This window comes from Nocardia transvalensis NBRC 15921, assembly GCF_000308875.1.
In the GTDB taxonomy this organism is placed as follows: Bacteria; Actinomycetota; Actinomycetes; order Mycobacteriales; family Mycobacteriaceae; genus Nocardia; species Nocardia transvalensis.
This window is the reverse complement of record NZ_BAGL01000063.1, coordinates 228,314-284,894: the sequence shown is the minus strand read 5'-3', so window position 1 is coordinate 284,894 and position 56,581 is coordinate 228,314. Positions and strand designations below refer to the sequence as shown.

Here is a 56,581-nt window from a genome sequence, read left to right as displayed (position 1 = left end):
GCGCTACGTCCCCCGCGAACTCACCGAATCCGTCACGGAACCGGACGAATTCGTTCTCGCCGGGGAGTCCGAGGAGTTCGGCCTGCCGGACGCCCCCGACGAGTAGCGGGGCGTCGGCGGCGGCCGAGGCACGTAGTCTCCGGCCCGGCGGTAGGGGAGTTCCGGCTGGGCGGTGGCGTCAGATTGCGCCGGTGAACGGATCCCAGGCGATTCCGGCGTCGGGGGCGTTCTCACGCTGGACGGTGGCCTGGATGAGTCCGTAGGGGCGGTCGGCGGCGTAGAAGACCTCGCCCGAGTTCTCGATGCCGAAGCGTTCCAGGTCGTAGTCGAAGTGGTGTTTGTTGGGGGCCGAGAGCCGGATCTCGGCGAGGCACGGGTACGCCTCCAGCGCCGAGCGGCCCATGTCGAACAGCGTCTGCTGCAACGCCTTCGACTGCAGCAGCGCGAATCGCTCGACGAGTATCGCCTTGATACCGGCGTAGGCGGCGTCCCAGTCCGGCGGAGTGGCGGCGAATCGCCAGCGCGCCGCCAGGCTGGTCGCCATCATCCGGTCGTGCGTGGGTTCCAGAACCGTGAACTCGTCGGTGAGGAAGCCCGCGAACTCCGATCCGGTCGACTTGAGCAGCACCAGATCCTTGATGCCGCCGATCACCCACTCGCGCCGCTCGGAACCCGTGCCGCGCACCGTGATCGCCGCGGTGCGCACCTCCGGTCCCCGGCGCGTCCAGGTGTGGTCGTGCGGGCCGCCGCCGGCCTGCGCGCGCTCCCAGGCGTGTTCCTCGATCTCGATGCGCGCCGAGTCCACCGGCGCGACATCGCCGACGAAATGCCGCGCCAGCGCGAGGCCGTAGTCCTCGATACTGCCCGCGCCGTGGGTCTTCGCGTACGCGTAGACGGTCTGCTTCTGGCTGTCGGTCGGCAGTACCGTGCCCTGATCGCCGGCCACGTGCGCGGGCCCGAACTCGCCCCGCAGGCACGTCGACACGGTCAGGTCGCGGATCTCGTGCCGCGCGGTGTCGCGGTAGACGCGCACCACGCGGCTCTCGGCCTTGCCGTACTGATTCGGGCCGAGGACGATCTTGCCGTTCGGATCGCTCATGGTCACTCCTGTCGTGCGAACAGGAGTCGACCTTCGCACGGGAATTCGGGTCCGGCACCTCGGCGCACCCGACGTCACACGATCAGAACGCGTGAATATCCGGTAGCGCCTCGGCGACCGCCGCCAGCCGGGCCGAGTCCCAGGGCCCCGGCGGCGAGATCAGCACGTGGTCGATGCCGAGCCCGGCCAACTCCCGCATGTGCTCGACGAACCGGTCACGGTCGCCGGGGTCGAAGTGCGAGGCGACCGTCTTCTCGATCTCCCCGGGATCGCGACCGGCCTCGTCGCAGTGCTTGTGCAGGACCTCCAGCTTGTGTTCGAGATCGTCGGCGAATCCGCTGCCCGGCAGATCGAACAGGTTGCACGCGTCGGCGTAGCGGGCGACCAGCCGCAGCGTCTTACGCTCGCCGCTGCCCGCGACCAGGATCGGCGGGTGCGGCCGCTGCACGGAGTTCGGCGAATTGAGCGGCCGGACCAGCTCGTAATGCCTGCCCCGGAACGGCGTCTCGTCGCCGCGCCACATCTGGTGGGCCAGCCGCAGGACATCCTCCAGCCGCTCGAAGCGCTCGGCCAGCCGCGGGAAGGCGATGCCGAGACCCTCGCCCTCGAAGACGGTCTCCGGCCCGCGCGGTTCGGGATCGAACGGCGCGCCCGCCCCGATGCCGAAATACGTCCGGCCGCCGCTGAGGACGTCGAGTGTGGTCGCGGATTTGATCAGCACGCCCGGATGCCGGTAGGCGACCGAGGTGACCAGCGTGCCGAAGCGGATGCGGCGGGTGCGTCCGGCCAGGAAGCCCAGCGTCGCGTACGCCTCCGGCATCGGCGATTCCGGCGGCTGCCCGGTGAGGCCGATCTGGAAGAAGTGGTCCATCACCCACAGGCTGTCGAATCCGGAATCGTCGGCCTGCTGCGCGAGGTCGGCCACGGTCGATCCGATATCGGCGACGGGGATGTCCCAGGAGAAATCGGCGAGGGTGATACCCAGTTTCATGGTGCTCCTAGAAATCGTTAGCCCGACAACGATCTTATCGTGAGTCGGCTAATGATCTCAAGACCTCTACGCTGGACGGACCATGACCGAGGAACCCGGCGCCGACTTCCAGACCGCCTTCTGGTCGGCCAAGCACGCCCTGGCCGTGGCCGCCGCGACCGCCTACGCCCAGCACGGCGTCTACGAGGGCCAGCAGTTCATCCTGCGCGCGCTGTGGGCGGAGGACGGCCTCACCCCGGGGGCGGTGGCCAAGCGGCTGGGCCTGTCGACGCCGACGGTGACCCGGGCGACCACCAGGATGGAGGCCGCCGGGCTCCTGCGCCGCGAACCGCACGAGACCGATCGCCGCCTGGTCCGCCTGTACCTCACCGATCGTGGCCGCCGGCTGGAACGCACGATCGAGGACGAGGGGGAGCGCCTCAGCGAGCGGGCGCTGGCCACCCTGGACGGTGACGAGCGCGCCGCCCTCCTCCGGGCGCTCCGGACGATCGAGCGCAATCTGACGCGCGAGGAATGACCGTCCGGTGCGCCTGGTCGTACGCCTAGCCGCCCGCGGCCTCCGTGAGCGCGTTCTCGAATTCGTCCAGATCGACGCCCGCCCCGGCGAGTTCGCGGGTGGCCAGGCTGTCGCGGTTGCGTAGCAGGGCCAGTTGCAGATGTTCCACGCCGATGTGGTCGTGGCCCAGGTTCCGGGCGAGATCTCCCGCGGCGCCCACGATCCGGTTGCGGGTGGCCGCCGGTTCGTAATCGTCGGCCCGCATGGCCGCGCTGACGGCCTCCGCCAGCTCGCGCGGGAGCCGGCCCAGGCCGGAGAGTACCTGTGCCGGAACGCTGTCCGCGTTGTCGAGGATGGCCAGCTGGATATGCTCCGGACCGATATGGTCGTGACCGCGTTCGCGCGCGACCGCCTGCGCGTAGCCGAAGATCCAGTTCGTGCGCGGGGTGAGGGTCAGGGTGGCGTCCGGGGTCGTCATTTGCTGATCATTGCCGCCCGTCGATTGGCGGACAAGCAGTTTCACATTCAGCCGCAGGCGTTGACCCATTCCGACATGCCGTCGGCGAATAGCTGGCGCTTCCAGATCGGCACGTCGTGCTTGATGCGGTCCACCAGTTCGGCGCACAGAGTAAAGGCCTCGGCGCGGTGCGGGGCCGCGACGGCGACGGTGATGGCGAGGTCGCCGATGCCGAGCGGGCCGACCCGGTGGACGGCCGCGACCGGCAGTCCGTACGGCTCGGAGACCTCGGCGCAGACGCGCCGCAGGAAGGTCTCGGCCTGCGGGTGCGCCGAATATTCGAGGGCCGAGACCGGTTGGCCGCCATCGTGATTGCGCACCTTGCCGGTGAACACGACGGTCGCGCCGTGCTCGGGGCCGGTGACCGCCTCCTCCACCTCGGCGGGGTCGAGCGGCCGGTCGCTGATGCGCGCCAGCCGGACGGTGTCACTCATGGCTGCCTCCTCCGGCCACCTGGGCCAGCAGATGATCCAGCAGCGGTTCCAGCACGCCGATGCCGTCGCGCACGCCGCCCGGGGACCCGGGAAGATTGACGACGACCGACCGGCCCGCCAGCCCCGCCACGCCTCGGCTCAGCGCGGCCAGGGGGAAGGTCGCGGTGCCCGCCAGCCGGATCGCCTCGGCCACGCCCGGCAGCTCGCGATCCAGCACGGCCAGTGTCGCCTCGGGCGTCGCATCGGTCGGCGAGGCCCCGGTGCCGCCGGTGGTGATCACGAGCCCGGGCCCGCCCGACAACGCGTCCGCCAGCCCCGCGGCGATATCGGCATCCGCGTACACCAGCGGCCCGTGCACCGAAAACCCTTTCCCCCCAAGCCAATCCACCAGCACCGGCCCGGTCTTGTCCACCCGGGTCCCCGCCGCCACCCCGGTCGACGCCACCACGACCACAGCCGACCGCGCCCCTTCTGCACTGTCGGCCGCCGCCGCGCCGCCGGGCCGGACACCGGTCTCGCCATGCTGATGAGAGCCGCTGTGGTGCGAGTGGTCGGCGTTGTCAGAGGTGCCGGTGCTCTTCACGGAGGGTGCGGGCCCGGCATCGTGGCCCGGGCGGTCCGCGGGGCGTTCCCAATGGCCGTGTTTGCCACCGTCTTTCGTGAGCAGGCGGACGCCGGTCAGGACGGCGGCCGGGTCCACGGCCTTGACCATGTCGTGCAGGGTCAGGCCCGCGACGGCTACGGCGGTGAGCGCCTCCATCTCGACGCCGGTGGGGCCCTTGGTCTTCGCGGTGGCCTCGATGGTGATCGCGTCGGTGGTGAAGCCGAAGTGGACCTTCACCGAGGACAGGGCCAGCTGGTGGCACAGCGGGATGAGTTCGGAGGTCTTCTTCGCGCCCGCGATACCGGCGAGGCGCGCGGTCGTCAGCACATCGGCCTTCGGCATATCGTCGGCCCGCACCAGCCGCAGCACCTCGGCGGTGGTGCGCAGTTCACCGGCGGCCACCGCGATCCGGGTGGTGTCGGCTTTGGCGCTCACATCCACCATCCGGGCGCGGCCCTCGGCATCGACGTGCGACAGCGCGGGATCGGATCGTTCACTCACGGTGTCACCTCGCTGGCGCTCGGTGCCACCGTGCGCGACGCGCGCTGTGCCGTCGGTTCACTCGCAAGCTCGCTCACAGTTCCCAGACTTTCACAATCGAGCCCGCCGCCAGCTCGGTGATCTCGGCGGGGATATCGATCAGCACATCCGCCTGTGCCATGGCCGCGATGAGGTGCGAACCGGGGCCGGAGGCCAGCGCTACGCCCTCCGCCTCCCGCCGCCCGCGCAGGAACTGGCGTCTGCCGGATGGTGACCGGACCGGATCCAGCAGTGGCACATCGTCGTCCGGCACCGGCGGCAGTCCGGCGAGTGCGCGCAGGATCGGCCGGGCGAAGATCTCGAACGACACCATGGTGCTCACCGGATTGCCGGGGAAGCTCAGGATCGGCACGCCGTCGGCCACCGACAGGCCCTGCGGCCCGCCGGGTTGCACAGCGACCGAGCCGAATTCGCCGCCGAGACCGGCCAGCACGTCCTTGACCACCTCGAAGTCGCCCTTGGAGACCCCGCCGGAGGTGAACACCACATCCGCGGACCCGGTCGCCGCCGTGAGCCGCTCGCGGAATTGCGCGGGGTCGTCGGTGCTGTGCTCGACCGACACCACCTCGACCCCGTTGGCGGTCAGCGCCGCCGCGAGGGCGATTCCGTTGGAGTTGTAGATCTGGCCCGGCCGCAACGCGACTCCCGCCGGCATCAGCTCGTCGCCGGTGGTGAGCACCGCGGCGTGCACGCGGCGGAAGACGGGCAGCGTGGCCAGGCCGACCGCCGCGAGCGCCGCGATGTGCCGGGGCGCCACCTGGGTTCCGGCCCGCACCAACAGCTCTCCGGTGCGGACGTCGGTGCCGGGTTCCCGCACGAAATCGCCCGCCGTGCGGCCGCGTTCGATGGTCACGGACCCGTCGCCGGCGCGGGTGTCCTCGACCGGCACCACACAGTCGGCGCCCGGCGGGACCGGCGCGCCGGTCATCACCTTCATCGCCGCGCCGGGCGGCAGCGGCGTCTGCCCGGGCTGCCCGGCCGCGACGACCCCGGCCAGGGGCAGCGTCACCGGCGTCACCGCGACCGAGTCGGCCCGCACCGCGTACCCGTCCATCCCGGAATTGCGGAACACCGGCAGATCCACGGGCGCCCGCACGTCCTCGGCGAGCCGCCGGCCCAACGACTCGGGCGTTTCGACCTTCTCGATATCGCGGACCGCCAGCGGACGCAGCAACCGCTCGACGCGCTCGCGATGCTCCTCGACGGTCCGGGCCGACGTCACGGCCGGCCGGCTACTCATGCTCCGGCTCCACGCACAGCGCCTCCACCTCGTCCGCGCCCGGTACCACCGGAGACGTTCACGACGTACTTTCGGCGGGCGAGGACGGCGGCCGTGGCCACTCCGGCGGCCGGATCGATGGGTTGCCCGCTGCGCTCGCTCACAGCCGCCAGCCTAGTGGGACCGCCCGGCCCGCCCGTTCGTACGTTCCTCCGAACCGCGGCGGGCCGTCACGGATCGGGACTCCGCAATCGTCCAGCGCAATGCAGGGATGACGGCCGCGGGAGACCTCACGGCTCGTGACCATGGGGGCGTGAGAAGAATATGGCAGCCATAATGGAGCCGTGACCGTCGTTCTCATGGGGATTCCCGCCGTGCGGAGTGGGCGGTCCCTCCTGGAGGGACGGCCCGACACACCGCTGCTGGTCGACAAATTCGGCCGTGTCGCGCGCGACCTGCGCGTGTCGATCACCGAGAAGTGTTCGCTGCGCTGTACCTACTGCATGCCGGAGGAGGGCCTGCCGCCCATCCCGGCCGACGAACTGCTGTCCGCCGAGGAGATCGTGCGCCTGGTCGCGCTGTCGGTGCGCGAACTCGGAGTCCGGGAGGTCCGTTTCACCGGCGGCGAACCACTGATGCGCCGCGACCTCGAGCGCATCGTCGCCGGCTGCCACGCCGCCGTCCCCGAGACGCCGCTGGCCATGACCAGCAACGGTATCGGCCTCGAGCATCGCGCGGGGGCGCTCGCGCGGGCGGGGCTCAGCCGCGTCAACGTCTCGCTGGACACCGTCGACCGCACGGGATTCGCGCGGCTGACCCGGCGCGACCGGCTCGACTCCGTGCTGGCCGGTATCCGCGCGGCCCAGCGCGAGGGCCTGGCCCCGGTCAAGGTGAACGCGGTCCTGATGCGCGAAACTCTTTCCGGCGCAGCCGATCTGCTGCAGTGGTGCCTGGACGAGGGCTGTGAGCTGCGGTTCATCGAGGAGATGCCGCTGGACGCCGACCACGAGTGGGCGCGCGTCAATATGATCACCGCCGCCGAACTGCTGGACGTGCTCGGCACTCGTTTCACGCTCACCGAGATCGGCCGCCCCGACCCCGCGGCCCCGGCGGAGAACTGGCTGGTGAACGGCGGCCCGGCGCGGGTCGGCATCATCGCCTCGGTGACCCGCTCCTTCTGCGGCGACTGCGACCGCACCCGGCTCACCGCCGACGGCCGCATCCGCTCCTGCCTGTTCAGCGATCAGGAATACGATGTGCGCTCGGTGCTGCGCTCGGGCGCGAGCGACGACGAGATCGCCGCCCTGTGGCGCGGTGCGATGTGGAACAAATGGGCCGGGCACGGCATCGATGCGGACGATTTCGTGCCGCCGGAACGGACGATGGGAGCCATCGGTGGTTGAGGTCCGCTATTTCGCCGCGATCGCCGACGCGGTCGGCAAGAGCAGCGAACATCTCGACCTGCCCACCGGGTCGACCGTGGCCGACCTGCGCCGCGCCCTCACCGCCGGATACGGTCCCGGCCTGGACCCGATGCTGAAGGTCTGCGCCTTCCTCATCGGCGACGAACTCACCCGCGACGAATCCGCCGCCCTCACACCCCGCGTCGACGTCCTGCCGCCCTTCGCCGGCGGCTGACCGGGTTGTCTCGTCGCTGCCCGGCTACCGGGCTCGACGACACAGGCCCCGGCTGATCAGTCGCGCCACCAGTCGTCCAGCGGTGTGACCGGGACGGTTCGCTTGTGGCGGGTGTTGCGGAAGATCGATTCGAGACGGTCGGCGGTCTCCGGGGTGACGTCCTTGCCCTCGAGGTAGTCGTCGATCTGGGCGTAGGTGAGTCCGAGGGCGACCTCGTCCGGGAGGGCCGGGCGGTCGTCCTCGAGGTCGGCGGTGGGGACCTTCTCCCAGACGCTGGGCGGTGCGCCGAGTTCCTGGAGGATGGCCGCGCCCTGGCGCTTGGTCAGGCCGGTGAGCGGGGTGATGTCGACGCCGCCGTCGCCGTACTTGGTGAAGAAGCCGGTGACCGCCTCGGCCGCGTGGTCGGTGCCGGCCACCAGCAGATTCAGCTGACCCGCGATCGAGTACTGGATCACCATGCGCTCGCGGGCCTTGATGTTGCCGCGCACGAAGTCCCGCAGGTGCGGCTCCTCGCCGAGCAGCTCGCGCAGGCCCGCGGCCGACTCGGCCGCCACCGCGTCCGCGCCGGGCTTGACGTTCACCGCGATCGAGCGATCCGGGCGGATGAATCGCAGGGCGATCTGCGCGTCCTCCTCGTCGGCCTGCACGCCGTAGGGCAGCCGCACGGCGACGAAGGTGGCGTCGCGGCCCTCGGCCCGCAACTCCTCGGCAGCCAGCTGGCACAGCCGTCCGGTCAGCGTCGAGTCCTGCCCGCCGCTGATGCCGAGCACGAATCCCGCGGCGGGCGTGGACCGCAGGTAGTCCTTGAGGAAATCGATGCGGCGGCGGACCTCGACCTTCGGCTCGATATCCGGCCGCACACCCAGTTCGGCGATGATGCGCTCACGCAGAGTCCCCATGTCGATCACTCTACTGGCGCGGCCGGAACGACCGCGCGGACCAGTTGCTCCCAGTTGTCCCCGACCTGATCGGTCGTATAGCCGAGCACCCGGGTCTGGTGCAGGACCAGGCCCGCGTCCAGGGCGCCCAGCAGCGTATCGGCCAGCAGCGGGATGTGCCCCGGCGCGCCCGACTCCCGGAGCAGCAGGGCCACATGGGTTTTCATCACGTTGTAGGGCGCGCTGGAGAACCGGCCGGGTTCGTCGGCCGCGCGCCGCATCTCGCCCTCGACCTCGATCCCCGCCAGCCGCGCGCGCCCGAACGCGACCAGCCGCTCCACCGCGGGCGCCCCGGGGCCCAGCGGCGGCGGCCCGAACATGTAGGCGGCCTGCAGTTTTCGCTCGGACTGGTCCAGCAGCGCCAGCATCAGCCCCGCTCGATTGCCGAACCGGCGGAAGACCGTGCCCTTGCCGACGCCGGCCCGCCGCGCGACCGCGTCCATGGTGACGCCGTCCGCGCCGTGCTCGCGCACCAGTTGCTCGGCCGCGTCCAGCAGCAGCTGCCGGTTGCGGGCGGCGTCGCTCCGCTCGGCGTGCTCCTCGGCGACCGGCAGCGTATGCGGCGGGGGCGTCGGCCCGGCGATCGCCTCGATCGGCAGCGAGACCGGCCGCGCGGGCTCGCGGGACTCGACCGGATGATCTGTGTCGTAGTTCACAGCGGGGTCCTCGGGGGCTGGGGATGAAAGCGGACTGCGGTCCGGTTATGGTCTGATGAAAGCGTAACCCGCCGCAACATCGCACAAGGAGTGACCATGTCCCAGACCCGTCTTCTCGCTCTGGTCGGCAGCCTGCGCGCCGCGTCGATCAATCGGCAGCTCGCCGAGGCCGCCGCGCAGACCGCCCCGGAGGGTGTGCAGGTCGACATCTTCGAAGGCCTCGGAGATATCCCTTTCTACAACGAGGACATCGATGTTCCGGGACAGGTACCGGCCGCCGCGGTCGCGTTGCGTGACGCCGTGTCCGCTGCCGACGGGTTGCTGCTGTTCGTCCCCGAGTACAACGGGACCATTCCGGCCGCGCTGAAGAACGCCATCGACTGGGCCTCCCGCCCGTACGGCGACGGGTCGATCAAGGGCAAGCCTGCCGCCGTGGTCAGCGCCTCGATCAGCCAGAACGCCGCCAAGTGGTCGCACGGCGACACCGTCAAGGCGCTGAGCGTCGCGGGCGCGTCGGTGGTGGAGAGCGCGCACCTGCACTTCGGCACCATCGGCCAGCGGTTCGGCGAGTCGCACCCGCGCGAGGACGCCGAGGCCTTCACCCAGCTGGCCGCCACGGTCCGCGAGCTGGTCGAGGCGGTCGCGGCGCGGGTCAACGCCTGAGCCCGACTCCTGTGTGCGCGGGGCCCGCATCCGGATCGGATGCGGGCCCCGCGCATGTCCGGGCCGCCACGCCGCCAAGTTAGAATATGAAAATCATTATCAACTAGGAGGCGATATGAAGGTCCGCAACTCGCTGCGTTCGCTGAAGGACAAGCCGGGCGCCCAGGTGGTGCGCCGTCGCGGCAAGACGTACGTGATCAACAAGAAGGAACCGCGTTTCAAGGCGCGCCAGGGCTGACGCGCGACACGCCGACAGAGGGCCGTTCCGTCCACCGGCGGGGCGGCCCTCCCGTGTGTCCGGAGGGCGCGCGGAGCGTGGTTCCGGGGGCGGGTGTGGCGGCTGTGACTTGTGGGAGAATTGAGTTTGCTGGGAGAGAGCTGCGACGCGAAATTGTGATCTGAACCACTGTCGTGTCGGGTTGCGAATCGAGCGTCCAGGTACTTACGCCGTCCGAATTTCACCTTTGTGACTCGCAACATGTCGTGTTGTAGGAATCTGTCGGCCACTAGGTGTAGTGTCTACGGCACTGGAGGACGACGCGGGATCGGGCCGGTCGCGGCACCCGCGACCTGGGGTTCCGGGCTCGCTTCCAGGGGTTTGCGCAGTAACCATGTGGATCTTGCGAGTCGTGCACTGCATACGGACTTCAAGGCAAGGAGAGAGGGACACTCATGACCATCACCGTGTACACCAAGCCCGCTTGTGTCCAGTGCAACGCCACCTACCGCGCGCTCGACAAGGCCGGTGTCGATTACACGGTCGTCGACATCTCCGAGAGCCCCGAGGCCCGCGATTACGTGATGGCGCTGGGCTACCTGCAGGCCCCGGTCGTCGTCGCGGGCGACGAGCACTGGTCGGGCTTCCGTCCCGACCGCATCAAGTCGCTGCTGACCCAGGCGGCCTAGTTCCGGCCGAGGGCATGCCGGAACAATCCGGGATGCCATGACGTCGGAATGACGGGGCGCTATTTCTCGTCCGACATTGGGGAAGGGGGAGTGGCCGTGGTCAACCTGGTCTACTTCTCGAGCGCGTCGGAGAACACGCACCGTTTCGTCGAACGGCTGGGCCTCCCGGCCGTTCGCATTCCGCTCCACACGGCCGAGTCGCTTCGCGTCGATGAGCCCTACGTGCTGATCTGCCCCACCTACGGGGGCGGTCGGCACGTGCTGGGCCGCAACCGATCGGATAAGGAGTTCGTGCCCCGTCAGGTGGCAAAATTCCTGAACGATCCGCACAATCGTGCGTTGTTGCGCGGCGTCGTCGCGGCCGGCAACACGAACTTCGGCGATACCTATTGCTATGCGGGAGAAGTGATCTCGCGCAAGGCCGGAGTGCCGTACCTGTATCGCTTCGAACTCATGGGAACCGCCGAGGACGTCGAGCGCGTCCGAGAGGGATTGGGATTGTTTTGGCAACGACAACAGCACCGGCCGGAAAGACGGCCCGCCTAGAGCGCCCGGTGAACGCGAGCGGGAGCAGGGCGGGGTCGGACACTGCCCCGACGACCGAGGGCATGGACTACCACGCCCTCAACGCGATGCTGAACCTCTACGGGCCCAACGGCGAGATCCAGTTCGACCGGGACCGCGAGGCCGCCCACCAGTACTTCCTCCAGCACGTCAACCAGAACACCGTCTTCTTCCACAACCTGGACGAGAAGCTCGACTACCTCGTCGAGGAGAACTACTACGAGTCCGAGGTGCTCGAGCAGTACAGCCGGGCCTTCGTGAAGAAGCTGTTCCAGCAGGCGTACGCCAAGAAGTTCCGGTTCCCGACCTTCCTCGGCGCGTTCAAGTACTACACCTCGTACACGCTGAAGACCTTCGACGGCAAGCGCTACCTGGAGCGCTTCGAGGACCGGGTCTGCATGGTCGCGCTGACCCTCGCCGCCGGTGACGAGAAGCTGGCCGGCGAACTGGTCGAGGAGATCATCGACGGCCGCTTCCAGCCCGCCACCCCCACCTTCCTCAACTCGGGCAAGCGCCAGCGCGGCGAGCCGGTCAGCTGTTTTCTCCTTCGCATCGAGGACAACATGGAGTCCATCGGGCGCTCCATCAACTCCGCGCTGCAGCTGTCCAAGCGTGGCGGTGGTGTGGCGTTGCTGCTCAGCAACATTCGCGAGCACGGCGCGCCGATCAAGAAGATCGAGAACCAGTCCTCGGGCGTCATCCCGATCATGAAGCTGCTGGAGGACTCGTTCTCCTACGCCAACCAGCTCGGCGCGCGGCAGGGCGCGGGCGCGGTGTATCTGCACGCCCACCACCCCGACATCTACCGCTTCCTCGACACCAAGCGCGAGAACGCGGACGAGAAGATCCGCATCAAGACGCTGTCGCTGGGCGTGGTGATTCCGGACATCACCTTCGAGCTGGCGAAGAAGAACGAGGACATGTACCTGTTCTCGCCGTACGACGTGGAGCGCATCTACGGCGTGCCCTTCGCCGACGTCGACGTCACCGAGAAGTACTACGAGATGGTCGACGACGGGCGCATCCGCAAGACCAAGATCAACGCGCGCGAGTTCTTCCAGACCATCGCCGAGCTGCAGTTCGAGTCCGGCTACCCGTACATCATGTACGAGGACACGGTGAACCGGGCCAACCCGATCAAGGGCAAGATCACCCACTCCAACCTGTGCTCGGAGATCCTGCAGGTCTCCACGCCGTCGGTGTTCAACGACGATCTGTCCTACTCGGTGGTCGGCAAGGACATCTCGTGCAACCTCGGCTCGCTGAACATCGCCAAGACCATGGACTCGCCGGACTTCGGCAAGACGGTGGAGACGTCCATCCGCGCGCTGACCGCGGTGTCGGACCAGACCCACATCTACTCGGTGCCGTCGATCGAGCAGGGCAACAACCAGTCCCACGCCATCGGCCTCGGGCAGATGAACCTGCACGGGTACCTCGCCCGCGAGCGGATCCACTACGGCTCCGACGAGGGCGTCGACTTCACGAACATGTACTTCTACACGATCGCCTTCCACGCGATCCGGGCGTCGAACCAGCTGGCAATCGAGCGCGGGCAGGCCTTCGGCGGCTTCCCCGAGTCGAAGTACGCCAGCGGTGAGTACTTCGACAAGTACACCGAGCAGGCGTGGGAGCCGGCGACCGAGCGCGTGCGGCAGCTGTTCGCCGATGCCGGCGTGCACATCCCGACCCAGGACGACTGGCGCGAGCTGAAGGCGTCGGTGATGGCGCACGGCATCTACAACCAGAACCTGCAGGCCGTGCCGCCGACCGGGTCGATCTCCTACATCAACCACTCCACCAGCTCGATCCACCCGGTGGCGTCGAAGATCGAGATCCGCAAGGAGGGCAAAATCGGGCGCGTCTACTACCCGGCGCCCTACCTCGACAACGACAACCTCGACTACTTCGAGGACGCCTACGAGATCGGCTACGAGAAGATCATCGACACCTACGCCGCGGCCACCCAGCACGTGGACCAGGGCCTGTCGCTGACGCTGTTCTTCAAGGACACCGCCACGACCCGCGAGGTCAACCGCGCCCAGATCTACGCCTGGCGCAAGGGCATCAAGACCCTCTACTACATCCGCATCCGCCAGATGGCCCTGGAGGGAACCGAAGTCGAGGGCTGCGTCAGCTGCATGCTGTAGAAACCGTTGGGCGAGGGACGCTCCCGGTATCGGGGGCGCCCCTCGTCGTTTGCCGTCGTGGTGGTGCGCCGGGGCGGTGTTCGCTCGCGGGCGGTTTCCGGCCAAAAGCGTGCCGGAAAATGGAGGGCGGCGCGCCGGAAACAAGGGCAGTGGGCCGGAAACTGGGGGACAGCGTGCCGGAAACTAGGGGCAGCGCGCCGGAAAACTAGAGGGCAGCGCGCGAGAACTGGAGGCAGCGCGTGGGAACTAGGGCAGCGTGCGAGAAGTAGAGGCAGCGCGTGGGAACTAGGGGCAGGGCGCGGGAAACTGGAGGGGACGGTGCCCGGGAAAAGGGGTGTGGGTGGTGGTGGGGGAATTTGTCGGAAAATTATCGGTGGGGTTCCTCACATATCTGGTCTGGTTCAATGCTGTTGTGTGCCAAGGGGATTGGGCGTATTGGCAGGTGGGGGCGGGGCTGGGGAATGATTCGACGCGCCGGGGTGTTGTGGACGGATGGCGTGTCTTGGGCCGGTGGCGCGTATATTGCTCTCGAATGCTTTGCGTCATCGGCGGATCGGCCGCCGGTGGCTGCGTTGTCAAAGGGCGACGGCGCACATGATGACAGCTGTGACGACTGAGGAGGTGGGTAGCTATGCGTAGCGAGCCCCCCAGTCGAAGGCCGCGCGGCGTCGCCCTCGTTTCCTGCCGATAGTTCCTCGGCGCCGGGGTGACGCCCCGCGGTGTGATCCGGTGTCTCCTTTCCGCTCCATGCCGTAGTGCTGCATGCCGTTGTGCCGAGGTTCTGCCATGTCGCCGACCGATCTGTCCGTCGCTGTTCCCGAGCTGCCCGCAGCCGACTCCGCCGAAAACCTGCCCCAGACGCCGAGCGTCGAGTCCCTCCAGGACATCGTCGACTGCGGCCGGGTCGAGGCCACGCTCGCGTGGCTGGACGACCATCCGCCGCACCTGATCGCCGACCAGCTCGCCCGCATGGACGCGGTGCACGCGGTGCTGGCGTTCCGCCTGCTCGACAAGGACCGCGCGCTGACGGTCTTCGAGGAACTCGAACCGGTCGACCAGCAGCAGATCCTCGCCGGCCTGCGTGGCCAGGCGTTCCGCGAACTGGTCGAGGAGATGGACCCCGACGACCGGGCCCGCATGCTGCGCGAGGCCCCGGCCAAGGTCGCCAAGAAGGTGCTGGCCGGGCTGAGCCCGCGCGAGCGCCGCATGACCGCGGCCCTGCTCGGCTATCCGGAGGGTTCCGTCGGCCGGTACATGACGCCCGAGGTCGTGGCGCTGCCGCGGAACCTCACCGTCGCGGAGGCGCTGCAGATGGTGCGCCTGAAGGGCACCGGCGCCGAGACCGTGTACACGCTGCCCGTCGTGGACCTGGGCCGTCGGCTCACCGGGATCGTCGAACTGCGCGAACTGGTCCTCGGCGAGCCCGAGGCGATGGTGTCCGATCTGGTCGTCACCGAACCGGTCTTCGCGCGCGCCACCGACTCCGCGGAGAAGGCCGCGCGGCTGATGCGTGAGACCAACGTCATCAACCTGCCGGTGGTCGACAGCGAGGACCGCCTGGTCGGGCTGCTGACCATCGACGACGCGGTGGAGGTCATCGAGGCCGCCGACAGCGAGGATGTGGCGCGCCAGGCCGGCGCCGCCCCCTGGGCCGGGCACTACATGGCGGCCGGGGTGTTCCAGCTGGCCCGCTACCGGGCGATGTGGCTGCTGTTGCTGCTGGTGGCGGCGACGCTGACGGTCACGGTGACCGACGCGTTCGAGGCCACGCTGGCGCAGGCCGCGCATCTGGCGTTGTTCATCCCGCTGCTGATCGGCGCGGGCGGCAACGCGGGCGCGCAGGCGGCGACCTCGTGCGTGCGCGCGCTGGCCGTCGGCGAGGTCCGGGTATCGGATCTGCTGCGGGTGATCTGGCGCGAGTGCCGGGTGGGCCTGGTGCTGGGGTCGATGCTGGCCGCGGTCGGCATGGTCATCGGCGGGATCTTCGTCAGCGCGGACATCGCCGTGGTCGTGGGCATCACGCTGATAGTCATCTGCGGCTGGGCGGCCACCATCGGCGGTACGATGCCGCTGCTGGCCAAGCGGTTGCGCATCGACCCCGCGGTGATCTCGGCCCCCATGGTCACGACCCTGGTCGACGCCACGGGCCTGATCATCTACTTCACCACCGCCAAGGTCGTCCTGGGGATCTGAGCGGCCATATCCGAAGCGGCACAAGACACAAGCACTTGTGCTGACCGGAGTTGTCGCCCCCAAGTAGTAGTGTTCCAAGGCGCGGGGAAATCCCCACGGTCCGGCGAGATGAGAAGGGTGAGCGGCGCGTGAAGCTGATCGACCGAGTGTCTGCGATCAACTGGAATCGGGTGGCCGACGAGAAGGATGCCGAGGTCTGGGACCGGCTGGTCGGCAACTTCTGGCTGCCGGAGAAGGTTCCGGTGTCCAACGACATTCCGTCGTGGGCCACCCTGACCGACCATGAGAAGCAGCTGACCATGCGGGTGTTCACCGGCCTGACGCTGCTGGACACCATCCAGGGCACGGTCGGCGCGGTGAGCCTGATCCCGGACGCGCTGACCCCGCACGAGGAGGCGGTGTACACCAACATCGCCTTCATGGAGTCGGTGCACGCCAAGAGCTACAGTTCCATCTTCTCGACGCTGTGCTCCACCCGCGAGATCGACGACGCCTTCCGCTGGTCGGAGGAGAACCGCAACCTGCAGCGCAAGGCCGAGATCGTCCTCGACTACTACAACGGCGACGAGCCGCTCAAGCGCAAGGTGGCCTCCACCCTGCTGGAGAGCTTCCTGTTCTACTCGGGCTTCTACCTGCCGATGTACTGGTCCTCGCGCGCCAAGCTCACCAACACCGCCGACCTGATCCGCCTGATCATCCGCGACGAGGCCGTGCACGGCTATTACATCGGCTACAAGTACCAGAAGGGCCTGGAGGCCCTCACCGCTCCCGAACAGGAAGAGCTGAAGAACTACACCTTCGAGCTGCTGTTCGAGCTGTACGAGAACGAGGTCGAGTACACCCAGGACCTCTACGACGAGGTCGGCCTGACCGAGGACGTCAAGAAGTTCCTGCGCTACAACGCGAACAAGGCGCTGATGAACCTCGGCTACGAGGGCCTGTTCCCCAAGGACGAGACCGACGTCAACCCCGCCATCCTCTCCGCCCTCTCCCCGAACGCCGACGAGAACCACGACTTCTTCTCGGGGTCGGGGTCCAGCTATGTGATCGGCAAGGCGGTCAACACCGAAGACGAGGACTGGGACTTCTGACCCACCTCTCGTCTCCGGCATGCGGTCCGCGGGAAAGGGAGAGGGCTCACGCCGGAGGTAGGCGCTGGGTGAACAGCGCCTTTCCCGACGCGTCACACAGGTTCACCGTCAGTTCCTTGCTCTTGCCGTCGATGCGCACCTCGCCGAAATGCTGGTACTCGTCCAGCGGCGAGGCGTTCTGCGTCGGTGGTGCGTGCACGAAAACGGCTGTGGGGCCGAAGGTTCCGTCGAGATCGTTGGGGCCGAAGGCGCCGGCGTTGAGCGGTCCGGAGACGAACTCCCAGAACGGGTCGAAATCGGTGAAGGCCGCGCGCTCGGGTGAATAGTGGTGTGCCGCGGTGTAATGCACGTCCGCGGTCAGCCACACCACATTGGCGACGCGGTTCGCCTTGATCGACGACAGCACTCGCGCGATCTCGGTCTCCCGGCCCAGCGGGGCGCCGGGATCGCCGTTGGCCGGGCCCTCGAACGCGGCGGTGTTCGGCTGCTCGCCGTCCTTGACGACCAGGCCCAGCGGGAGGTCGTTGGCGACGATCTTCCAGGTGGCCCTCGAATCCCGCAGCGCCTCGATCAGCCAGCGGGTCTGCTCGGGGCCGAAGATCCTGCCGTCGGGGGAGCGGTCGGCGTCGTTGGCGTCCTTGTAGGTCCGCATGTCGAGCACGAACACGTCCAGCAGCGGGCCGTAGGAGATCTTGCGGTAGAGGCGGCCGTCGGTGGCCTCGGCGGGATCCAGCGGCATCCACTCGTGGAAGGCCTGCCAGGCGCGCCGGGACAGCACGTCCATGCTCCGCTCGGCGTAGCCCTTGCTCGCGGCGACCTGACCGCCCGGGTACCAGTTGTTGACCGTCTCGTGGTCGTCCCACTGCACGACCTGGGCCACCGACGTGTTGAAGCGCCGGTAGTTGTCGTCGAGCAGGTTGTAGGCGTACTGGCCGCGGAACTGCTCGAGGGTCTGGGCGGGAGCGCTCTTGGGCTCGGTCACCACATTGCGCCAGGTCCGCCCGTCGGGCAGCGTGACCGTCTCCTGTAGCGGCCCGTCGGCGTAGATGGCGTCGCCCGAGTGGATGAACAGGTGCGGGTCGCGGGCGGCCATGGCGGAGAAGATCTTCATGCCACCCAGGTCCGGATTGCTGCCCCAGCCCTGGCCGACGACATCGCCGGACCACAGCAGCCGCAGGTCCGAGGCCGCGGTGGGCACCGTGCTGAACGTGCCCGTGACCGGTTCGGACGTGGCGCCGCCGTCGCCCTCCAGCGTGACGCGGTAGTGCACCTGCTGTCCCGCGGGCAAACCCACGAGGCGCAGCCGCCCCGTCCCGTCGGTCTCCGGGGTGAGCTGAGGTCCTTCGAAACGCCGTGCGCCGGAGAAGGATTCGGTCGCCGAGGTCTCCACGATCAGCCGCGCCGGCCGATCGGACCGGGCCCAGACCAACGCGCCGTCCGCCCGCGGATCGCCCACGGCCACGCCGTGCGTCAATGTCGGCCGGTCCCGCACCAGCCCGGGACCGTCCCCGCCCGACGAGCACGCCACCAGCCCCGGCCCCGCCACCAGCCCGACGGCGGTGGTGCGCAGCAGGGTCCGTCGGGAGATACCGGAGTACGGAGATCGGCCAGTCATACGCCCGACCATGTCCCAGCCGTCGCAACACAACCTGAACAGGGGTCGACCGGCAAGCCAACTCTCTCGTCGTTCGAGGGGGATGGTGATGGCGGATGCAGGGCTCCGGGCTCGATGCGACAGTATCGAGGGATGACCGATGCGCCGCAGATTCTCGCCGGAGTCCCGGGGTCGTTCCCGAACAGCGTGTTCCACGAGCGTCATCCGAAGCTGATCGAGCAGGTGATCGGCGCTCATCCGTACGGGCAGGTCGAACAGGCCGCCCTGCGGAAACTGCTGGCCGAGAGCGTCGGCGGGGTGGTGGAGCCGCTGTACACGAGCGCCGACGACGCTGATCGGTGGCAGGAGTGGGGGCGGGACGTATGGGGCCGGCCGTGGGGCGAGGTTCCGTTCCTGTGGGCCGAGAGCTACTTCTACCGGAGGCTGCTGGAGGCGGTCGGATACTTCGGGCCGGGCGTGTGGCGCGGTATCGATCCCTTCGGCCCGACCAAGGCCGCCGAGCTGGCGAGCCCGGCCGTCACCGACGAATTGAACGCGCTCGCCGAGCTGGCGGACGTGCCGGAGGAGAAGAAGCGCGACGCCCTGCTGGTCTCGGCGCTCTGGGGCAATCAGGCCGACCTCGGCTTCCAGCTGACCGCCGGGTCCGGCGCCCGCGACGATCGGCTGCTGGTCGACGACAGCGCCGCGCTGTGGTCCACGCTGGCCTCCGCGACCGATCCCGACGTGTGCCTGATCGCCGACAACGCCGGCCGCGAACTGCTGCCCGACCTGATCCTCGTCGACTACCTGCTCACCAGCGGCATGGCCGCCCGCGTCACGATCTATCTCAAACCGCAGCCGTACTACGTCTCGGACGCGACCATGAACGACCTGGTCGCCGCGCTGCGCGTGCTGCGCGACAGCGACGCCGCCGCGGCCCGGGAGGCGGGCGACCGCCTGTGGCTGGCGATGAACGAGGGCCGGCTCATCGCCCGCATGCACGAATTCTTCTGTGCGCCACTGTCGTTCCACGATCTGCCGGAGGATCTGTCGGTCGAGTTCGCGTGCGCGGCGCTCACGATCCTCAAGGGCGATCTGAACTACCGCCGCCTGCTCGGCGACCGGGACTGGCCGCCGACAACCCCCTTCGCCGACCTCACCGCCTACTTCCCGTCGCCGGTCGTCGCGCTGCGCACGCTGAAGTCCGATGTCGTCGCCGGGCTGACCGCCGCCCAGGTCGCGGATCTCGACGCCACCGGCCGCCCCTGGCGAACCAGTGGCGAACACGCTCTGATCCAGGCTCGGTGAGAAGTTGTCGCGTCAACGTATAAAGGCTGGTTGACCTGCCCTTTCGGGTAAGTCGGGGCAATGCGGGACGTGTCATGCACCGGGCGCTAGTATTCGAATATGCGTTCGAACGAGGAGGGTGAGTTACCTCGGACCGAAGGCACGGAGCCCGAGCTGCAATTCCCGAACGAGACCGGCTACTACTACCGGGCGCTCACGTATCCGCCGCGCCCGGTGTGGGTCCGGCTCGACGCGATCCTGCTCCGGGATCCGGGGATGCCGCGGCACATCAACGGCGCCGGCCTCGATATGACCGGCGACCGCCCCGGCACCCTCACCCACTGGGTGCCGACCCTCAGCGGCGACTGGCTGGGCCGGGTCAACTTCTCGATCCCGTACGCCGACGGCCGTCCGGCACTGCACCTGACCGATCAGCTGGTCCCCGCCTACGCCCTGCGCCCGCGCAAGAGCACCCCGCGCCGACGGGGAGAGAGTCCGGAACCCGGTGAGTCTCGAGGGTGAGACCGGGCGAATCCCAGCCGTGAGAACACCCGTTGCGGCCGGTCGGCCGGTGGGCTTTGCTTACACAGCCTTCCCGGTGTCGATCCCCGCATCGGGAGTAAAGCTCTGCACGACAAGGATTGTCGATGAGATCGAACCGGTTCCGGATGTTGCCGATCGCGGTCGCCGCACTTGCCCTGTTCGCCGGCGGGTGCTCCGGCGAGACGAAATCCGAGCCCGCGCCCGCGAGTAGCGCGCCGGCGGTCGCGCCCGACCAGCAGGATGCGGGACACCGCCGCCTGAACCAGCTGGTCGGCGAATGGGACGGCGACAAGTCCACCTTCATCGCCGGCGGCACCGCGGATAATCCGGTCCGCAGCCGGATCGTGTCGCGATGGGGCTGGATCACCGAGACCGGCGGCAACTTCCTGCGCGAAGAGGCCGAGGGCAACTTCGGCGGCAAGCCTTACTACCGGCTCGGCCTGCTGGGTTACGCGCCGACCGACGATCGCTACGAGTGGACGACCGTCGACAGTGTCACGCCGATGACCATGACCTACAAGGGTGCGAAAGGCAGTGGCGGACAGGCCGATATCGTGACGGCCGGGGAGTTCACCGATCCGGGCGTGCTGGGACCGCAGTTCGTCGGGCAGACGATCGCGATGCGCACCAGGATCGCGCTGACCTCGCCCGATCGTGTGACGATGGAGATCTATTTCACCCCGCCCGGACAGGCGGAACTGCTCGCCGATCGCGTCGAACTGACCAGGCGGAAGTAGTCCGCTCTCAGTCGGTGACGTATCCGTTCAGGGTCTTCTGCAGGTCGGTGAGGATGGCGCGGGCGGCGGTGATGCCGGTGCCGTGCCAGATGGGATCCTCGACGGCGAATTCGCGGCGGTCGATGACGGCGCTGAGCTTCTCCCAGTCCTTGCCGTCCATCGCCTTCTTCCCGTGGCTCTCGCCGTCGGGGCCGTCGAACATCAGGTAGATGATGTCGCCCTCGAGCTTGTCGCGGTCACCCTCGGAGGAGAGGCTGCCGACGCCGAACGAGGCGCCGCGCTGGGCGCCCGGCCGCTGCACCCCGGTGTCGGCGAGCACCTGCCCGGCGAAGCTGTCGGTGCCCTGCACCTGGATGTCGTCGGCGGTGAAGCGGATGACCGAGGCTTGCGACAGGTTCGCCGCGACGGCGTTACCGGTGTCGCGGGCGGCGGTGCGGTAGTCCTCGATGGCCTTTGCCCCGGCTTTGCTGCGGCCCATGGCCTCGGCGTAGGAGCTGAAGACCGACTGCCAGCTGCCGGGACCGACCTGCACGGTGGGCGCGACGCCGCTCAGCGCGCCGAAATCGCCCTCGCCGGGCGCGCCGATGATCAGATCGGGATGCAGCGCCGTGATGGCGGCGATATCCGGGGCGCCGATGCCGCCGACGCTCGGAATCTTCTGCACGCCGGTGCCCATATAGGCGGGCTGCGGCGTCGGACCGGCCATCGTCGCCGCGCCGACCACTCGCTCCCACAGCCCGACCCCGCAGACGGCGTCGAGGGCCGCGGTGTCGAGGACGACGATGCGCTGCGGATCGGCCGGAACCTGCACCGTGCCCGCGGGCTGCTGCACGGTGCGGGTGCCGGACGGCTGGTCCGGCGCCGACGGCAGCGCGCAGGCGGTGCGGGTATCGCGTTCGATGCCGACCACCGCGGCGCCGCCGATATTGGTGGTGGTGCGCACGATGCTGGCCTCGTCGTCGGCGCTCTGGCCGCAGCCCGCGACGAGCGTCAGGGCGGCAACGGCCGCCAAGCCGCCGGCTCGTACGCGACGGGTGGTGTTTCGGGTGGATTCGACCTCGATCACCGGCATGCGGGAAGGGTACACACGCCCAGGGCACAGCCCCAACGACCACACCGGCGCGGACCCCGCCCGCCGGGTCCCGACCATCCAATTACGACAGAGAGTAGGACCGGGCGCGATGCCCTGGGACAGCACGGTTTACGATGCGTCGTAGCGGATTGTCGTGAGACGACCGGCTACCAGGCCACACCTAATGGAGGATCAGTGACTGCTGTAGAGCCCCAGCCAGTCCCGAAGTTGGAAGCGACTCGGCCGTACCCACAACGTCTGGGGCCGAAGGGGTCCTTCCTGTACAAGGCTGTCACGACCACCGACCCCAAGGTGCTGGGCGTGATGTACCTGGTGACGGCGATGTCGTTCTTCCTCATCGGTGGCGTGATGGCGCTGCTGATGCGTGGTGAGCTGGCGCGTCCGGGCCTGCAGTTCCTGTCGCCGGAACAGTTCAATCAGCTGTTCACCATGCACGGCACGATCATGCTGCTGTTCTACGCGACCGCGATCGTGTTCGGCTTCGCGAATATCGTGCTGCCATTGCAGATCGGCGCCCCCGACGTGGCCTTTCCGCGCCTGAACGCGTTCAGCTACTGGCTGTACCTGTTCGGCGCGACGATGGCGACCGCGGGCTTCATCACCCCCGGCGGTGCCGCCGACTTCGGCTGGACGGCCTACACACCGCTGTCGGACATCGTGCACTCGCCCGGCGTCGGCGCCGACCTGTGGATCCTGGGTCTGGCCGTCTCGGGTCTGGGCACCATCCTCGGCGGCGTGAACATGCTCACCACCGTGGTCTGCCTGCGCGCTCCCGGTATGACGCTGTTCCGGATGCCGATCTTCACCTGGAACATCGCCGTCACCAGCGTGCTCGTGCTGCTGGCCTTCCCGCTGCTGACCGCCGCGTTGATGGCGCTGGCCTACGATCGGCACCTGGGTGGGCACATCTACGATCCGGCTTCCGGTGGTGCGCTGCTGTATCAGCATTTGTTCTGGTATTTCGGGCATCCCGAGGTGTACATCATCGCGTTGCCGTTCTTCGGGATCGTGTCGGAGATTTTCCCGGTGTTCAGCCGGAAGCCGATCTTCGGATACACCACCCTCGTCTACGCGACCCTGGGTATCGCCGCGTTGTCCATCGCGGTCTGGGCGCATCACATGTACGCCACCGGCGCGGTCCTGCTGCCGTATTTCTCGTTCATGACGTTCTTGATCGCGGTGCCGACGGGTGTGAAGTTCTTCAACTGGATCGGGACGATGTGGAAGGGGCAGTTGACGTTCGAGTCGCCGATGCTGTTCTCGGTCGGGTTCATCGTGACGTTCCTGTTCGGTGGCCTGTCGGGCGTCATCCTGGCCAGCCCGCCGCTGGACTTCCACGTCTCGGATACCTACTTCGTCGTCGCCCACTTCCACTACGTGCTCTTCGGCACCATCGTGTTCGCGACCTATGCGGGCATCTACTTCTGGTTCCCGAAGATGACCGGGCGCATGATGGACGAGCGCCTGGGCAAGTGGCACTTCTGGGCGACCATGATCGGCTTCCACACCACCTTCCTGGTGCAGCACTGGCTGGGCGCGGAAGGCATGCCGCGCCGCTACGCCGACTACCTGCCCACCGACGGGTTCACGATGCTGAACACCATCTCCACGATCGGCGCCTTCATCCTGGGAGCCTCGACGCTGCCGTTCATCTGGAACGTCTTCAAGAGCTACCGGTACGGCGAGGTCGTCACCGTGGACGATCCGTGGGGCTACGGCAACTCGCTGGAATGGGCCACCACCTGCCCGCCGCCGCGACACAACTTCTACGAGTTGCCGCGTATCCGGTCGGAGCGTCCGGCGTTCGAGCTGCACTACCCGCATATGGTCGAGCGGATGCGCGCCGAAGCGCACGTCGGCTGGGGCGGGAAGGCAGTGCATGTGAAGGAGCCCGAGAAGGTCTCGAGCTAACCCCTCCTACCGAATCCGCGGCGGCCGTCGACTACGACGGCCGCCGCGGCCGGTTTCCGGGCCGCGTGATACCGGCCACGCGGCGCCGGGCAGCCTGCCGTACGGCCGTGCCGACCTGAGACAATGACCCGGGTCGCGTCGGCGGCCGTGCATGTCACGAGAAACGGAGCTTCGCTTGAGCGCGTCCGAGACGACCGTGCTGATCACCGTCACCGGACCCGACAAACCGGGTGTGACCTCGGTGCTGCTGACGGCCCTGTCGCGCAACGGCGTCAGCCTGCTCGACGTCGAACAGGTCGTGATCCGCGGCCGGCTCACCCTCGGCGTGCTGGTGACCTGCCCGGCGGATCCGGAGAACCTCCAGGACCAGCTCGAGGACGCGATGGCCAGCATCGGCATGCAGGTCGACGTCGAGATCGGCGCGAACTCCGTGGGCGGTGCGCGACTGTCGACGCACGCGGTCGTGGTGCTGGGCAGTCCGGTGACCGCGCGGGCGTTCAGCGCGATCGCGCGCAAACTCGCCAAGCAGAACGTCAACATCGACTCGATCCGCGGGATCGCCGACTATCCGGTGACCGGTCTGGAACTGATGGTGACCGCTCCGGCCGATACGACCTCGGAGACCCGCCTGCGCACGGCGCTGGCCACCGTCGCCGTGAAGGAGAACGTCGACGTCGCGGTCGAGCGCGCGGGCCTGGCACGACGGGCCAAGCGGCTCATCGTGTTCGACGTCGACTCCACGCTCATCCAGGGCGAGGTGATCGAGATGCTGGCCGCGCACGCCGGCGTCGAGGACGAGGTGCGCAAGGTGACCGAGGCCGCCATGCGCGGCGAGATCGACTTCGCCGAATCGCTGCGCCAGCGCGTGGCGACGCTGGGCGGCTTGGACGAATCGGTGATCGACGAGGTCGCCGAGACCATCGAACTCACCCCCGGCGCCCGCACCACCATTCGCACGCTGCGCCGCCTGGGTTTCCGGTGCGGCGTGGTGTCCGGCGGTTTCCGGCAGGTGATCGAACCGCTGGCGCACGATCTGGAACTGGACTTCGTCCAGGCCAATACGCTCGAGGTGGCGGGCGGCAAACTCACCGGCAAGGTGATCGGCGAGATCGTCGACCGGCCCGGAAAAGCCGTGGCCCTCCGGCGTTTCGCCGCCGAGGCGGGCGTCCCGATGGAGCAGACCGTCGCCGTCGGCGACGGCGCCAACGATATCGACATGCTCAACGCGGCCGGCCTGGGCATCGCCTTCAACGCCAAACCCGCCCTGCGCGAGGTCGCCGACGCCGCCCTCTCCCACCCCTACCTCGACGCTCTCCTGTTCATCCTCGGCGTCACCCGCGACGAGGTCGAGGCCGCCGACGCCCGCGACGGCCTACTACGCCGCGTTCCGTTGAATTGATTCCGGCCAAAAGCGCGCCGGAACAATGAGGAAGCGCGCCGAGACGCCCAGCCAGTACGGAAGCGGGCCGAGAAGCTCTTCTTCCGGCATGCTTTTGGCCGGAATCCCTTGCCGCGGAGGATAGCTGAACGATCGCTCGGCCCGGTTGCGGCTTCCCGCCATCCACCCTCGGTAATGTCTGCCCGGGATTTGCTCTCGCGCTGGCGAGGCCGACGACTGGGAGAACCGCGTGCGTACACCCCTGCTGGTGCTGATGCTCGGCCTGACGCTGGTCGCGTGCGGGAACGACGACTCCGCCCACGCGAAGACGAGTTCCGCGGACGCCGTGAGCGTCACCGGGGACTTCGACGGCAAAGCGGTGTCGCTCGCCCCCGGACAGACCCTCGAGGTCTCCCTCGCGGCGAATCCGAGCACCGGCTACCAGTGGGACCTGATCGACCTCGACCAGACCGTCCTCGACCAGGCCGGCGACCCGGACTACCGCCCCGCCGCCGACGCGGGCAATGCCGCGGGCATCGGCGGCACCTCCCGCTGGCGCTTCACCGCCAAGACCCCCGGCGCCACCGCCTTGCACCTGGGCTACGCCCGCCCCTGGGAAGCGGGAACCGAACCCGCCCAACACTTCACCCTCACCGTCACCGTCGCCCCCTGACCCGAGCCACCCGCTTCCCGCACCCCCTGCACACTCCCGCACCCCTTCCGGACGACTGGAAGGGGTGCGGGAGTACGTAAGGGGTGCGGGAAGGTGTTGGGGCGTGTGGGGTGGGGTGCGGCATGGGAGGCTGGGGTGTCGGAAGGGAGAGGTGGTTGTCTGGAACGGGTGGCGGCTCGGCCGGGGGTGCAGGCGCGGATGAGTGAGCCGGTGGGAGCCGTGACGCGGGAGCTTGACGACGGATTCGTCGCGCGGCACGCGGAATTGGCCCGGGGATACGGCGGTGGCGGCGATCCGGACGATCCCGCGCTCGTCCAGGCCATGCAGATGGTGCTGCACATTCCCAAGGTCGATCCGCCGCCCCGCAGCGCGCTGCTGGAGGCCGCGGCCACGGCGGTGGTGGCGCTGTGCCTGGATCCGCGGGTCGGCCCGGAGGGGGAGTGGGAACCGCGATATCTGGCTTGGAAACGGTCGCGCATCCGCAAGGTCGCGCGGCGGGCACGAGGCGCGCAGTGGCTGGCGGCCGGCGAGGTCGACGGCGTCACAGCGGAGATCGGCGGCGCGCAGGCCCGCGCGCTGGTGCCGGGTCCGATCGGTGAAATCGACCCGCGCATCCGGAAACTGCAGATCGGAGGCACCGATCTGGAAGCCGACACGCCCGGCCCGGCCGATCCGGAACTGCCTGTGCTTTGGGTCAATTCGGAATTGGGTATGACTGTCGGCAAGGCCGCCGCACAGGCCGGGCACGCGAGCATGCTGCTGGCGGGTGCGCTGCCGGTGGATCGGGCGTACGCGTGGTCGCGGCAGGGTTACCGGTGTTCGGTCCGCGACGCGCGTCCGGCGCGGTGGGCCGCGCTGTGCGACCGGGTCCGGGAGGGTTCGGCGACCGCGGTCCGCGACGCCGGGTTCACGGAGGTGGCGCCGGGCTCGATCACGGTCATCGCGGTCCCGCCCGGTGACCTGTCGGCCGCGTGACGCAGGTGCGCCGTGCGGTCGACTCGGAGGCGGTATTGGGGCAGTATCGGGGCACGTCTCGCGGAGGTGCGACGGATATGACGACACTGTGGATCGTGCTCGGCATCTGGGTCGTGTGCTCGATTCCGATCGCTCTTGTTCTGGGCCGGTTGTTCCGCCGGCCGCGCCCGCGCCCGCGCAGGAGTCCCGAATCACACAGGTTCGACGACGAATTAGCGCGCGGACGGCCGCGCGGGAGACTATGACACTTAACGTGCAAACCGACCACGTTGGCAGCGGTTCGCGGGCGTGGGCCAAGATGGACCCCGTGCCGCAACCGGATCCCGATCTGCTCATCGACTTCAACGAGGTGACCGTCCGGCGCTCGGGTCACACTCTGGTGGGACCTGTCAGCTGGCAGGTGGAACTAGACGAACGCTGGGTCGTGCTCGGCCCCAACGGCGCCGGCAAGACGTCGCTGCTGCGGATGGCCGCCGCCGAGGTGCATCCGACCTCGGGCACGGCCAATCTGCTCGGCGAGACGATCGGCCATACCGACATCACCGAGTTACGTCCCCGCATCGGGCTGTCGTCGGCGGCGGTGGCCAGCCGGGTGCCGCTCGACGAGAAGGTCGGCGACCTGGTCGTCTCGGCCGGGTACGCGGTGATCGGCCGCTGGCGCGAGGAGTACGACGACGTCGACACCGACCGCGCCATCGACATGCTGGAAAGCCTGGGCGCCGAACATCTTTCCGATCGCGCCTACGGCACCCTGTCGGAGGGCGAGCGCAAACGCGTGCTGATCGCGCGGGCGCTGATGACCGATCCGGAACTGCTCCTGCTCGACGAGCCGGCCGCAGGACTCGATCTGGGCGGCCGCGAGGAACTGGTCGAGAAGCTGGGCGATCTGGCCGCCGACCCGGACGCGCCGGCCACCGTGCTGGTCACCCACCACGTGGAGGAGATCCCGCCGGGATTCACCCACGCGTTGCTCCTCAACGAGGGCAGCGTGGTGGCGCAGGGACTGCTGGAGGAGGTGGTGACCGCGGAGAAGCTCAGCGAGGCCTTCCGCCAGTCCATCACCCTCGACCGCATCGACGGCCGCTTCTTCGCCCGTCGCTCGCACCGGTTCGGGCGGCATCGCCGCGGGTAGCCGCCCGGCTCGCGCACCTGTCGGCCGTCGGCGACCAAGCAGGCGCTAGGGTGCGAGATGTGAGCGAGACTGTTGCGGAGTCGGACGCCGTTCCCCCACTCAGGGACGCGTCCACGGTGATGCTGGTGCGTGACGGGGCAGCGGGGCCCGAGGTGTTCATGCAGCGGCGGGTGCAGGCCATGGAGTTCGCGGCCGGCATGACGGTCTTCCCCGGCGGCGGCGTGGACGCCTCCGACGCCCAGGCCGAAATCTCCTGGGCGGGGCCGGATCCGGCGTGGTGGGCGCGGAAGTTCGCGACCGACGCGGCGCGGGCGCAGGCGCTGGTGTGCGCCGCCGTGCGCGAGACGTTCGAGGAATGCGGCGTACTGCTGGCCGGTCCGACCGCCGACAGCGTCGTCTCCGACACCTCGCTCTACCGCGAGGCGCGCCGGCAGCTCGAGCGCCGGGAACTCTCGCTCGGGACGTTCCTGGGCCGCGAGAACCTGGTGCTGCGCGCGGATCTGCTGCGGCCGTGGGCCAACTGGATCACCCCGGTGATCGAACCGCGCCGCTACGACACCCGCTTCTTCGTCGCCGTCCTCCCGGAGGGCCAGCGCGCCGACGGGGCGACCTCCGAGGCCCGCGAGGTGGCGTGGCGCACGCCCGCCGAATCCATGGACCGCTGGCGAGAGGGCCTGGACATCCTGCTCCCGCCCACCTGGTCGCAGTTGCGGGCGATCGGCGAATTCGCCTCCACCGCCGACATTCTCGCCGCCGATCCGGCGATCGACCCGATCCAGCCCGAGTTCGAGACCGTCGACGGCAAGCCCATGCTGCGGTTCCCGGACAACGCCGCCTACTTCGCCGACAAGCCCGACGGTTCCCGCCTGCGTGGGTCCCGCCGCCCGGGCGACCAGTAGGCTCCTGCCCCGTGGCCGAATTCGTGACCGTGGACCGCGCCGAGGCGGGGATTGCCGTGCTGCGCTTCGCGCGGCCGCCGCTGAACCTGATCGACGTGCAACTCGCCCTGGAACTCGCGGCGGCGGCCGACCGGATCGCGGAGGACGCCGAGGCGCGGGCGGTCGTCGTCTACGGGGACGAGCGCGTCTTCAGCGCCGGTGACGAGCTGGCGGAGCTGGCCGAGCTGTCGTCCGAGCAGGCCCGCGCCCTGGCCGGGGATCTGCAGCGCGCCCTCGGCTGCCTGGCCCGGCTGCCGCAGCCGACGGTGGCCGCCATCAGCGGATACGCGCTCGGAGCGGGTCTGGAGCTGGCGCTGGGGGCGGATCGGCGCATCATCGGCGACAACGTGAAGCTCGGGCTACCGCAGATCCGCGCCGGGCTCATCCCGGTCGCGGGAATCCGGCGGCTGAGCCTGCTGATCGGCCCGGCCCGCGCCAAGGATCTGGTGTACACCGGCCGCTTCGTGGAGCACGACGAGGCGACGGCCCTCGGCCTGGTCGACGAGGTCGTCGCCCCGGACGACGTCTACACCGCCGCCCTGCGCTGGGCCCGGCAGTTCACCGGCGGGCCGGCCCGCGCGCTGGCCGCCGCCAAACGGGTCTTCGAGGCCGGTACGCACGGCCACGACCGGGCCCGCGGCGAGTGGGCGGAGCTGTTCGACACCGAAGACCGCAGCATAGGAACACGTTCTTATTCCGCGGCGGGTCCGGGTTCGGCGGAATTCGTGGGCCGCTGATCTCGGGGCCCCGGCCGCTCGAGTACGCTTGCGGACCATGACCGCACGTCCTGACGACCCCGCGCCGAACCCGCACGCCACCGAGGCGGAGGTCGAGGCCGCGCTCGCCGACAACAAGCTCGCCCAGGTCCTGTACCACGACTGGGAGGCGGAGACCTACGACGACAAGTGGTCGATCTCCTACGACGAGCGCTGTATCGAGTACGCGCGCGGCCGCTTCGACGCCGTCGCGCCGAACGCCCCGCTGCCGTACGGTCGCGCCCTGGAACTCGGCTGCGGTACCGGCTTCTTCCTGCTGAACCTGATGCAGGCGGGGGTGGCGAAGCGCGGTTCGGTCACCGACCTGTCGCCGGGCATGGTCAAGGTGGCGCTGCGCAACGCCGAGCACCTCGGCCTGGAGGTGGACGGCCGGGTGGCCGACGCCGAGACCATCCCGTACGAGGACGACACCTTCGATCTGGTCGTGGGACACGCTGTGCTGCACCACATTCCGGATGTGGAGCTGGCGCTCAAGGAATGCCTGCGGGTACTCAAGCCGGGCGGGCGCTTCGTCTTCGCGGGCGAGCCGACCACCGTGGGCAACCTCTACGCCCGCAAGCTGGGCCAGGTGACCTGGAAGGTCACCACCGAGGTCACCAAGCTGCCGTTCCTGCGCGAGTGGCGCCGCCCGCAGGAGGAGCTCGACGAGTCCTCGCGCGCGGCCGCCCTCGAGGCCGTCGTCGACCTGCACACCTTCGATCCGTCCCAGCTCGAGGCGATCGCCCGCTCGGCCGGCGCGGCCCAGGTGCACGCCGAGACCGAGGAGTTCGCCGCCGCCCTGTGGGGCTGGCCGGTGCGCACCTTCGAGGCCGCCGTCCCCGCCGAGAAGCTGACCTGGCGCTACCGCATCGCCCAGTACCGGGCCTGGCTCGGCCTGAGCTGGGTCGACGAGAACGTGCTCCGGCACATCGTGCCCCGCCGCTTCTTCTACAACGCCATGATCACCGGCGTGAAGCCGACCGCCGCCGGAAAGTAGTGCGCCACACCCGAATCCGGGCCCAGTGGCGCGAGGCTTCGTGGCTGCCGGGGTATGTGGTCGCGGTGGACGGCCGCGGGCCGGTGTAATGGCGTATCGGTTCTCGCGCGACGACGTGGCGTTCCTGCGCGGTGACGCCGGGCGTTCCGCGCTGGCCGAGGTGGATCGGCTGGCACTGACTCCGGCGTCGCTGGTCAACGACCTGGAGCGGGTGCGGCGCGTGCGGGGGGAACACGCGGCGGCGCTGGTGGAGACGGTGCGCCTGCGGCGGCGGGCGGGCGCCAAACTCGACGGCGCGGGGGAGTGGCTGTTCACCGACGACGCCCTGCAGCAGGCGACGCCGAGCGCCGTGGCCCGGCATCGGGCGCGGCGGCTGGCGGGCCGGGCCGTGCACGACGTGACGTGCTCGATCGGCGCGGAACCGGCGGCGCTGCATCCGGTGTGCCCGGTGGTCATCGGGAGCGATCTCGACGAGGTGCGCCTCGCCATGGCCGCGCACAACCTCTCCGGCGTGCGAAATGTGCTGCTGGCCAAGGCCGATGCGCTGATCCCGTGCAGTAGCGGCACGGTCGTGATCGCCGATCCGGCCCGGCGCGCGGGCGGCCGCCGCACGCACGACCCGGCCAAGCTGATCCCGCCGCTGCCGGACCTCGTGGCCGCCTACGCGGGCCGCGATCTGGTCGTGAAGTGCGCTCCCGGACTAGATTTCGACGCCTTCGCACCGCGGGGATCATGGGAGGTCGAACTCGTCTCGCTGGACGGCGCGGTGCGCGAGGCGTGCCTCTGGTCGGCCGGACTCGCCGAACCGGGCGTCACCCGCCGCGCGACCGTCCTCGGCTCGGACGGTTCGTCCCGGGTGCTCACCGATGCCGAACCGGACGATATCCCCGAACGCGATCCGGGGGCGTGGATCATCGATCCGGACGGCGCTGTCGTGCGGGCCGGACTGGTCCGGCACTACGCCGCGAAATACGGCCTGTGGCAGCTGGATCCCCGGATCGCCTATCTCACCGGCGACACCGTGCCCGACGGCGTCCGCGGCTTCCGCATCCTGGACCGTCTCGAATTCCGCGAGAAGCCGCTGCGCGCGGAGCTGCATCGCCGCGACTGCGGTCCGCTCGAGATCCTCGCGCGCGGTGTGGATATCGATTCGGACGCGCTGCGTGCCCGCGTCAAGCCGCGCGGTACGCACCCCTACACTGTCGTGATCACCCGGATCGGCCGTACCCCTACGGCTTTCCTGTGCGAGACGCCACCGGCCCGCTGAGCGTCCCCTACTCGTCCGGCTTGAAGGCGAACAGCTCGCCGATGCGCGACGTGACCACCACATCGCCCTTGGCGCTCACCGCCGTTCCGACGGTGGTGCCCTGCGCGCCCGGCAGTTCCGCGGAGGCCAGCGTCGTGCCGTTGCGGGTGTCGATGGTGATCAGGTGCAGCGTGTCGCCGATCGAGGAGACCACGTAACCGGTGTCGCCGCCGGTCTGCACGGGACGTCCGCGTAACTCCAGATCCTTACGCTCCCAGGCGATCTCCGCGCTGCCGTCGTTGTCGCGCAGCGCGATGAGGTGGCCCTCGTCGCCGCCCGGGATCAGCAGCCCGTCCTGCGCCGATACCGCGCCGCGCGGCGCGAAGCCCAGCGGCTGCGTCCATTTCGTGTGCCCGTCGGCGGCGTCGACGGCCAGCAGCCGGCCGGAGTTATCGCCGACGTAGACGGTCTTGCCGTCGCCGGACAGCGTCGGGCTGGTCGCGGAGCCGTCGGCGAGGATGTCGACGCTCCACTCCTGCCGGATCTGCTTGTCCGCGTAGCGCAGCGCGACCAGGGCCGCGGCGGGAGTTCCCGGCTTCCGGACGGTGAGGTAGAAGCGGCCGGAGTTCTGCTCCAGCGCCGAGACGTTCGCCACCGGGCACAGCGGCCCGCCGGCGCCGCAGTCGCCGATGCCCTGGCCGTCCGGCGGTCGCGGCAGGTTGACCTCCTGCAGGAAGTCGGGCTCGCCCAGTGCCTGGAACGTCGCCGCCGTCAGCTTCCCGGTCTGCCGGTCGACCACGTCGATCTGACCGGACTGGGTCACCGACAGCACATTGCCGTCGCTGGTGAACTGCACCGACACCGGAACGCCCGCGACGGGGGTGCGCCAGCGCGGCTGGCCGAGCGCGTTGAACGAGAACAGGCCGCCGTTGTCGCCGACGTAGACGTTGTCCAGCCCGTCCACCGCCGCACCGGCGGCGCTCGCGTCCGGACCCATGGGATTGCAGAACCGCTTGCGCCCGGTCGGCATCTGGAACGCGAACAGCGCGCCGGTCGGACCCGTATCGCCGACGCAGCCGGCGGCCGTGCTGCTGGTGACGAACACCTGCCCGCCCGGCCCGATGATGGTAGGGGTCGCGGCCGGGCCGCCCAGCGGCCGCGACCAGGCCGGGACCAGGTGCCGGGATCCGGTGATGCCGCTGGCGCCGCTGTTGCGGGCGTCGTGGTACGCGACCGGCCAGCCCTTACCCGGGCCGACCTTGATGTCGTCCAGCGTGGTGCTGCCGCATCCGGTCAGCGCCAGCACGCCCATCGCGCCCACGGCCGCGCCGGCCCGTAGCGCCAGGCCCCGGGAGCGCGCGCGTCGCACCGCCGGACGGTGATCGGTGATGGCGCCTCGCCCGCTGCGCGGGGATCGCCGGCTGCCGTGTCGCACCTGCTGGACTCCCATCTGCTCGTACGGGACTGCACGAGACTAGAACATCGAACCCCGCTCTCACCGGTCCGGGGGAACTCGATTTCGCCCGTGTCCGCCGGATCGTGCCGCGGCGGGAACAGTTCGAGGGCAGCGGATGCCCCCGCGCGCGACGAAAGTACGCTGGTACCTCGACGACGACACCTCTGGACGACGCAGTCGCCCGATGGACTCGAGGGAGCAAGTTCGTGACGAGCATGTGGGGCGCGCCGCTGCGTTCGCGGTGGCGGGGGTCGCGCAGGCGGGACCCGGAGCAGGCGCGTTTTCTGACGATGGCCTCGCTGCGCTGGGTCCTGGCCAACCGGGCCTATACGCCGTGGTACCTGGTGCGGTACTACCGGCTGTTCAAGTTCCGGCTGGCCAACCCGCACATCGTGCTGCGCGGCATGGTCTTCCTGGGCCGCGGGGTCGAGGTGCACGCGACGCCGGAGCTGAGCCGCATGGAGATCGGCCGGTGGGTGCACATCGGCGACGGCAACGCGATCCGCTGCCACGAGGGCTCGCTGCGCATCGGCGACAAGGTGGTGTTCGGCAAGGACAACGTCGTCAACACCTACCTCGATATCGAGATCGGCGAATCGACGCTGGTCGCCGACTGGTGCTACATCTGCGACTTCGACCACAAGATGGACGACATCACCCTGCCGATCAAGGATCAGGGCATCGTCAAGGGTCCGGTGCGCATCGGTCCGGACACCTGGATCGCGGCCAAGGTGACGGTGCTGCGTGGCACCCGCGTCGGCCGCGGCTGCGTGCTGGGCGCGCACGCCGTGGTGAAGGGCGACGTGCCCGACTACGGCATCGCCGTCGGCGCCCCCGCCAAGGTGGTCAAGAACCGCAAGGAGGCGTGGGAGGCCGGGGCCGAGGAGCGGGCGAAGTATCTCGCGGCGCTGGAGGACATCGAGCGCAAGAAGAACGGCGCGGCCGCGTCGCAGGCGAGCTAGTCGGCGCAGTCGGCGTAGCCGTCCCCAGTCCGCGCACGGCCGGAGCGAATGCGGAGGTACGCCTAGTCCGCCGAAGTTGTCGGGGGCGGGCGGTACCGTCTCGCTCATGAACCGGTACGCCGCCCTGCTACGCGGGATCATGCCCAGCAACCCGAATATGCGCAACGAGAAGTTGCGCGGCGTCTTCGAGGGGCTGGGGTTCGAGTCGGTGGGTTCGGTGCTCACCAGCGGCAATATCGTGTTCGGTAGCACCGAAACCGACGTTCCCGCACTGGAATCGCGCATCCAGCAGGCGCTGAGCGCGGAGTTGGGCATCGGCGGCGGCACCATCATCCGCAGCCGCGAGGAACTGCGCGCGCTGGTCGATTCCGATCCCTTCCCGGGGCTGACGCACGGGCGCGGCACCTACCTCACCACCACCTTCCTCAAGGACCGGACGCAGGGCCCGCCGCCGGGCAACCTCCCGCCGGAGCTGGACGGCGTGGTGCGGATCGTCCGGTACGACCAGGAGGCAGCCGCCCTCCTGGCGGTCATCGACAACATGTCGAGTTCCACGCCGAACCACATGGCATGGCTGGAGAGCGTGTACGGCAAGGACATCACCACCCGCACCTGGCTGACGGTGGGGAAGGTGCTGGCGAAGCTGTAGCGGTTTCGCCGCGAGACATCCCCTCCGGCAATCGAATTCGGGGAGTTCACATCGGGCGGGTCGGACGGTCCGAGGGGGGCACGGCGGGGACGCGATCGGCTCGATCGCGGGCAGCGGTTGTCCACATCCATCGGAAATCGCAGGGGGAAGACACGATGAAGGTCTGTTCGCGTGGCCTGTGGGTCACGGTCGTCGTAGCTGTATCGATGCTGCTGGTAGGTCCGGCCGGGGCCGAGCCGAGCCCACCGGCGCTGCCGGCCGCGCCGAAGCAGGTGCACGTGAGTGCGCACGGCGCGGTCCGCCAGATCGTTCCGGACCGGCCGGTTCCGCCGCCGGGGGCCCGGCCCGCCGATCCCGGCGCGGCGGCACTGGCGCACGCCACCGATATCAGGCAGTTGTTCGGCGCCGCAGCGGATCTCGTCGTGGATACGGTGGCGGGGCGCGGGCGGAAGTACCGTGCGGCTGTCGCAACGGATCGCCGGGGTTCCCGTCCACGGCGCGGGCGTCGCGCTGTCGCTGCGGCCGGACGGCGCGCTGCTGTCGGCGACCGGTGCGCTGACCGCACACACGCACGGGAGCTATCCACCGGAGGGGGTCGCGCCGACGGCGGCCGCTCGCCGGGCGGCTCTCGGCACGGTGGCCGGGGCGTCCAGGTCCGCGGCGGACACGCTGGCTGTGCGCACCGAGTCGGCGGCCTGGTTCGATCCGAGCCTGATCGACGGCGACGGGCCGGACGTCGCGGCGATCCCCGCCTATCGCTTCGACGTCGCGGCCGCCGGCGACCTGTGGCGGGTCTTCGTCGCGGCCGGGCCCGGGGCGGAGGTCCTCGATGCCTGGACGACCGGCCGGAGCCTCGCGCGTGCGGTGTGTGACGCGGATTCACAGGGCGAGGAGCGGAGGATCGGCACGCCGTGCGGGGCCGCGGGAAGTTATCCCGTGGTGCGATCGGAGGGGCAGCCCCGCGTCGCCGGGAACGAGGACGCCAACCGGGTCTACGGCTGGCTCGGTGATACCGAGACGTTCTACCGCCACTACACCGACCTCGGCAGCCTGACCGATCTGATCGGCGTCGACCTCGGCGACGGCGGCGGTAAGGCTCTGCGCGCCACCGTGCGTGTCTGTGCCGAGACCTGCCCCTACGCCAACGCCTACTGGACCGGCGGGCGGGGCGCGGTCCTCGGCGGCGCGGTCCTCGGTCTCGACGTCCTCGCCCACGAGATCACCCACGGCGTCACCGAGCGCACGAGCGGCCTGAACTACGTCAACGAGTCCGGTGCGGTCAACGAATCCATGTCCGACGTCTTCGGCGAGTTCACCGAACTGGCCACTGCCCGCGGCCTGCCCGCCGACCGGTGGAAGATCGGGAACGGCACCGCCGTCGGCGTCGTCCGGGATATGCGGTCGCCACGCTCGGGCCCCGATCCGCAGCCGGAGACCTACCGGGGCCCGGGCTGGGCGCCGGCGACCCACTCCGGCGCCCACCCGGCCCCGGACAACGGCGGCGTCCACACCAACAGCGGCGTGGGCAACAGACTCGCCGCCCTGATCACCGATGGCGGGCGAGCGGGCGGGCGCGTCATCGGCGGCATCGGCCTCGCGAAGGCCGCCTCGCTGTACTGGACCGTCCAGACCCAGCTATATCCCAGCGCCGGCTATCCCGCCCTGGCAAGCACTCTGACCACGGTGTGCCGCAACAACATCGATGACAACATCGCCGGGTTCACCGAGTCCGACTGCGCGGCGGTGACGCAGGCCGTCGAGGCTGTTCGGATCCCCTTGCTTCGCACCAGGTCCGGAGACGCGGGGGAGTAGTCGGCTACCGGGTCGATGCGTGCCGGACAACAGCTGGCGAAGCGCCGTTATTCTGCCGCGCGTACAGTAGGGGGGATCAAAGCTGTTGTCCGGTAGGGGGTTTCAACGTCTGAGGGCTGAGTGCCGTGCCGGCGCACTCGCCCGTTCCGCAGCAGGTCACCACGGGTGGGTAGTGCTGTGCGAAGCCTGATGGACACGGTGTCTGGGATGCTTGCGTGGCAGCCTTGTGGGAGGGAGCACGATGCAGACGGAACCCTACATTTTCGATGCCGAAGGTACCGAGCTGGGCCGGGAGCATCTCGGTTACGTCGAGACCCTCTTCGATGCGATCACCACGGATTGCCTGCGGTCGACGGGGATCGGGCCGGGCGCGCGGTGCCTGGAACTCGGGGCGGGCGCCGGATCGATCGCGCGATGGCTCGCCGATCGCGTCGGCCCGTCCGGATCCGTCGTCGCCGTCGACAAGAACGCCGCCTTTCTCGATCCGGGGCCGAATGTCGAAGTGTACGAGCATGATCTGGCCGGCGGGCTCCCCGTCGACGGACCCTTCGACCTCATCCACGCCCGCCTGCTCCTCATGCGCCTGCCGCGGCGCGAGCAGATCTTCACCACCCTCGTCGAGGCGCTGGCGCCCGGCGGATGGCTGGTGATCGGCGATGTCGACCGGCGGCCCCAGGCCACCCTGTCCGCGCCCACGCTGGCCGACGAGGACGTGTGGGCGAAGGTCATGTCGCTCTCGCACGGCGTGGTCGCCCCGCGCCTGGGTATCAGCTTCGACTGGGCCGGCCAGGTGGACGACCGGATGACCGAGGCCGGGCTGGCCGATATCGGCAGCGTCGAATACTCCCGGACCGTCAGCGGCGGCGACGAGGGCTGCCTGCTGCATCGCAACCTCACCGTCCGGGCCGAATCGCTGCTGCTGGAATGCGGCGTCACCCGTGACGAACTCGAGCACTACCGCGAACTCATGCTCGACTCGCGTTTCCGGGCCTGGTTCTACCACTTCCTGTGCACCAGCGGCCGCAAGCCCGAATGACCTGCCGCCCGCTACCGGCCGATCGTCATTGCGGTGCGCAGTAACTCGGCGGGCAGCGGCGCTCCCGGCAGCGGCCGGGCGGCGTCGGCGCGCAGACCGTCCAGGAGGATCGCCAGGTGGCGGCGCCAGGCGTCGGGAGCCGCCGCGCGAATACCCTCCGTGGCCCGCACCACGGCCCACAGCATGAGCCCGATATCGGGAACGTCGACATCGGCGCGCAGCGCCCCGGATTCCCGGGCCCGCGCGATCAGCTGCTGAAACAGCGTGTGCCCCCGATGTTTCGCCTGCTCGACCGGACTCTCGGCCGGTAGCGAATACACGCAGATATCGGTGAACCCGCGATCGGCGGCCTGCCATTCGGCCAGCATCGTCAGGTGGTCGACCAGGCCGGTCCAGGGATCGGGGGCGCGTAACGCGTTCTCCGCGAGCACCACCGAACGTTCGACGCAGTCCAGCATAGTCTCGTTGATCAGCGCCTCGCGGGTGGGGAAGTGGTTGTAGAGCGTGCCGATGCTGACACCCGCCTCGCGGGCGATGGCGTTGAGCGAGGCCTCGAGCCCCTCCCGGGTGAAGCGATCCTTCGCGGCGGCCGCGATGCGCTCGCGATTGTCCCGGGCGTCGCGGCGGCGCGGGCGCGGCGGGGCGCCGTCCCGACCCGGCTCGATCACATCGACCATGGCCTCAGCCTAACAAGTTGAACACCCTCTCGATTTCGGGTTAAGTTGAGAGTCCGCTCAAATTGAGTGGGTTCTCAACTTAACTGGAAGAATGGAGACGGCCATGCCCCATCTGGCGATTTTCGGCGCCGGTCCCGCCCTCGGCCTGGCGGCCGCGCGCCGATTCGGCCGCGCCGGGTACTCGGTCACGCTGATCGCGCGCAATCCCGGCACGCTGGACCGGGTGCGCGGCGCCCTGGCCGCCGACGGCATCGACGCCGACGTGTTGCTCGCCGACCTGGCCGACGACGCTCAGGTCGATGCCGCCCTGGCCGAGCTGCGGCAGCGCCACGGCATTCCGGACGTCGTGGTCTACAGCCCCGGCGATGTCACCCACCTGCCGGTCGACGCGCTGTCGCTGGACGTCGACACCATGCTGTCGTGGCTGCCCCTGCGGCTGACGACGCCGATCCGGATCCTGCACGCGCTGCTCCCGGGGATGGCCGAGCGGGGCTCCGGCGCCGCGCTGATCGCGCAGGGGAGCGTGGCGCGGCGGCCGCAGGCGGCGCTCGCCAGCGTGGGTGTGCCGCAGTCGGGCCTGCTGAACTATCTGTACGCCGTGGACGAGCAGGTGCGTTCCCAGGGTGTGCGCGTCGGTACCCTGCTGATCGACAGGCTGATCGAGACGAGTGCGGCCCAGCGGCTGTACGACTCCGGGCATTTCGCCGCGGTGGAGCCCAACGAGGTGCCGCGCGTCGAACCGGACGTGCTGGCGGAGGAACTGTTCGAGATGGCGACGACGGACCAGGAGGTGGAACGCGCGGCGTAGGACGACCCACCCCGCAACGACGAAACCCTCCGAGGCCTCGCGGCGTCGGAGGGTCCGAGCTGTTGTGCGACTAGGCCGCTTTCCGCGGCGATTCGGGAGCCTGCGCCCCGCCGGACTTCTCCTCGTTGAATCCGGGCCGCCCGCTGCCGATGAATGCCACCAGCCACGACATCACCGCCACGAAGCGGTTGCGGAAGCCGACCAGATAGAACAGGTGCACCGCCAGCCACGTCACCCACGCGACCAGTCCGGTGAACTTGATCTTGTCGTTCAGCTTGGTGACCGCGCTGAACCGGCTGATCACCGCCATCGACCCCTTGTCCCAGTACACGAAGGGGGTGCCGGCCTGCTTCTTGCGCCGGATGATGTCGGCGACGTGGCGGCCCTCCTGCATCGCCGTCGGCGACTGCCCGGGGTAGCCGTTGAGCGAGGTCATATCGCCGATCGCGTAGATGTCGGCATGCCCGCCCACGGTGCAGTCCTGGTTGATCAGCAGCCGGCCGGCGCGGTCGGTCTCGCAACCGGTCGCCTCGGCCAGCAGCTTCGCGAAGCCGCCCGCCTGCACACCGGCCGACCAGACCACGGTCTCCGCGCCGATGCCGCGCTCCACGCCGTCCTTGGTCTTGACCGTGACCTTGCCCGCCTCGATATCGGTGACGAAGGTATCCAGCAGCACCTCGACGCCGTTGCGCGCCAGCGACTCTCGCGCGTACTGCGACAGGCTGCCGCCGAACGGGGGCAGCACGGCCGGGGCGCCCTCCACCAGCGACACCGAGATCTCCTGGTGGTAGTACCTTTTCGCGAGTTCCTTGAGCTGACCGGCGACCTCGACGCCCGTCGGGCCGGCGCCGACGACCACGAAGCTCAGCAACCGCTCGCGCGAATCGGGATCGGCGGTCGCCGCCTCGGCGAACACCCGCTCGATCTGCGTGCGCAGCCGCTTGGCGTCGTCGATGGTCTTCAGCGAATAGGTCTTCTCGGCGAAATCGTCACGGCCGAAATAGGACTGGTTGGCGCCGGTGGCGGCGATCAGCGAGCCGTAGCGGATCCGGCGTGGGCCGTCCGCCGTCTCGTAGGTGAGCACCGCGCCGTCGGCATCGATATCGACGACCTTGCCCTGCCGCACGTCGGCGCCCTTGTGCCGGTGCAGGATCTGCGCGATCGGCGGGGCGATGTCCGTGCTGGGCAGCACACCGGTCGCTACTTGGTAGAGCAGCGGCTGAAACAGATGTTCGGGCGTGCTCGAGATGAGTACGTAGTTGACCCCCGACTTGCTCAGCTGCTTCGCGGCGGCGAGTCCGCCGAAGCCCGAACCGACGATGACTACCTCAGCGGTTTCGATTCCCGCATCCACGTGTTGCATGACAGCCTCCTTCTGTCATTAGTAACCGTGATTCGGAACGTAGATGTTCCAGGGGTCAGGGCGCATAATTTAGATGAGTCTTATCTGGATCGTTCATGAATGGAGATCTTGATGGAACTGCGGCAGCTGTCCTACTTCGTGGCCGTGTGCGAGGAGCTCAGCTTCAGCCGGGCGGCCCAGCGGTGCTTCATATCGCAATCGGCTATCAGCCATCAGATCGCCCGGCTCGAACATGATCTTGGTGTGCAACTCTTCGAGCGCTCGACGAGATCGGTTGTCCCGACCGATGCAACGACTCGGCTACTTCCCCTTGCGAAGCAAATGCTGAGCCTGGAATCGGCCATTCGCGCAGCTGTGCGGTCGTCCGGGCCGCGAATTCGCCTGGCCGCGAACATGTCCTTCGCAACAAGATCGCTGTCGGCCATCGCGGGTGCGCGTGAGGCGCATCCGGGTGCGGAGATCGAGTTCGTGATCAAACCCTTCCGGCAGCGCATCGCCGCGGTCGCGGACGGCGATTGTGATCTCGCTCTCATCCGCGGCAGCGTCGATCAGCCCGGTCTGACGGTCGAGGAGCTATGGGTGGAGGACCTCGTGATCGCCGTCTCGACGGCGCACCCGCTGGCCGGACGAGAGAATGTCACGCTCGCGGAATTGGGAAATTATCCGCTGTTGCTCCCGCCGGAACAGGAACAGGTCCTCCTCCACAACGTCGTCCGGAACGCGTTCGCCGATCTGCCCACCCGGCCGGCCTTCGGCCCGCCGATCCCGCCGGACCACACCGCCACCATGGAACTGGTCAACCGGCCGGACGCCTGGACCATCCTCTACGCCGACACACCCGCCGAGGGAATCGCGGCCCTGCGCTCCGCCGGGCGTCCGCTGCGGGTTCCGGTGTCGGCGGTCCTGCGCAGTGATATGCGCCCGTCGCCGATTCTCACAACCTTGTTGTCTGCCTTGCACAGCTCGTGAGTTCCCGGCCAAAAGCATGCCGGGAAAAGGAAGAACATGCGGTACGACAAGGCACCCGTTGCGCGACGGAAGGTTTGCCGCGCAACGGGTGTGGGTCGGGGAGGCGGGAGTGCTACTGGGCCAGGTAGACGGGTAGGCGGCGGTGGCCGTTGGAGATGAAGCTCGCGACCGTGCCCAGGTCGCCCGCGTCGGTGGCCAGGCGCATGTCCGGGAAGCGACGGAAGATCGCGGGGAGGGCGACCGTCGCCTCCAGCCGTGCGAGCGGGGCGCCCAGGCAGTGGTGGGCGCCGTAGCCGAAGGCCAGGTGATCCTTGGTGGGGCGGGTGACGTCGAACTCGTCGGCGGTGTCGCCGTACAGCTTCGGGTCGCGGTTGGCGGCGGCGTAGGTGGCCAGGATGGGTTCACCCTTGGCGATGCGCAGGCCGTCGATCTCGAGATCCTCGACCGCGTACCGCAGCGGCAGATTCGCGACCGGCGCCTCGAACCGCAGCGCCTCCTCGACCAGCTCCTCCCACGGGACCTCCCCGGAGTCCAGCTTCGCGCGTTGCTCGGGCCGGGTGAGCAGCAGGTAGATCGCCTGGTCGAGCAGGTTGACCGTGGTCTCGTGTCCGGCGCTGATGACCAGCAGCAGGGTGTCGATCAACTCCTGCTCGGCGAGCTGCGAGCCGTCCTCCTCGTCGCGATGCGAGATCAGCAGGCTGGTCATGTCGTCGGCGGGGTGGTCGCGGCGGAAGACGACCAGCTCCCCGAGGATCCGGTACATCTCCAGGTAATTCGCCTGCGACTGTTCGGGAGTCAGCGAGGTGTCGAAGATACCGTCGACACACGTGCGCAGGCCCGGATGCAGCTCCTCCGGCACGCCCATCAGCTCGGAGATCACCTGGATCGGCAGCGGGTAGGCATACCCCTCCCGCAGATCGACGGCGTCGCCGGACGGCGTAGCGGCCAGCCGGTCCAGCAGGTCGGCGGTGATGGCCTCGATGCGCGGGCGCATGGCCTGCGTGCGGCGATGGGTGAAGGCGGGCGAGACCAGCTTCCGCAGTCGCCGGTGGTCGGCCCCGTAGGCGGTGAACATGTTGTTCACCGCGACCCAGGTGAACAGTGGCCAGTCCTGCGGGACTTCGCCGTTGATGAATTGGGGCCAGTGCTGACGAGCGTCCTTCGACACCCGCGAATCGGTCAGCAGCTTCCTCAGTAACGCGGCATCGGTCACCGACCATGCCTCGATCCCGCCGGGCAGCGCTACCCGCGTGATCGGTCCCCGTTCGCGAATGCGCGCGGCCTCACCCTGGATATCGTGCCCCGTCGGATCCAGGACCAGGGGTTGTTGCTCCATCGTGGTCTCCTCACTACACGTGCAACGGTGGAGATTGGGGGAAGCTGACCGGCAACCCTGCCAGTGCACGATGGAAAGGACCCGGGCGCCACGTCAATTCGTGCGCGGGGACGGCGAGCTGCAACTCCGGCAGCGCGTCGAGCAGCTGATCGATGGCGTCCTGCACCACCAGATACGCGACCGACCGGGCCGGGCAGGCGTGCGGGCCGACGCTCCACGCCAGATGCGACCGGTTGTCGGTGAATTCGCGCGCGCCGACCGCGGGGTCGTTGTTGGCTCCCGACATGCTGATGACCACCGGGTGGTGCGCGGGTAGCCAGACGTCGTCGATGAGCACGGGCTGGCGCGGGAACGTGATGCAGTAGTTGGCCATCGGCGGGTCGGTGAACAGCACCTCGTCGAGCGCGTCGCGGGTGGACAGGCTGCCGCCGAGCAGATTTCCCGCGAAGCGGTCGTCGGTCATCATCAGCAGCAGCGTGTTGACGATGAGGTTCTGCTGCGGCTCGATCCCCGCGCCGTAGAGGGTGACCAGCTGGTGGATCATTTCCATATCGTCGAGGCGGTTCTCGTGTGCGAGCAGCCGCGAGACGATGTCGTCGCCGGGTTCGGCGCGCTTCAGGGTGACCAGTTCGAGCAGCGCCTGGCTGAGCATCTCGTTGCCCTTCTCGGCCTCGATGCCCTCGAAGATCATCGCCATCCCGCGGGCGACCCGCTGCCCGATGTCGGCGGTGCAGCCCAGCATCGCGTTGAGGACCTCGAAGGTCAGCGGGAAGGCGTACTGGTGGATCAGCTCGGCCGACCCTGTCTCGCAGAAGGAGTTGATCAGCGGGACGGCGATGCGTTCCACGGTCGCGTGCAGCGCGTGCAGATCCACCCCGTCGATGGCCGCCACGTTGGCCTGGCGGTACCGCTCGTGGTCCGCCCCCGCGCTGCGAATGGCGTTCGGCCGCCACTCCAGCATCGGCATGACGGGGGAGTCGGCCGGGGCCGTCCGCTGCCAGATGCGCGGATCGGCGGGGAAGTGCTCGGGATCGTTCAGGATCCGCACCGCGGTGCGGTACCCGATCACCAGCGTCGCCGGCACGTCGGGCGCCAGATCCACCGGTGCCAGGGAACCGAAGCGCCGCCGCATATCCCGGTACGCGGCCTGCGGATCGGCCGCGAATTCGGCGGTGTACAGCGGAACGCGCGGACCGTCGGTGTCGACCGGCGACCCGTGCGGAACCGGGCATGAGCTGGTACGAACCGGCGGCTGTGTCAAGAGCGCGACTCCAGACGTTGGAATAGGAATTCGACGAGCGTGATCAGCGACCGCAGGCACGGGCCGCGATCGCGCGCGTCCAGTGCGGTCAGCGGGGTGTCGGGCTCGAGGTCGAGCGCCTCCCGGATCTCGTGCAGCGGAAACCGTTTCGCGCCCTCGAACTCGTTGACCGCCACCGAGTAGGGCACGCCGCGCTCCTCGAGCACGGCGAGCACCTCGTCGGCCTTGTCGATGCGCCGGGTGTCGACCAGCACCAGCGCGCCGAGCGCGCCGCGGGACAGCTCCTCCCACAGCGGGAGGAACCGCCGCTGCCCGGGTGTGCCGAACAGATACAGCGCCAGTTCCGGATTCAGCGTGATGCGGCCGAAGTCCATGGCGACGGTGGTGGTGACCTTGCCGGGTAGGTCGGCCATATCGTCGATGCCGACGCTGGCCTCGGTGATCGTCTCCTCCGTGCGCAGTGGCCGGATCTCCGACACGCTGTCGACGAAGGTGGTCTTGCCGACGCCGAAGTTGCCCGCTACCAGCAGCTTCACCGAGCGGGTCACGGTCTCGGGGACATAGTCGACGGTCCGGTCCGCGACCGCGGACGGGCGCTCAGACGGCGAGAGCGCGGAGCCCATTGAGTACCTCCTCGAGCAGGGCAAGCTCCGGAACCTGGTCGGCAGGAGCCGGATTGACCAGTTGGCCGCTGTCCAACAGGTCGGACGCGACGATTTTGACCACCGAGGGTGGCAGATCCAGGTAGGCGGCGATCTCGGCGATCGATAACGCGCCGCGCCGGCTGCACACGCTCATCACCCGGCGGGCGTCCGGGCTCAGGCCCGGCGCCGGGTCGTGTGCCGCCACCACCAGTGTGACCAGGTCGAGTACCCGGCTCGCACGTGACCGGCCGCCCGTGCGCACATACGCGCGGACGAGATCGGGGTCGCGCCGATGCCGGCTCATACCCTCACCTCACGGTGTGGTGTCGTCGTGAACCGGCTCGAAATCGTCACGAGCGGGTGCCTGGCTGTGTCCTTCGTTCGCGCACTCATGTCACCTCGCTAGGCTCGGCGGCGTCACGAGCGGGCCTGCGGGGTGACCCCCTGTTCGCTCGCCTCATGGCTCCTCTTCGGGTGGTGCTCCGATCCGTCACGAAACGAGCGGCTCGGCCGTACCCGGTGGTCGCTCGCTCGTGACGGCCTTGGTTACCGCTGGCGCGGTAGGCTGCCCAGTTCGCGGCCCACGCGTGCCGCGAGCTCGTTCATCCGATGCGCGACGAGACTGACGTCCACCTGTGCGGTGGTGGAGACGCCGATCAGCGCGCCCTCCCCGGCGGCGGTGATGAAGATCATCCCGTCGTCGTACTCGGTCATGTTCTGCCGCACCGAATTCGCCGCGCCGCAGAACTCGCCGAGCGCCTTGCCCAGGGACCGCAGTCCGGAGGCGGCGGCCGCGAATCGTTCGGCGTCGTCGATCGAGATCTCACCGACCTGCGCGATGCGCAGGCCGTCGTCGGAGAGCAGGACGGCGAACCGGACGCCGGGAACGTTGAGGTCCTCGAGCATCCAAGCCAGTTTGTTGCCGTCACTGACGGCGGTACCGGGTGTGCTCATCAGGATGTCATCCCTTCGGTGTTTTCGTGCGCGGCGGACGTACGGCCGGTCTGGGTGCCGTTCTGCCACGCTGCGGCGATATCGGGGCGGGGGAGCGCGGTGTCGGTGTCGGGTCCACGTGACAGCGTGGACACCGCAACGGTCCGGCGGCGACGCCGCGGTAGCCCGCCCGGGGTGATTTCGTGCACGGTGGACAAGGACTCGTCGTCGTCCGCGGGCTCCGGCGCGGCGGCGCGCGGCGCCTCCGCCGGGGCGGCGTGCGTGCCCGTGGTCGTCGCCGGACGGGTGTTCACCGCGGTCACCGACCAGGCGTCGTCGGCGGGCGGCCGGCTCGTCCCGGTCTGGACGGGACGGACCTCGCCCGTGATCGCGCCCTGCGGTCCGCCCGTCATCGCCGCGTGCGCGCCGCTCGGCGCTCCGGCGTGCTGGCCGGTCTCGACCGGCTCGCGGCCGAAGGCGTGACGCGCCGACGCGGGTTCCTCGACCGGCTCGGGCGCCGCGGAAATGACTGCCGGAGTGGCTACTTGGGGAGTCGATTCGCGTTGCGGATTCGATTCGCGAGGAGCCAGAAGTGCCTCCGGGATGTAGACCATGGCCCGCATGCCACCGTAGGTGTTGGGGCCATCGATGTAGACGGTGAATCCGTAGCGTCGCGCCAGTGCCGCGATACCCGGGAAACCGACGCGGGGAGCGGGTCCGAGCTGGTGGATGTCGACCACCCGCTCGCCGGCCAGCACCTGGCGGGCCTCCTCCATCTGCTCGGCGTTCATGCGCACGCCGGCGTCGTCGACGATCACCGTGACACCGTGGTGCCCCTCTTGGAAGGTGACGTCCACGAAGGAGGTCGGCGGCGAGTAGCGCAGCGCGTTGTCCAGCAGCGTCGCCAGCGTGTGGACCAGCGGCTCCACCGCACGGCTGATGACCGACCGGTCGAGCTGGTGCGGCCGCACGCGGGTGAAGTCACGGACACGGCCGACGGCGCCGCCGATCACGTCGGTGAGCGACTGCTGCGGCCAGCGGCGGCCGGGCAGACCGCCACAGACGATCACGTACGACTGCGACTGGCGGATCATCTGCTGGACGCTGTGGTCGATCCGGGTGAGCGTCTCGTACACGTCGTCGCCGCGGTGCTCGCGCAGCGCGGTGCTGACCACCTGGCTCACGTCGGCGCCCAGGCTGACCACGGAGGTGCCGAAGGCGCGGACCGCGGCGCTGGTGGCCTCCCGCGAGGTGTTCTCGGCATCGGTGCGGGTCTTGGTCTCGGCCCGGGAGACGGCCTGCTGGGCCTCGTATTCGGCTTCGCGGCGGGCGCGGTCGCGCGCCTCGGCCTGCAGCAGTCTGAGATCACCGACGTAGCGATCACCGAGCGCGCGCAGTAGCTGCGCGACGCGGCCCTGCCCGCCGCTGATCGGTATCTCCACCGAGACGTCGGACCGGCGCACCGCGTCGGCCACGTACGGCATGGTGCTGGCGGTGAACTGTTCGAGTTCGTCTTCGTGGCTCCGCAGCGCCTGTTCGGCCGCCTCCGCGCGCGAGCGCTGGTGCAGCGCGTAATACGCCGCATACAACGCCGCCGCGACGGCGAGTATGAGAACTGCGGCGAGGATCCACGAAATCGTCACGGCGGTAGATTGATTCATCAGGTTCCCTTGTTGCCGGCTGCCCGGCCGCCTCGTCCTTCCTCAATTCGCCGACCGCCGCTCACCAGGGTCGGATGACACTCGCGTCGGCGCGCCGGAGCGGCGTCGGGCACAGAACGACCCGACGGACCGTGAAGTTGCTTACCGGACAGGCGATTTCGACTCCCGACACCTGCCCGGCCGGGGCCGCGTTCGGCCCCAGCGCCCGACGACGGCAAACATTATCAGCAATTCCGGGTGGCAGCGACCGATTCGTTATGTACTTGCCGGTTTGTCGTCATCAACTGCGAAGTTTGCAAATGCCTTGTCCGGTAGCCGATCACGGTATTTCCGCTGTACCACGCCCGGAACGGCGACCGGTCGGCATGCGGCGGGACATTCGCTGGCCCACACCCCGCGACGTGTCATCTATTCGCCGAGCGCTTGCGCGACGGCCAGGTGGAGCCGCAGGAGGGCGGGTTCGTCGTCCTCGACGGCCCAGTGGACCTCCTCGAGGCTGCGCAGGAAAGCCCAGGCCCGGGCTCGATCCGGGTCGACCTCCAGAGACCGGGCGGTATGCGTGACCACTCGCCGGGCGTGCTCCCGCGTCGGCTCGTGCTGGGTCTGGATCATGATCAGGAAACCGGCGTCGAAGGCGGCCTCCCCGAGGTAGGGCTTCGGATCGATCAGCAGCCAGGGTTCGCGCTCGGCGGCGAGGATATTGCCCAGGTGGGTGTCGCGGTTGACGATCAGCAACGGCCCGTCGGGGGTGGCGAGCGCGCGGCACCAGTCGGCGGCCCGCGCGCGCAGGGCGGCCGGGATCGGCTGTGCCGGCCCGGATTCCGGCGTATTGAACAAGACCGTCCAGTCGGCCACCAGGGCGGCGGCCTCGGGCAGCGCGGGGTAGCTCTCCGGGATGCCGATCGGCTCGCGCCGCAACCGGCGGTACAGCCGGCATGCCAGCTCCACCTTGTCGGCGTTCTCCGGATCGCCCTCCAGGCTGGGGAAACCGGGCTGGGTCAGCAGCGGGTCGCCGGGGCGGGCCCACTCCAGCAGCAGCGCTCCGCTGCCGGGGTCGAAGTCGTACAGCCGCACCGCGCCGTCGCCGCCGTAACAGAACAGCCCGGCCGGTTCGCCGACGTTCTCCTCGTCGACCACCGGCACCTTCAGCACCGCGACCGATCCGTCGCCGCGGCGCACCGGCGCCGCGAGCGAATGCGTGCCCCCGCCGAAGGAGTCGCCGATCAGCTCCAGATCCCAGCTGCCGCAGAGCTTCTCCACCAGGCCCGGAAGATCCGCGAGCCACACCTCCCCGAGCTCCCCGAAGACGGTCCGGACGGTCTCCTCGACTTCTGGAGGCAGCGTGATCGGCATCGGCCCAGCCTTCCCGGTCCCGGTGCGGGCGGCAAACGAATTTGCGCAGGACAGGCGGTCGCGCTCGGCGATCGGGCAGCGCGACCGGCGCGGCCGTCCTAGGCTGACTCCGTGGGGAACGAGAACCTGCGGGCGTCCGACGCCGATCGCGAGAAGTACGTGGGCCGCCTGCGGGTGGCCATGGACGAGGGCCGGCTGAGCCTGCACGAATTCGACGAGCGGGTGCAGCAGGTCTACTCCGCCCGCACCTACGGCGAACTGGTACCGCTGCTGTCGGACCTTCCCGCCCAACGGAATTCGCCCCGCCCCGAGGCCCCGAAGCGCGCGGTCCCCACCTGGGTGCTGATCATGTGGACGCCCTGGGTCTTCGTCAACCTGCTGTGCATCCTGATCTGGCTGGCCACCGGCATGGGCTACTTCTGGCCGTTCTGGGTCGAGGTCCCCTGGGGCCTGGCCCTGTGCATTCCCACCGCCATCGGGATTCTCACGAACAAGCGGTAGTTTCCGGCCAAAAGCATGCCGGAAACAGAGGTGCACTGCCCCGCATGTTGAGGTGTATTTCCCCGGCATGCTGTGGTGTATTTCCCCGGCATGCTTTTGGCCGGGGCCCTCACCCGCGCACGCAAACGGCCCCGGGGTAAACCGGGGCCGCTGTGCGTAAGGAGGTCAGCCCTTGTGCTTCTTGACCGCCTCGGCCAGCTGCGGGGCGACGTTGAACAGGTCGCCCACGATGCCGTAGTCGCTGATCTCGAAGATCGGCGCCTCTTCGTCCTTGTTGACGGCGACGATGGTCTTCGAGGTCTGCATGCCGGCCCGGTGCTGGATGGCGCCGGAGATGCCCAGCGCGACGTACAGCTGCGGCGAGACCGTCTTACCGGTCTGGCCGACCTGGAACTGGCCGGGGTAGTAGCCCGAGTCGACGGCGGCACGCGAGGCGCCGACCGCGGCGCCGAGCGCGTCGGCCAGCGGCTCGACGACCTTGTGGAAGTTGTCCTCGCTGCCGACGCCGCGGCCACCGGAGACCACGATGGTGGCCTCGGTGAGTTCCGGCCGGTCGCCGCCGACCACGGGCTCGCGGGAGGTCACCTTGGTGACGCCCTCTTCCTGCGCCGGGACCTCGACGGTCACCTTCTCGCCCGCGCCGGCCTGCGGCGCGGCCTCGATGGCGCCCGGGCGCACCGAGATCACCGGCACGTCGCCGGTGGCCTTGTAGTCGACGGTGAACGCGCCACCGAAGATGGAGCCGGTGACCGAACCGTCGGACTTCACGTCGATGACGTCGACCAGCAGGCCGGAGCCGATGCGCGCGGCCAGGCGACCGGACACCTCCTTGCCCTCGGCGGAGGCGGCGACCAGCACGGCGGCGGGCGAGGCGGACTCGACCAGACCGGCCAGCACGTCGACCTTGGGGGTGACGAGGAAGCCGTCGGCGTCGTCGGACTCGGCGACGTAGATCTTCTCGGCGCCGGCCGCGGTCAGGGCGTCGGCCAGCTTGTCACCGGTGCCGGTGGAACCGAGCACGACGGCGGCCGGGCTGCCCAGCGAGCGGGCGGCGGTGAGGAGTTCGGTGGTGACCTTCTTGGGCGCACCCTCGGCGTGCTCGACGAGCACAAGTACTTCTGCCATTTGTTCTCTCTCCTGAAGTCTGTAGTGGCGCGGCGGGGCTCTAGATGATCTTCTGGCCGACCAGGTACTGGGAGATCTGGTTCCCGCCCTCGCCCTCGTCGACGATCTTCTCGCCCGCCGTGCGCGGCGGCTTCGGGGTGACAGCGGTGACCGCGGAACCCGCGTTGCCCACACCGACGGTCGACGGGTCGATGCCCAGGTCGGCCAGGGTGAAGGTCTGCACTTCCTTCTTCTTCGCGGCCATGATGCCCTTGAAGGACGGGAAGCGCGGCTCGTTGATCTTCTCGGTGACCGAGACGATGGCCGGGAGGGTGGCCTCGAGCTTGAACACGCCCTCGTCGGTCTCGCGCTCGCCGGAGATCTTCTCGCCGTCGACCGCCAGCTTGCGCAGGTGGGTCAGCTGCGGAATGCCCAGGTACTCGGCGATGATGGCGGGCACCGCACCGGCGCGGCCGTCGGTCGCCTCGTTGCCGGCGATGACCAGCTCGACACCCTCGATCTGGCCCAGCGCACCGGCCAGGACCCACGCGGTCTGCACGGCGTCGGAGCCGTGGATGGCGTCGTCCTTGACGTGGATGGCCTTGTCGGCGCCCATGGACAGCGCCTTGCGGATGGCCTCGGTCGCGCGCTCGGGCCCCATGGCCAGGACGGTGACCTCGCCGCCCTGCGCTTCCTTGATCAGCAGGGCCTCTTCGACGGCACGCTCGTTGATCTCGTCCAGGATGGCGTCGGCGGCCTCGCGATCGAGGGTGTAGTCACCATCGGTCAACTTGCGCTCGGACCAGGTATCGGGAACCTGCTTGATCAGTACGACGATGTTCGGCATTGGTCTTCGTCGACCTCCTGTTCTGGTGGCACGTGAGGTGGGGTCGCACGATCGGATGTCCGTACGTCCACGGAAGGGCTTCGTGCGGGACATTACCCTACGTTAAGTTACTCGTGGGTAACTTAGGGTGTGATGTTCTGCATCACTACTCCGGCCACCGGTGTGATACGGACAACCGCTAACGTCGGGTGAATGAGTGAGGCCGTTTCCTCCCCTGTGAGTGAACTTGCGAGTGAACCCGGCGCGGTGGATCCGCTACCCCTTACCGGTGAGCGGACGGTGCCGGGTATCGCGGAGGAGAACTACTGGTTCCGCCGGCACGAGATCGTGTACGCGGACCTGCTCCCGCGCTGCGCGGGCAAGACCGTGCTCGAGGCGGGTTCCGGGGAAGGCTACGGCGCCAACATGATTGCCGACGTCGCGGCGCGGGTGACCGGGCTGGACTACGACGTCAGCGCGGTCGAGCACGTGCGCGTGGCCTATCCGCGGGTCGAGATGGTGCAGGGCAATCTCGCCGCGCTGCCGTTCGAGGACGCGTCGGTCGACGTCGTGGTGAACTTCCAGGTCATCGAGCATCTCTGGGATCAGGCGCAGTTCCTGCGCGAATGCCTGCGGGTGCTGCGCCCGGGCGGTGAGCTGCTGATCAGCACGCCGAACCGGATCACCTTCTCACCCGGCCGCGACACCCCCCTGAACCCCTTCCACACCCGCGAGCTGAACGCCGCCGAGCTGTCGGAGCTGTTGGTGGAGGCGGGTTTCCGCGTCGACGTGATGGCCGGGGTGCACCACGGCCCGGAACTGGCCGCGCTGGACGAGAAGTGGGGCGGCTCGCTCATCGACGCGCAGATCGAGCGGGCGCTGGCCGGTGAGCCGTGGCCGGCGGACCTGGCCGCCGATGTCGCCGCCGTGCGCACCGAGGACTTCGTGCTGCGGATCCCGGAGGCGAACCCGGCATGGGATCCGGATATCGACGCCAGCCTCGATCTCGTCGCCGTCGCGGTACGGCCCTGAGGACGCCCGCGCCGTGAGCACCGAGACTTCCGTTCCGGGCCAGTTCACCCTGGTCCTGCACTCCCATCTGCCCTGGCTGGCGCATCACGGCCGCTGGCCGGTGGGCGAGGAGTGGCTCTACCAATCCTGGGCCGCCTCCTACCTGCCCGTCGCGCGGGTGCTGAGAACGCTTGCCGCCGAAGGCCGTTCGCATCTGCTGAGCCTCGGCATCACCCCGGTGCTGGCCGCCCAGCTCGACGATCCGCACAGCCTGTCCGGGATGCACCACTGGCTGGGCAACTGGCAGCTGCGCGCCGACGAGGCCGCGATGGCCGGCAATACCGCGCTCGGCGCGCACGAACACCGCCTCGCGGCGACCGAGCTCGCCGACTTCGAACAGCGCTGGCGGCACGGCGGCTCGCCCGTGTGGCGGGAACTGATCGACGCCGAGGCGATCGAACTGCTCGGCGGCCCGCTGGCCCATCCGTTCCAGCCGCTGCTCGATCCGCGGCTGCGCGCGTACCAGCTCACCGAGGGCCTGGCCGACGCGCGGCACCGGTGGGGGCACACCCCGTCGGGCATCTGGGCGCCCGAATGCGGCTTCACGCCCGGGATGGAGAACGGCTACGCCGCGGCCGGTGTGACGCATTTCATGGTCGACGGTCCCGCGCTGCGCGGCGACACCACATCGGGGCGGCCGGTGTGGGATTCGGACGTGCTGGCATTCGGGCGGGACCTGGAGGTCAGCTACCGCGTGTGGTCGCCGCGGTCCGGCTATCCGGGGCACGGCGCCTACCGCGACTTCCACCACTACGACCACGACACCGGTCTCAAACCGTCCCGCGTCACCGGTAAGCAGGTCGACGGCCCCGACAAGGCCCCCTACGATCCCGCACTCGCGGCCGCGGCGGTGCGGCGCGACGTCGACGATTTCGTGCGAACCGTGCGCGAGCGGCTGATCTCCGAATCCGACCGCATCGGCCGCCCCGCGCTCGTGGTCGCCGCCTTCGACACCGAACTGTTCGGCCACTGGTGGCACGAGGGTCCGCAGTGGCTCGAGCAGGTGCTGCGCGCGCTGCCCGAGGCCGGGGTCACGGTCGGCACGCTGGCCGACGCCCGCGCGGGGGGATACGTCGGAGAGCCGGTGCGGCTGGCGGATTCGTCCTGGGGATCGGGTAAGGACTGGCGGGTCTGGGCCGGGGACCAGGTCAGCGACCTCGTGGACCTCAACGCCGATATCGTCCGGCTCACCCTCGACACCCTGGACAAGATGCGGGCGCACGGCGGCACGCTGCGTGATCCCGTCGCCGATCAGCTGTTGCGCGAGGCCGTGCTGACCGTCTCCAGTGACTGGGCGTTCATGGTCAGCAAGGACTCCGCGGCCGGCTACGCCCGCGATCGCGCCCATCAGCACGCGCACGCCGTACGCGAGATTTCCGATGCGGTCGCCTCCGGCCAACTCGCCAAGGCCGGTCGGTTGGCGGCAGGATGGTATGCGGCCGACGGGCTGTTCCCGGCGCTGGACGCGCGCCGGCTCGCCGCGTCCGACCCCGGCGGGCCCGCGGGCCGCGGAGAGACAGAAGGACCCGCATGAAGATTCTGATGGTGTCGTGGGAGTACCCGCCGGTGGTCGTCGGCGGGCTGGGTCGGCACGTGCATCACCTGGCCACCGAGCTGGCCGCTGCCGGGCACGAGGTCGTGGTGCTCGCCCGCCGGCCGATGGGCACCGACTCCTCGACCCATCCCACCTTCACCTTCATCGAGGACCGGGTCCTGGTCGTCGCGGTCGCCGAGGATCCGCCGTGCTTCGACTTCGGTGACGACATGCTCGCCTGGACCCTGGCGATGGGCCACGCGATGGTCCGCGCGGGTATCGCGCTGAGCAAGCCGGGCATCGCGGAGGGCTGGACCCCCGACGTCGTGCACGCGCACGACTGGCTGGTGGCGCATCCGGCGATCGCCCTGGCCGAGCACTACGACGTGCCCCTGGTGTCGACGATCCACGCCACCGAGGCCGGCCGGCACAGCGGCTGGGTGTCCGGCCGGGTCAACCGGCAGGTGCATTCGGTGGAATGGTGGCTGGCCCGCGACTCCGACGCGCTCATCACCTGTTCGGCGTCGATGCAGGAGGAGGTCGAGCGGCTCTACGGCCCCGAGATCGCGCCGGTGACGGTGATCCGCAACGGAATCGACGTGGGCGCGTGGACCTTTCGCGAACGCTCGCCACGGTCCGGCCCGCCGCGGCTGCTGTACGTCGGGCGCCTGGAATACGAGAAGGGCGTGCAGGACGCGATCGCCGCGCTCCCGCGCATCCGCCGCGAGCACCCCGGAACCACACTCACCGTGGCCGGTGTCGGCACCCAGTTCGAGTGGCTGCGCGAGCGCGCCCGCGCGCACCGGGTGATGCGGGCGGTGAACTTCACCGGCCGCCTGGACCACACCGAACTGCTCGGCTGGCTGCACGGCGCCGACGCGATCGTGCTGCCCAGCCGCTACGAGCCGTTCGGGATCGTGGCGCTCGAGGCCGCCGCCGCCGGAACGCCCCTGGTGACCTCCACCGCGGGCGGGCTCGGCGAACTGGTCATCGACGGCGTCACCGGCGCCTCGTTCGCCCCGGCCGACGTGAACGGCCTGGTCGACGCGGTCACCGCGGTGCTCGGCGATCCGGCCGCCGCCCAGGCCCGCGCGCACGCCGCGCACGCCCGCCTCACCGCCGACTTCGCCTGGGACGTCGTCGCCGCCGAGACGATCCAGGTCTACCAGGCCGCCAAGCGCCGCGTCCGCAACCCGCTGGGCCGCCCGGTGGTGGTGGAACGACCCCTGCCGGAACGGGACCCGAACAACCCGCTCTGACAGACCCGCCCTGTCCCCCGCTCCAGGCGGGGGCGAAAATTTTCGGTATGGCTCTTCCTACGACGCGGTTGCTGGTGCTGGCTGTCGTGCGGCTGCTGCAACCGGTGCACGGCTACGACGTGCGCCGGGAGCTGCTGTCCTGGCACGCCGACGAATGGGCCAATATCAAACCCGGTTCGGTGTACGGCTCGCTGAAGACGATGCAGCGCGACGGGCTGATCGCCGTCGACGGGGTGGACCAGGGCGGCGCGCGGCCCGAGCGCACCAGCTACCGGATCACCCCCGAGGGCGAGAAGGTGTTCGGCGACATGCTGCGCGAGGCGCTGTGGTCGACCGAGCCGGCGCGGCATTCGTACTACGCGGCGGTGTCGCTGATCCCGTACGCCGGCCGCGACGACGTCGTCGCGGCGCTGCGCGGCCGCATCCTCAAATTCGAGGCCGATCTCGTCTACCTCGACCGCGAGGTGGAGCGCATCCTGGCCGGCAGCGGCGATCCGCGCGAGACCGAGCCGCATCACGTCGCCGACAACATCCGGCTGGCCGCCGACCATACCCGCGCCGATCTGGAATGGTCGCGAAAGACGTTGCAGCGCATCGAGAGTGGTGAACTCGACGTGTGGTCGAAGGAGGCGTACGGAGTGCTGCACCAGGACGGTGAGTCACCGGACGGCGGCAGTCAAACGTAAATAATCAAGCTTGACTATTCAGGCCGTCGTTCCTACCGTTATCGGCATGGAAACGATGGCTACCGTTCGTGGCCGCACCCGCACCTCGGTGATCCGAGTTCGGGGGCTGGCCAGAACGTTTCAGACCAAGACGGGCCCGGTCGAGGCCGTCGGGGGCGTCGACTTCGACGTGCACGACGGCGAGATCGTCGGCCTGCTCGGCCCCAACGGGGCCGGTAAGACCACGACACTGCGCATGCTCAGCACCCTCATCGCGCCCACGGCGGGCGAGGCGATGATCGTCGACACCGATCTGCGCGCCGCGCCACGCACCGTCCGGTCGCGCATCGGCTACGTCGCCCAGGGCGGCACGACCAACGAGGCCGAACTCGTCATCGACGAACTCGTGCTGCAGGCAAGGCTTTTCGGCCTGAGCAAGGCGGAGGCCCGGCGCAACTCCGAGGCGCTGCTGGGCGCGCTGGACCTCGACGGGCTGGGCGGGCGCAAATGCGGCCAGCTGTCGGGCGGGCAGCGGCGCCGGGTCGACATCGCGCTGGGCCTGGTGCACGGCCCGCGACTGATCTACCTGGACGAGCCGACCACCGGCCTGGACCCGCAGAGCCGGGCCAACCTGTGGGAGCACATCCGCGGCCTGCGAGCGCGGGGCACCACGATCGTGCTCACCACCCACTACCTCGAGGAGGCCGACGCGCTGTGCGATCGCATCCTCGTCATGGACCACG

General features: G+C 69.3%; 57 protein-coding genes (2 of these 57 cut by a window edge). 35 read left to right on the top strand and 22 right to left on the bottom strand.

The window, feature by feature from the left end; translation table 11 throughout:
* Positions 1–106: part of a CobW C-terminal domain-containing protein coding region (locus ON41_RS23175; protein ID WP_040749775.1), annotated on the top strand (this coding region is incomplete at its 5' end). The annotated region extends 315 nt beyond the left edge of the window; the window shows 106 of its 421 annotated nt.
* Positions 107–178: 72 nt separating this feature from the next.
* Here ON41_RS23175 and pucL read toward each other — a convergent pair.
* Positions 179–1,099: a factor-independent urate hydroxylase gene (gene pucL / locus ON41_RS23170; RefSeq protein ID WP_040749853.1), complete on the bottom strand. Its 921-nt coding sequence runs from the start codon at positions 1,097–1,099 to the stop codon at positions 179–181.
* 82 nt (positions 1,100–1,181) lie between these two features.
* Positions 1,182–2,090 carry an LLM class F420-dependent oxidoreductase gene (locus ON41_RS23165; protein WP_040749774.1) on the bottom strand — a complete coding sequence of 303 codons (909 nt, stop codon included), beginning with the start codon at positions 2,088–2,090 and terminating at the stop codon, positions 1,182–1,184.
* 82 nt (positions 2,091–2,172) lie between these two features.
* On the opposite strand from ON41_RS23165, the gene ON41_RS23160 reads away from it, so the two are divergent.
* A complete protein-coding gene (locus ON41_RS23160) occupies positions 2,173–2,607 on the top strand; it encodes a MarR family winged helix-turn-helix transcriptional regulator (protein WP_040749773.1) in 435 nt (144 codons plus the stop codon).
* A 25-nt stretch (positions 2,608–2,632) separates the two neighbouring features.
* On the opposite strand, the gene ON41_RS23155 is transcribed toward ON41_RS23160, so the two are convergent.
* The 4 genes from ON41_RS23155 to ON41_RS23140 all read right to left on the bottom strand — a co-directional run bounded on the left by ON41_RS23155 (position 2,633) and on the right by ON41_RS23140 (position 5,921).
* Positions 2,633–3,064 (bottom strand): Clp protease N-terminal domain-containing protein, encoded by a 432-nt coding sequence (locus tag ON41_RS23155; RefSeq protein WP_040749772.1) that lies wholly within the window; start codon positions 3,062–3,064, stop codon positions 2,633–2,635.
* A gap of 47 nt (positions 3,065–3,111) precedes the next feature.
* The gene (locus ON41_RS23150; RefSeq protein WP_040749771.1) at positions 3,112–3,537 is read right to left on the bottom strand and encodes a molybdenum cofactor biosynthesis protein MoaE; all 426 of its coding nucleotides are present in this window, start codon (positions 3,535–3,537) and stop codon (positions 3,112–3,114) included.
* Positions 3,530–4,585, bottom strand: a complete 1,056-nt coding sequence (gene moaCB, locus ON41_RS23145) for a bifunctional molybdenum cofactor biosynthesis protein MoaC/MoaB (RefSeq protein ID WP_051162268.1) — start codon at positions 4,583–4,585, stop codon at positions 3,530–3,532. Before moaCB ends, ON41_RS23150 begins: the two co-directional genes overlap by 8 nt.
* A 130-nt stretch (positions 4,586–4,715) precedes the next feature.
* A complete protein-coding gene (locus tag ON41_RS23140; protein ID WP_040749769.1) occupies positions 4,716–5,921 on the bottom strand; it encodes a molybdopterin molybdotransferase MoeA in 1,206 nt (401 codons plus the stop codon).
* Between the two features lie 323 nt (positions 5,922–6,244).
* Here ON41_RS23140 and moaA point away from each other — a divergent pair, with 323 nt between their 5' ends.
* On the top strand, positions 6,245–7,303 hold the full coding sequence (moaA, locus tag ON41_RS23135) for a GTP 3',8-cyclase MoaA (protein WP_040749768.1): 1,059 nt from the start codon (positions 6,245–6,247) through the stop codon (positions 7,301–7,303).
* A complete protein-coding gene (locus ON41_RS23130; protein ID WP_040749767.1) occupies positions 7,296–7,538 on the top strand; it encodes a MoaD/ThiS family protein in 243 nt (80 codons plus the stop codon). Before moaA ends, ON41_RS23130 begins: the two co-directional genes overlap by 8 nt.
* 56 nt (positions 7,539–7,594) lie before the next feature.
* Here ON41_RS23130 and nadE read toward each other — a convergent pair whose 3' ends face one another.
* Entirely contained in the window at positions 7,595–8,437 is an 843-nt protein-coding gene (gene nadE, locus ON41_RS23125) for an NAD(+) synthase (protein WP_040749852.1), read from the bottom strand.
* Between the two features lie 5 nt (positions 8,438–8,442).
* The gene (locus ON41_RS23120; RefSeq protein WP_040749851.1) at positions 8,443–9,030 is read right to left on the bottom strand and encodes a TetR/AcrR family transcriptional regulator; all 588 of its coding nucleotides are present in this window, start codon (positions 9,028–9,030) and stop codon (positions 8,443–8,445) included.
* 198 nt (positions 9,031–9,228) lie between these two features.
* Between ON41_RS23120 and ON41_RS23115 the strand changes: the two genes are divergently transcribed.
* The 7 genes from ON41_RS23115 to nrdF all read left to right on the top strand — a co-directional run bounded on the left by ON41_RS23115 (position 9,229) and on the right by nrdF (position 16,699).
* Complete coding sequence (locus tag ON41_RS23115) at positions 9,229–9,795, top strand: NAD(P)H-dependent oxidoreductase (RefSeq protein ID WP_040749766.1); 567 nt, start codon at positions 9,229–9,231, stop codon at positions 9,793–9,795.
* Positions 9,796–9,910: 115 nt separating this feature from the next.
* Positions 9,911–10,033 carry a type B 50S ribosomal protein L36 gene (gene ykgO / locus ON41_RS23110; protein WP_036504093.1) on the top strand — a complete coding sequence of 41 codons (123 nt, stop codon included), beginning with the start codon at positions 9,911–9,913 and terminating at the stop codon, positions 10,031–10,033.
* Between the two features lie 434 nt (positions 10,034–10,467).
* A complete protein-coding gene (locus ON41_RS23105; protein WP_040749765.1) occupies positions 10,468–10,701 on the top strand; it encodes a redoxin NrdH in 234 nt (77 codons plus the stop codon).
* Positions 10,702–10,797: 96 nt separating this feature from the next.
* The gene (gene nrdI / locus ON41_RS23100) at positions 10,798–11,247 is read left to right on the top strand and encodes a class Ib ribonucleoside-diphosphate reductase assembly flavoprotein NrdI (protein ID WP_040749850.1); all 450 of its coding nucleotides are present in this window, start codon (positions 10,798–10,800) and stop codon (positions 11,245–11,247) included.
* Positions 11,248–11,309: 62 nt separating this feature from the next.
* A complete protein-coding gene (nrdE, locus tag ON41_RS23095; protein ID WP_051162231.1) occupies positions 11,310–13,415 on the top strand; it encodes a class 1b ribonucleoside-diphosphate reductase subunit alpha in 2,106 nt (701 codons plus the stop codon).
* A 786-nt stretch (positions 13,416–14,201) separates the two neighbouring features.
* Entirely contained in the window at positions 14,202–15,608 is a 1,407-nt protein-coding gene (gene mgtE / locus ON41_RS23090; protein WP_083905556.1) for a magnesium transporter, read from the top strand.
* Positions 15,609–15,736: 128 nt separating this feature from the next.
* Positions 15,737–16,699 carry a class 1b ribonucleoside-diphosphate reductase subunit beta gene (nrdF, locus tag ON41_RS23085; RefSeq protein WP_040749763.1) on the top strand — a complete coding sequence of 321 codons (963 nt, stop codon included), beginning with the start codon at positions 15,737–15,739 and terminating at the stop codon, positions 16,697–16,699.
* A gap of 46 nt (positions 16,700–16,745) precedes the next feature.
* Here nrdF and ON41_RS23080 read toward each other — a convergent pair whose 3' ends face one another.
* The gene (locus tag ON41_RS23080; RefSeq protein ID WP_040749848.1) at positions 16,746–18,314 is read right to left on the bottom strand and encodes an alkaline phosphatase D family protein; all 1,569 of its coding nucleotides are present in this window, start codon (positions 18,312–18,314) and stop codon (positions 16,746–16,748) included.
* Between the two features lie 132 nt (positions 18,315–18,446).
* Between ON41_RS23080 and ON41_RS23075 the strand changes: the two genes are divergently transcribed.
* The 3 genes from ON41_RS23075 to ON41_RS23065 all read left to right on the top strand — a co-directional run bounded on the left by ON41_RS23075 (position 18,447) and on the right by ON41_RS23065 (position 20,860).
* Complete coding sequence (locus ON41_RS23075) at positions 18,447–19,601, top strand: damage-control phosphatase ARMT1 family protein (RefSeq protein WP_085995754.1); 1,155 nt, start codon at positions 18,447–18,449, stop codon at positions 19,599–19,601.
* Between the two features lie 99 nt (positions 19,602–19,700).
* Positions 19,701–20,102 (top strand): hypothetical protein, encoded by a 402-nt coding sequence (locus ON41_RS23070; RefSeq protein WP_051162229.1) that lies wholly within the window; start codon positions 19,701–19,703, stop codon positions 20,100–20,102.
* Positions 20,103–20,227: 125 nt separating this feature from the next.
* Positions 20,228–20,860, top strand: a complete 633-nt coding sequence (locus tag ON41_RS23065; RefSeq protein ID WP_083905555.1) for a DUF1579 family protein — start codon at positions 20,228–20,230, stop codon at positions 20,858–20,860.
* A 7-nt stretch (positions 20,861–20,867) separates the two neighbouring features.
* On the opposite strand, the gene ON41_RS23060 is transcribed toward ON41_RS23065, so the two are convergent.
* On the bottom strand, positions 20,868–21,932 hold the full coding sequence (locus tag ON41_RS23060) for an ABC transporter substrate-binding protein (RefSeq protein WP_040749761.1): 1,065 nt from the start codon (positions 21,930–21,932) through the stop codon (positions 20,868–20,870).
* Between the two features lie 195 nt (positions 21,933–22,127).
* Between ON41_RS23060 and ctaD the strand changes: the two genes are divergently transcribed.
* The 9 genes from ctaD (at position 22,128) to ON41_RS23015 (ending at position 31,979) form a co-directional block, all read left to right on the top strand.
* On the top strand, positions 22,128–23,864 hold the full coding sequence (gene ctaD / locus ON41_RS23055) for an aa3-type cytochrome oxidase subunit I (RefSeq protein ID WP_040749760.1): 1,737 nt from the start codon (positions 22,128–22,130) through the stop codon (positions 23,862–23,864).
* Positions 23,865–24,039: 175 nt separating this feature from the next.
* Complete coding sequence (gene serB / locus ON41_RS23050) at positions 24,040–25,263, top strand: phosphoserine phosphatase SerB (protein ID WP_040749759.1); 1,224 nt, start codon at positions 24,040–24,042, stop codon at positions 25,261–25,263.
* A gap of 229 nt (positions 25,264–25,492) precedes the next feature.
* A complete protein-coding gene (locus ON41_RS23045; protein ID WP_051162224.1) occupies positions 25,493–25,915 on the top strand; it encodes a protease inhibitor I42 family protein in 423 nt (140 codons plus the stop codon).
* A 198-nt stretch (positions 25,916–26,113) separates the two neighbouring features.
* Positions 26,114–26,890: a peptidyl-tRNA hydrolase gene (locus ON41_RS23040; RefSeq protein WP_040749758.1), complete on the top strand. Its 777-nt coding sequence runs from the start codon at positions 26,114–26,116 to the stop codon at positions 26,888–26,890.
* A gap of 298 nt (positions 26,891–27,188) precedes the next feature.
* Entirely contained in the window at positions 27,189–28,022 is an 834-nt protein-coding gene (locus ON41_RS23035; protein ID WP_040749757.1) for an ABC transporter ATP-binding protein, read from the top strand.
* Positions 28,023–28,141: 119 nt separating this feature from the next.
* Positions 28,142–28,921, top strand: a complete 780-nt coding sequence (locus ON41_RS23030) for a DUF4012 domain-containing protein (RefSeq protein ID WP_221332969.1) — start codon at positions 28,142–28,144, stop codon at positions 28,919–28,921.
* 11 nt (positions 28,922–28,932) lie between these two features.
* Complete coding sequence (locus ON41_RS23025) at positions 28,933–29,697, top strand: enoyl-CoA hydratase-related protein (RefSeq protein ID WP_040749755.1); 765 nt, start codon at positions 28,933–28,935, stop codon at positions 29,695–29,697.
* 37 nt (positions 29,698–29,734) lie between these two features.
* Positions 29,735–30,712 (top strand): class I SAM-dependent methyltransferase, encoded by a 978-nt coding sequence (locus tag ON41_RS23020; protein ID WP_040749754.1) that lies wholly within the window; start codon positions 29,735–29,737, stop codon positions 30,710–30,712.
* A gap of 88 nt (positions 30,713–30,800) precedes the next feature.
* Positions 30,801–31,979 (top strand): THUMP-like domain-containing protein, encoded by a 1,179-nt coding sequence (locus tag ON41_RS23015; protein ID WP_040749753.1) that lies wholly within the window; start codon positions 30,801–30,803, stop codon positions 31,977–31,979.
* A 7-nt stretch (positions 31,980–31,986) separates the two neighbouring features.
* Here ON41_RS23015 and ON41_RS23010 read toward each other — a convergent pair whose 3' ends face one another.
* On the bottom strand, positions 31,987–33,327 hold the full coding sequence (locus ON41_RS23010; RefSeq protein ID WP_040749844.1) for an outer membrane protein assembly factor BamB family protein: 1,341 nt from the start codon (positions 33,325–33,327) through the stop codon (positions 31,987–31,989).
* Between the two features lie 293 nt (positions 33,328–33,620).
* Here ON41_RS23010 and ON41_RS23005 point away from each other — a divergent pair, with 293 nt between their 5' ends.
* The 4 genes from ON41_RS23005 to ON41_RS22990 all read left to right on the top strand — a co-directional run bounded on the left by ON41_RS23005 (position 33,621) and on the right by ON41_RS22990 (position 37,873).
* A complete protein-coding gene (locus ON41_RS23005; protein WP_040749752.1) occupies positions 33,621–34,376 on the top strand; it encodes an acyltransferase in 756 nt (251 codons plus the stop codon).
* Positions 34,377–34,482: 106 nt separating this feature from the next.
* Positions 34,483–35,025, top strand: coding sequence for a DUF1697 domain-containing protein (locus tag ON41_RS23000; protein WP_040749751.1), 543 nt, complete (start codon positions 34,483–34,485; stop codon positions 35,023–35,025).
* Between the two features lie 456 nt (positions 35,026–35,481).
* Positions 35,482–36,837, top strand: a complete 1,356-nt coding sequence (locus tag ON41_RS22995; RefSeq protein ID WP_051162222.1) for a M4 family metallopeptidase — start codon at positions 35,482–35,484, stop codon at positions 36,835–36,837.
* Positions 36,838–37,078: 241 nt separating this feature from the next.
* Positions 37,079–37,873: a methyltransferase domain-containing protein gene (locus ON41_RS22990; RefSeq protein WP_051162220.1), complete on the top strand. Its 795-nt coding sequence runs from the start codon at positions 37,079–37,081 to the stop codon at positions 37,871–37,873.
* A gap of 11 nt (positions 37,874–37,884) precedes the next feature.
* Here the strand turns inward: ON41_RS22990 and ON41_RS22985 are convergent, their stop codons facing one another.
* A complete protein-coding gene (locus ON41_RS22985; RefSeq protein ID WP_040749750.1) occupies positions 37,885–38,550 on the bottom strand; it encodes a TetR/AcrR family transcriptional regulator in 666 nt (221 codons plus the stop codon).
* 103 nt (positions 38,551–38,653) lie between these two features.
* On the opposite strand from ON41_RS22985, the gene ON41_RS22980 reads away from it, so the two are divergent.
* On the top strand, positions 38,654–39,358 hold the full coding sequence (locus ON41_RS22980; RefSeq protein WP_040749841.1) for an SDR family NAD(P)-dependent oxidoreductase: 705 nt from the start codon (positions 38,654–38,656) through the stop codon (positions 39,356–39,358).
* Between the two features lie 70 nt (positions 39,359–39,428).
* Here ON41_RS22980 and ON41_RS22975 read toward each other — a convergent pair whose 3' ends face one another.
* Complete coding sequence (locus ON41_RS22975; RefSeq protein ID WP_051162217.1) at positions 39,429–40,721, bottom strand: NAD(P)/FAD-dependent oxidoreductase; 1,293 nt, start codon at positions 40,719–40,721, stop codon at positions 39,429–39,431.
* A gap of 111 nt (positions 40,722–40,832) precedes the next feature.
* On the opposite strand from ON41_RS22975, the gene ON41_RS22970 reads away from it, so the two are divergent.
* A complete protein-coding gene (locus ON41_RS22970; protein WP_040749839.1) occupies positions 40,833–41,690 on the top strand; it encodes a LysR family transcriptional regulator in 858 nt (285 codons plus the stop codon).
* A 112-nt stretch (positions 41,691–41,802) separates the two neighbouring features.
* On the opposite strand, the gene ON41_RS22965 is transcribed toward ON41_RS22970, so the two are convergent.
* The 7 genes from ON41_RS22965 to ON41_RS22935 form a co-directional block, all read right to left on the bottom strand.
* Positions 41,803–43,026 (bottom strand): cytochrome P450 family protein, encoded by a 1,224-nt coding sequence (locus ON41_RS22965; protein WP_040749749.1) that lies wholly within the window; start codon positions 43,024–43,026, stop codon positions 41,803–41,805.
* A gap of 13 nt (positions 43,027–43,039) precedes the next feature.
* The gene (locus ON41_RS22960) at positions 43,040–44,287 is read right to left on the bottom strand and encodes a cytochrome P450 (RefSeq protein ID WP_040749748.1); all 1,248 of its coding nucleotides are present in this window, start codon (positions 44,285–44,287) and stop codon (positions 43,040–43,042) included.
* Entirely contained in the window at positions 44,284–44,910 is a 627-nt protein-coding gene (locus tag ON41_RS22955; protein WP_040749747.1) for a GTP-binding protein, read from the bottom strand. Before ON41_RS22955 ends, ON41_RS22960 begins: the two co-directional genes overlap by 4 nt.
* Complete coding sequence (locus ON41_RS22950; RefSeq protein ID WP_040749746.1) at positions 44,885–45,235, bottom strand: DUF742 domain-containing protein; 351 nt, start codon at positions 45,233–45,235, stop codon at positions 44,885–44,887. The genes ON41_RS22955 and ON41_RS22950 overlap by 26 nt, the downstream gene beginning before the upstream one ends.
* Positions 45,236–45,477: 242 nt before the next feature.
* Positions 45,478–45,885, bottom strand: coding sequence for a roadblock/LC7 domain-containing protein (locus ON41_RS22945; protein ID WP_040749745.1), 408 nt, complete (start codon positions 45,883–45,885; stop codon positions 45,478–45,480).
* Complete coding sequence (locus tag ON41_RS22940) at positions 45,885–47,507, bottom strand: ATP-binding protein (protein ID WP_246829587.1); 1,623 nt, start codon at positions 47,505–47,507, stop codon at positions 45,885–45,887. The genes ON41_RS22945 and ON41_RS22940 overlap by 1 nt, the downstream gene beginning before the upstream one ends.
* Before the next feature lie 426 nt (positions 47,508–47,933).
* Positions 47,934–48,878, bottom strand: coding sequence for an aminoglycoside phosphotransferase family protein (locus tag ON41_RS22935; RefSeq protein ID WP_040749743.1), 945 nt, complete (start codon positions 48,876–48,878; stop codon positions 47,934–47,936).
* A 111-nt stretch (positions 48,879–48,989) separates the two neighbouring features.
* Between ON41_RS22935 and ON41_RS22930 the strand changes: the two genes are divergently transcribed.
* Positions 48,990–49,379, top strand: coding sequence for a DUF1707 domain-containing protein (locus ON41_RS22930; protein WP_051162215.1), 390 nt, complete (start codon positions 48,990–48,992; stop codon positions 49,377–49,379).
* Positions 49,380–49,544: 165 nt separating this feature from the next.
* Here the strand turns inward: ON41_RS22930 and ON41_RS22925 are convergent, their stop codons facing one another.
* On the bottom strand, positions 49,545–50,504 hold the full coding sequence (locus tag ON41_RS22925) for an electron transfer flavoprotein subunit alpha/FixB family protein (RefSeq protein ID WP_040749742.1): 960 nt from the start codon (positions 50,502–50,504) through the stop codon (positions 49,545–49,547).
* A 40-nt stretch (positions 50,505–50,544) separates the two neighbouring features.
* Complete coding sequence (locus ON41_RS22920; protein ID WP_040749741.1) at positions 50,545–51,330, bottom strand: electron transfer flavoprotein subunit beta/FixA family protein; 786 nt, start codon at positions 51,328–51,330, stop codon at positions 50,545–50,547.
* 192 nt (positions 51,331–51,522) lie between these two features.
* On the opposite strand from ON41_RS22920, the gene ON41_RS22915 reads away from it, so the two are divergent.
* The 5 genes in view from ON41_RS22915 to ON41_RS22895 are tightly spaced (at most 47 nt apart) and all read left to right on the top strand, a layout consistent with a single transcriptional unit that may run on beyond the window.
* Complete coding sequence (locus ON41_RS22915) at positions 51,523–52,341, top strand: class I SAM-dependent methyltransferase (RefSeq protein ID WP_040749740.1); 819 nt, start codon at positions 51,523–51,525, stop codon at positions 52,339–52,341.
* 13 nt (positions 52,342–52,354) lie between these two features.
* Complete coding sequence (locus ON41_RS22910) at positions 52,355–53,914, top strand: 1,4-alpha-glucan branching protein domain-containing protein (RefSeq protein ID WP_246829586.1); 1,560 nt, start codon at positions 52,355–52,357, stop codon at positions 53,912–53,914.
* Positions 53,911–55,173: a glycosyltransferase family 4 protein gene (locus ON41_RS22905; RefSeq protein ID WP_040749739.1), complete on the top strand. Its 1,263-nt coding sequence runs from the start codon at positions 53,911–53,913 to the stop codon at positions 55,171–55,173. Before ON41_RS22910 ends, ON41_RS22905 begins: the two co-directional genes overlap by 4 nt.
* A 47-nt stretch (positions 55,174–55,220) precedes the next feature.
* A complete protein-coding gene (locus ON41_RS39275; protein WP_083905552.1) occupies positions 55,221–55,859 on the top strand; it encodes a PadR family transcriptional regulator in 639 nt (212 codons plus the stop codon).
* 46 nt (positions 55,860–55,905) lie between these two features.
* Positions 55,906–56,581, top strand: the 5' portion of a protein-coding gene (locus tag ON41_RS22895) for an ATP-binding cassette domain-containing protein (RefSeq protein ID WP_218003544.1). It continues 341 nt past the right edge of the window; only the first 676 of its 1,017 coding nucleotides appear in the window; it begins with the start codon at positions 55,906–55,908; the stop codon falls past the right edge of the window.

Coding starts and splice junctions, on each gene's coding strand:
- ON41_RS23115 (WP_040749766.1), top strand. CDS start 9,229: ATGTCCCAGACCCGTCTTCTCGCTCTGGTCGGCAGCCTGCGCGCCGCG.
- ON41_RS23160 (WP_040749773.1), top strand. CDS start 2,173: ATGACCGAGGAACCCGGCGCCGACTTCCAGACCGCCTTCTGGTCGGCC.
- ON41_RS23060 (WP_040749761.1), bottom strand. CDS start 21,932: ATGCCGGTGATCGAGGTCGAATCCACCCGAAACACCACCCGTCGCGTA.
- ON41_RS22915 (WP_040749740.1), top strand. CDS start 51,523: ATGAGTGAGGCCGTTTCCTCCCCTGTGAGTGAACTTGCGAGTGAACCC.
- ON41_RS22985 (WP_040749750.1), bottom strand. CDS start 38,550: ATGGTCGATGTGATCGAGCCGGGTCGGGACGGCGCCCCGCCGCGCCCG.
- nrdE (WP_051162231.1), top strand. CDS start 11,310: ATGGACTACCACGCCCTCAACGCGATGCTGAACCTCTACGGGCCCAAC.
- ON41_RS23105 (WP_040749765.1), top strand. CDS start 10,468: ATGACCATCACCGTGTACACCAAGCCCGCTTGTGTCCAGTGCAACGCC.
- ON41_RS23065 (WP_083905555.1), top strand. CDS start 20,228: ATGAGATCGAACCGGTTCCGGATGTTGCCGATCGCGGTCGCCGCACTT.
- ON41_RS23080 (WP_040749848.1), bottom strand. CDS start 18,314: ATGACTGGCCGATCTCCGTACTCCGGTATCTCCCGACGGACCCTGCTG.
- ON41_RS22950 (WP_040749746.1), bottom strand. CDS start 45,235: ATGAGCCGGCATCGGCGCGACCCCGATCTCGTCCGCGCGTATGTGCGC.
- ON41_RS23075 (WP_085995754.1), top strand. CDS start 18,447: ATGACCGATGCGCCGCAGATTCTCGCCGGAGTCCCGGGGTCGTTCCCG.
- ON41_RS23155 (WP_040749772.1), bottom strand. CDS start 3,064: ATGACGACCCCGGACGCCACCCTGACCCTCACCCCGCGCACGAACTGG.
- ON41_RS22970 (WP_040749839.1), top strand. CDS start 40,833: ATGGAACTGCGGCAGCTGTCCTACTTCGTGGCCGTGTGCGAGGAGCTC.
- ON41_RS23035 (WP_040749757.1), top strand. CDS start 27,189: ATGGACCCCGTGCCGCAACCGGATCCCGATCTGCTCATCGACTTCAAC.
- ON41_RS22965 (WP_040749749.1), bottom strand. CDS start 43,026: ATGGAGCAACAACCCCTGGTCCTGGATCCGACGGGGCACGATATCCAG.
- ON41_RS23015 (WP_040749753.1), top strand. CDS start 30,801: ATGGCGTATCGGTTCTCGCGCGACGACGTGGCGTTCCTGCGCGGTGAC.
- ON41_RS22975 (WP_051162217.1), bottom strand. CDS start 40,721: ATGCAACACGTGGATGCGGGAATCGAAACCGCTGAGGTAGTCATCGTC.
- ON41_RS22920 (WP_040749741.1), bottom strand. CDS start 51,330: ATGCCGAACATCGTCGTACTGATCAAGCAGGTTCCCGATACCTGGTCC.
- nadE (WP_040749852.1), bottom strand. CDS start 8,437: ATGGGGACTCTGCGTGAGCGCATCATCGCCGAACTGGGTGTGCGGCCG.
- ON41_RS23000 (WP_040749751.1), top strand. CDS start 34,483: ATGAACCGGTACGCCGCCCTGCTACGCGGGATCATGCCCAGCAACCCG.
- ON41_RS22945 (WP_040749745.1), bottom strand. CDS start 45,885: ATGAGCACACCCGGTACCGCCGTCAGTGACGGCAACAAACTGGCTTGG.
- ykgO (WP_036504093.1), top strand. CDS start 9,911: ATGAAGGTCCGCAACTCGCTGCGTTCGCTGAAGGACAAGCCGGGCGCC.
- ON41_RS22905 (WP_040749739.1), top strand. CDS start 53,911: ATGAAGATTCTGATGGTGTCGTGGGAGTACCCGCCGGTGGTCGTCGGC.
- ON41_RS22935 (WP_040749743.1), bottom strand. CDS start 48,878: ATGCCGATCACGCTGCCTCCAGAAGTCGAGGAGACCGTCCGGACCGTC.
- ON41_RS23030 (WP_221332969.1), top strand. CDS start 28,142: ATGCTGGTGCGTGACGGGGCAGCGGGGCCCGAGGTGTTCATGCAGCGG.
- ON41_RS22955 (WP_040749747.1), bottom strand. CDS start 44,910: ATGGGCTCCGCGCTCTCGCCGTCTGAGCGCCCGTCCGCGGTCGCGGAC.
- ON41_RS22925 (WP_040749742.1), bottom strand. CDS start 50,504: ATGGCAGAAGTACTTGTGCTCGTCGAGCACGCCGAGGGTGCGCCCAAG.
- ON41_RS23070 (WP_051162229.1), top strand. CDS start 19,701: ATGCGTTCGAACGAGGAGGGTGAGTTACCTCGGACCGAAGGCACGGAG.
- ON41_RS23040 (WP_040749758.1), top strand. CDS start 26,114: ATGAGTGAGCCGGTGGGAGCCGTGACGCGGGAGCTTGACGACGGATTC.
- pucL (WP_040749853.1), bottom strand. CDS start 1,099: ATGAGCGATCCGAACGGCAAGATCGTCCTCGGCCCGAATCAGTACGGC.
- ON41_RS23165 (WP_040749774.1), bottom strand. CDS start 2,090: ATGAAACTGGGTATCACCCTCGCCGATTTCTCCTGGGACATCCCCGTC.
- moaCB (WP_051162268.1), bottom strand. CDS start 4,585: ATGGTGGATGTGAGCGCCAAAGCCGACACCACCCGGATCGCGGTGGCC.
- ON41_RS39275 (WP_083905552.1), top strand. CDS start 55,221: ATGGCTCTTCCTACGACGCGGTTGCTGGTGCTGGCTGTCGTGCGGCTG.
- ON41_RS23020 (WP_040749754.1), top strand. CDS start 29,735: ATGACCGCACGTCCTGACGACCCCGCGCCGAACCCGCACGCCACCGAG.
- ON41_RS23140 (WP_040749769.1), bottom strand. CDS start 5,921: ATGAGTAGCCGGCCGGCCGTGACGTCGGCCCGGACCGTCGAGGAGCAT.
- ON41_RS22990 (WP_051162220.1), top strand. CDS start 37,079: ATGCAGACGGAACCCTACATTTTCGATGCCGAAGGTACCGAGCTGGGC.
- ON41_RS22980 (WP_040749841.1), top strand. CDS start 38,654: ATGCCCCATCTGGCGATTTTCGGCGCCGGTCCCGCCCTCGGCCTGGCG.
- ON41_RS23150 (WP_040749771.1), bottom strand. CDS start 3,537: ATGAGTGACACCGTCCGGCTGGCGCGCATCAGCGACCGGCCGCTCGAC.
- mgtE (WP_083905556.1), top strand. CDS start 14,202: ATGTCGCCGACCGATCTGTCCGTCGCTGTTCCCGAGCTGCCCGCAGCC.